Origin of the sequence: Streptomyces sp. CHD11 (assembly GCF_018638295.1) — a bacterium.
GTDB lineage: Bacteria > Actinomycetota > Actinomycetes > Streptomycetales > Streptomycetaceae > Streptomyces.
Genome location: NZ_JABTTS010000001.1, coordinates 1 through 57,671, shown reverse-complemented (window position 1 = coordinate 57,671; position 57,671 = coordinate 1). Strand labels below are relative to the sequence as shown.

Genomic DNA, 57,671 nt, shown 5'->3' with positions numbered 1-57,671 from the left:
CGAACCCGAGCGGTCCCTGGGCGACGGTGACTTCGTGCGCGAGGCGCTGTTCGACGCCGTGGCGGCGCGCACCGCGAACCAGAAGGTGGTGAGCGCCGATCTCTCCGGCGGCCTCGACTCGACGAGCCTGTGCTTCGTCGCCGGCCGTTCCACCGGCACGGACCTGGCCACCCTGCACTACGAGGCACACGGCGGCCGGGGCGAGGATCTGGCACACGCCCGCAGGGCGGCCGCCGCGCTGCCGCGGGCCCGTCACGTGGTGGTGCCACCGGCAGAGACGCCGGACTGGTACGCGCCGTTCGAGCACCGCAGCACGACCGGGAGGGCCCCCTGATGTTCCCCAGGGCCAGGGCCACCGTCGAGCACCAGGCACGCCGCGTCGCCGACCTGGGCGTACGCCGTCACCTCCAGGGCGTCGGCGGCGACGAACTGTTCCTCCCGGGCACGATGTGCCTGCACGGGCTGCTCCGGCGCGCCCCTGCCGCCGCCCTGCCGCACGTGCGTGCGCTGCGGTCCAAGCGGCGCTGGTCGATGGTGACGACAGTGCGCACGATGGCGGCCGCGCCGTCCGACCGCCGATGGCTGGCCGCCGAGGCCGACGGACTCGCCGCGGACAGGGCCTGGGGCTCGGGAGCGTACTGGGAGGTGTCGGCGAAGCTGCCGCCCTGGATCACCCCGGACGCCGCGTCGACCGTACGCCGCCTGATGCGCGAAGCGATCACGGCGGGCCCTGAACCGCTGGCCGCGCTGCCGGTGCAGCACGAGATGATGTGGATCAACCGGGTCAACAGCACGGTGATGCGTCGGAATTCGAGCATCGGCGCCCACGCGGGCGTCTCTTTCCACGCTCCTTACACCGACGACCGGGTGCTGGAGGCGGTCCTGTCCGTGCGGCTGGCCGACCGGGTGGCCACGGACCGGCTCAAGCCCGTGCTCGCGCGCGCACTGGACGGCATCGTGCCACCTGAGATCCTCCGCCGCACCGGCCAGGACGACGCCAGTCCGATCCTGTATGCGGGCCTGCGCCGGCGCCGCAGCGAGCTGCTCGACTTCGCGGAGAACACGCGCCTGGCCGGCCTGGGGCTCGTCGACGGGGCGGCTCTGCGCCGGCTGCTGGTCACCACCCGCGCCGACACCCGACCGCTGATGCCATTAGGGGAACTCGCGAGCTCGGCGGGGGTGACCAGGCCGTCCTCGATCGCACGGGCCAGCATGTCGGTCTTCGTCGGTGCGGGCCGGCCGACCTGGGCGTACTTGACCCGGGCCCGCTTGATGTACATGTCGACGGTGTGCACAGACACGCCCATGCGGCGGGCCACCGAGGCCTTGGACATGGACTGGAACCCCTACAGTAACGACGCGCGCTCTTGCTGGGACAGATGAGGGGCCGCCGGGCTGCGGTCGGACACCAGGACTCCGGCTGTCGTCGGCGGCACGTAGGGGCGGTCCGCCGCTGCGGCGCGCACCGGGTGCAGCAGATGAGCCTGCCCCTCGCTCTTGGCGACGAACCCGGCCACGCCCATGTTCAGCACGTTCAGCACCAGCGAGTCCTCGGTGAACTGCGAGAAGACGACCAGCCGTCGCCCCGCGGCGGTGAGCTCACCGATGTCCGGCAGCACCAGCCGACCGTTGAGGTTGAGGTCCACGATCAGGACGTCCACCGCACCGGAGTACAGGTCCGTTGTGGTCTCGCCGGTGTGTCTGACGCGTACGCTCGGCTCCTCGGCCAGCCAGGCCCGGACACCGTCGATCACCACCGGGTGGTCATCGACGATGCCGACGTCGAACGCGGGGCCGGTACGCGCCATCGGGATTCCAGCCACAGGAGGTTCTCCTTCTCGTCGGACAGCACCGATGTGCCGGCGGAACGGATCATGTGCGGCGCTGCGGGGGAGCTGTCGCGTCAGCCACCCCGCTCGTCATCCCTCGCCGGCCGTCACGAGACGGTGACCCGGACCGCGGTCCTGGCCGAGGCAAACGCCAGGAGCGGGCCGTCGGCCAGATGCCGGTGCGCCACCATGGGGACGTCGGGCAATGCGCCGCAGCAGACGAACGTGACCTCCACGTCCCGGCGTTCGGCGCAGGGGCGCAGCTCGTGCAGCAGGGGACGGCCCGCGTCCTCCGTCTCGGAGAACAGCGCTGCCAGCCCTCAGCAGTGCGACCCCCGTGGCCACCGGGGCGCTGGACAACCGTGAGACCACGGTGACCAGACAGGCCTGACGACGCTTCAGGCTGGGTGCTGCTGAATCGTGGACGGATACAGCCCGCTGCCCCGACACCGGCGCCGAGGTAGGATCGATGAACTCACGTTGCCCGGGGATGAGTTCATCGCCCCGTACTGGGGCGCATCGCACGTCGGCTGAACCGACTTCGGAAACACACATGCCCTTGGTGGCTCTCAGGTCCGCTGGTAGTGAGGCCACCGCATGCGACTCCGGTCCGACGGCCTCGACCAGGACCTTGGGGTCATCGTGAGCTTCGGAACTTGTCAGCTGTGCAGGGTACTTTGTCAGTGGTGCGCAGTCGTGGACTGGAGCCCCCGCGGGGCCGGCGGGCCGGAGGGCCGGACCACGCGATCACCGCCGACCGGCGTGGTACGGGCATGGGCCAGGGACCCGGCCGGCGCACCGGAGCCGCGATGGCCCGCTACGGCTCGCGACCAGCCACTCAGCGAACTGGTAGGGGACGCGGATGAGAAGGCGCTGACCAGGACCACCACCCGCTTCGGCCGAGTCGAGCTCCTCTGCGTCGACGAACTCGGCTGTATGGAGCCGGACGGCAGCCCCGTTGCGCTACTGCTTCAGGTTCTGACGGAACGAGGGAATTGAACCACCGCGCGATCGCCTTGAACGAGGGTTTCAGTAGCTGGATGAAGACCTTTGCCGAGCCTAGCCTCGCCTCTGCGCGCTGTTGTCGGCCGGCTCACCTTCGGCGGCGAGCCGATCCAGACAGGTACCGACTCCCACCGCCTCACCGTCACCCGAGCCCGAACCTCTGTCCAGGACGGCAAGCCGGGCTGACCGCTGTGCGATGCACCTCACCAGGAGGTACCGCTCCTGTTGAGGCCGGGAACCGGCCGTGGTGTGGTGCAAGCGGCCGGCGGGCGTCGCACTGACCGGTGATGGCAAGGGTCATGCCTGGACGGTGGGGCGGACGTTGATCTCGCCGATCTCGACGTCGCCGGGCTGTTCGATGGCGAAGGCGACCGCGCGGGCGACCGCCGCCGGAGGGATGCCCACCGCGTCCATGTTCTTGCGTGTCCGCTCGCGGATGGTGGGGTCTGTCATTGAGTCGGCGAGGTCGGTTCGGATGTATCCGGGCGAGATGGCTGTCGTGCGCACCACTCCGTCGGTGGACTCCGTGCGCAGCCCTTCGTGGAGGGTGCGCACCGCGTTCTTGGTCGCGGCGTAGACGGCCATCGAGGGGGAGACGCCGGACAGGCCGGCCACGGAGACGATGCTCACCAGGTGGCCCGCTCCCTGCTCGCGGAAGGCGGGCAGCGCGGCGGCGACGCCGTTGAGCATGCCGCGGAGGTTGACATCGATCATGGCCGACCAGCTCTCGGTGTCGAGGTCGGCCAGCGGGCTGATCGGGGCGATGCCGGCGTTGTTCACCAGTACGTCGATACGGCCGTACTGGTCGATGGTGGTGGCGACCAGGCGCTGCAGGTCCTCGGCCTTGGTGACGTCGACGACGCACGTGGCGGCACGGCCGCCCTGCTCCCGGACCTCCTGCGCTATGGCCTCGATGCGCTCGCCGCGGCGCGCTGCGAGGACGACCGCAGCGCCGCGCCCGGCGAGCAGGCGGGCCGTGGCCTCGCCGATGCCGCCGCTCGCTCCGGTGATGGCGACGATCTTGCCGTGAAGAGAGAGCACTACTGCCTCCAAGTAAAGTGGACACGTGTCCGCTGCTTGGTTCACCCTACCGGACACGTGTCCACTTGTCGGGGGCGGAACATTCAGGAGAGGCCCATGAGCGCGCCAGCACGCCGTCCGGACGCGGAGCGGAACCGGACCCGCATCGTGGAGGCTGCCCGTGCGGCCCTCGCCGAGTCCCGCCACGTCCACCTCAACGAGATCGCCAAGCGCGCCGGTGTAGGACAGGGAACGCTCTACCGGAACTTCCCCAACCGCGAAGCGCTCCTCGCCGAGGTCTACCGGCGCGACGTCGAAGAACTCGTGACCGCCGCCACCGCTCTACTGGCGGAACACGAGCCTGTGGAAGCCCTGCGTCACTGGCTCGACCAAGTGATCGACTACGCCGAGATCAAGTACGGCGTCCTGGCAGCGCTCGAGCCGGCAGCGTGGCAGAACCTTGTCGCCCACGGCCAGAACCCCATCGAAGGCGCCCTCAGTCACCTGCTGGACGCCGGGAAAGCAGCCGGTTCCCTCCGCACGGACGTGGAAGCCCACGGGGTGCTCCTGCTCATCGCCTACCTCGGCCGACTGGACCGGGATGAATGGGAACCAACATCTCGGCGTCTGATGAACGTCATCCTCGAGGGCCTCCGCCGACAGGACGCGGACCGGCGGGGGCAGCACACCCCGAAGACATCCTGAACAGCAACAGCAGCATCACCACATAGCAGAGGAGAGACATCGACTACGCCACCGAGCTGTGTCCTCATCGGCATTTCACGGCTCGGTGATCGACAAGTGCTGCCCGAACTCGTCGACAAGTGGTGGCTGCTGCCACCTACGAAGGCACGCGGAGATGGTCCCTCCGGGTGGTCGGCGCCCTGTACGGACAGCGGCTGCTCCCCGCGCCCGCGGGGACGGTCTCGAGTACGGGCAGTTCTTCTCCAGCCTCGGCTACTGCTCCCTGTACCTGCGGGATGGCGCGGTGCGGCCGGATTCTCGCTGCACCCCGGGGCCCTGCTCGCCGTACGTCGGTGGGACAGAAGGGTCGGGCAGGCACAGTGCGGGCATGCGGGGTGGCGCCACCGGCCGGGGGAAGGGCAGTGCGTCGGGGACGCGGAGATCGATGTACAAGGCCCTCGTCGCGAAGAGGTCCTGGGGCGGCCTAGCTGTTCTGTCCCGGGAGGTTGTGGACGGGTGAGTCAGGTCTCGGCTGAGGGATCTTGAACAGGTGAGGGCCTTCCGGTTCGGTGTGGATTGCGACGTCTACACCTGACCGAAAGGCCCTCGTGCCCCACCGTAATGCCCGGCTGACCGTTCACGGCAGGCAACTGCTGGTCGAGCGTGTCCGCACCGGACGCCCGGTCGCCCATGTTGCCGCCGAGATGGGCATCTCCCGCGTCACCGCTCACAAGTGGATGCGTCGCTGGCGGACCGAAGGCGAGCAAGGACTGCACGACCGGTCCAGCAGTCCGCAGACCAGGAGTCGGTGCACGGTCGAGGCCGGCAGGCCCAGGATCGGGCCGATGCGGGCCGGGCCGAATTTGCGGTCCCGGCGCAGACGGCACACTCGCGCCTCGATCGCCCTCGCAGTGCGGTGCGGTGTCGTGTCCGTCATGGCCTGAACCGCCTGTCCTTCCTGGACCGGCCCACCGGCCAGGTCATCCGACGCTACGAACGTGACCGCCGCGAACTGGTCCACGTGGACGTCAAGAAGCTCGGCCGCATCCCCGACGGCGGCGGTCCCAGCCGCCTCGCCTACAGCGAGGTCCACCCGGACGAGAAGGCCGCCACCTGCGCGACCTTCCTGCGCCGGGCCGCCGCCTTCTTCGCAGCCTCGGGCATCGACCGCATCGAGCGGGTCCTGACGGACAACGCCTGGCCCTACCGCAAAAGCTTCGCCTGGCAGCAGGCCGGCCCTTTCCGACCTGGGTGCGACCGGCAAACTCACGCGCGCCTACCGGCCGCAGACCAACGGCAAGGTCGAGCGCTTCAACCGCACCCTGCTCGACGAATGGGCCTATCTGCGGCCCTACACCAGCAACACACAATGCACCGCGGCACTAACAGACTTCCTGCACACCTACAACCACCACCGCTGCCACACCGCACTCGGTGGCCAGCCACCCATCAGCCGCGTGAACAACGCTCCGGGTCAATACACCTAGGGCCTGTCCGATGGGTCGTATGAGCTGATCAGGCGGGTGGCCTACTGTTCGCTGGAACGAAGGGGGCCGCATGGCACGCGACACAGCTGAAGCAGAGGCGGGGATGAAGGGGATCACGTTTCCTGCCTGGCACGGAAAGCACTACGTGACGCTGGCTGAGCTACTGGTTCGCCTCGGCAGCTTCGGCCTGGACCTGACCTGGCGCATCGAGTTCGACGAGATCGTCGACCCTCGCTGTGTCGAGATGGAGAGACGGTCCGCCGACGCCGGCATGGACACGTTGACCTTGTTGTCGCTGACCACCCCCTTTCTCCAGTTGATCGACGCCGAAGCACGTGGGTTCGCCGAGGACAGGCTGGCGATCGTCCTGACCGAGATCGACAGTTCCTCGTGGGACGTCAGGGCTATTGACGAGCGGGTACTTAGCGAACTTCGCCACCACTACCCGGGCACCGAGGATCTCCGAACGGGGCACTTCATTCCGGACGCAGCCATAGGCGGCTCGCCGCCACGGTGACCGTTCCGTGGAAGACGTACGCCCGTTTGTCGAAGCGCGTGGCGATGGCTCGGAAGGTCTTGAGCCGGTTGATAGTCCGCTCGACTTCGTTGCGGCGGCGGTAGATCGTCTTGTCGAACCCTGTGGGCCGACCGCCTTGGCTGCCGCGGCGCCTATGGCTGGCCCGCTGGTCTCTCGGCTCGGGGATCGTGTGCTTGATCTGACGTCTGCGCAGGTGACGTCGGTTGCGGTGTGACGAATACGCCTTATCGCCCCCGACATGGTCGGGCCGGGTGCGAGGTCGTCCACCAGCCTGCCGGGGCACGCGGATCTCTTCCAGGACGGGAATCATCTGCGGCGCGTCCCCCCACTGGCCGGGCGTGATGACAAACCCGAGCGGGCGGCACCCGCCTTCGCCGGCAAGGTGGATCTTGCGCGTGAGCCCGCCTCGCGAGCGTCCCAGGGCCTCATCGGGACGGTGACGCTCCGGGCTCCTGCGCCGACCCGGGATCTTGGGGGCGCGGGTGGAGGGGCCGGCCGCGTGCTGATGAGCGCGGCAGGTCGTGGAATCGACGCTGACCATGCTCCATTCGATCCGGCCCTCGGTATCGGCGTCGGCCTGGACGGCCCGCAGGATTCTCTCTCACGTGCCGTCCGCCGACCACCTGCGATGACGGTCGTGAACCGTCTTCCAACTACCGAGGCAGGGAGGCAGGTCCCGCCAGGGGAGGCCGGTCCGCTGCCGGAACGGAATCCCGTTGATTACCCGACGGTGGCATCGCCAGCGTCCACCCCGCCCGTGATTCATCGGCAAGTGCGGCTCCAGCCGAGCCCACTCTTCATCCGAAAGATCTCCCCGCCCCATGTCCCCCGGAACGAGTTCCCAGCAGGAGCGGCACACGACCCATCGGACAGTCCTTAGGCGAGCCGTCCGCGCACATGCCGGGCGCTCGCCAGACCTCGCTCGGGTGTTGAGAAGCGACGTGTGGCCGTGACCTCCGCTTCACCTTTGCTGCTGAGGGAGGTGGCTCTTGACCCTCGCGTGACGTCAGGCTGCATAGTCGGAGCCGTGGAGGATCACTGGACCGTGGGACGCGTGGCCGGCCTGGCCGGCGTGAGCGTCCGCAGCTGCATCACTAGGACGGGATCGGACTCATGCGTCCGTCGGCGCGGACCGCAGCCGGGTACCGGGCCACTCCGCGGGCGACGTGGAGCGACTGCGAGAAGTGCTGGCCTACCGACGACTGGGCTTCGGTCTGCGTGAGATCGCAGACCTGGTCCGGTCTGCTTCATTCCGGCCGGCTCGAACAGGTGCCGTGCGAGGAACCGTTCGTAACTCTCCCCGGACGCCTCCTCCACGATCACGGCGAGCAGACTGTAACCGGTGTTGGAGTAGCGGAACTCCTCACCCGGGGCGGACCGTAGGCCGGACGACAGGGCCCGGCTCACCAACTCCTCCCGGGAAAGGGGATCGTAGTCATCGCCGAGCGCCTCGGCCACACCCGACGTGTGTGTGAGCAGGTGCTCGATCGTGATGGCGCGCTTGTCCTCGGGCACCGGCCGTCCACGTCGGAGGAACCGGCTGATCGGATCGCTCACCCGGAGTCGGCCCATCACTTCCAGCTTCACGATCGCGGCCGCGGTGAACTGCTTCGTGATCGACGCGACGTCGTACACGGTGAGGCAGCTCGCGGGGGCGCCGGCGGTACGGTCGGCGGTCCCGAACCCGCCGCAGTACGCGAGCCGGTCGCCACGGGCGGCGATCACGGTACCGCTGGGCCCGACGGGCAGGGTACGGCGCAGGAAGTCGGCGACCGACTCGCCGTTGCGGACCTGGGGCGCCGGGGAACGCGCCGACTCCGCCCCGGCGCCGGGACCTCCGGTGCACCCACCGAGCGTCAGCACCACAACGAGAGCGGCGGCGACGCTCGTACGGCGGTGGTGAGGATGAGACGCAGTCGTGTACACATGACCTCCAACGTGGGACGGCCACGAGGTTGACCGCCGCTCTCGGCGCTCCTCAAGCCGTTATGGTGTTCGAGCTTGTGCGAGCCCGTGTACGTTCAGGTCAACAGGGGGAACTGTCATGACCACAGCACCGCCCACACCGCCGGACACCGATGCGGCCGCTTTCGTGGCGGCGCTCCGCCGCCTGAAGGCGTGGTCGGGCCTCAGCTACCGCCAACTGGAACGCCGTGCGACGAAAGCGGGTCACAACCTGCCCTACTCCACGGCGGCGACCATGCTCGGCAGGGACCGGCTGCCCCGCGCGGAGTTGGTCGCCGCGTTCGTCGCGGCCTGTGGGGTGCGGACGGACGGGGCGGAGGCGTGGCTCGACGCACGCATGAGTATCGCGTGCGGGCGGCCCACCGAGACCACGCTCGCCACACGGAAAACCCGGCACTGGAAGCCCCGTTCGGCCCTCGCCGCTGCCGTGGCGCTTGTCGCCGCGCTCCTCGGTGGCGCGTCGGCGGCCGGCGCCTTCGCTGACGACGCGGAGGTCGAGCAGACGGTGACGTCACTTCATCTGCCGCGCTCCTGATCAGCGCCTGTCGACGCGCCGACCCTTGGGACACACAGGGGAGGAGCGCCGCCTTGCTGCAATCCGCCGCGCCTACGGAACGGCGCGGCCTGCCCGCAGGGACATGCCCAGGCACAGATCGCCGGCAGGCCGCGGCGGCGCGCACGGCCGAGCTTCTGTTGGACGAGGCGGTGGAGCTGGCGGTCCGGGAGGCCTGGCGGCTTGCGGACGCGGGACTGTCCAGTCAGGCGCGCCACCGCTCACCGACCAACAGCCCGCATGTGACTTTGGCCGCCTGCCCGGAGCTGACCGCCCCGATCCGCTGGGAACTCGCCGAGGTGGCGGCCGCGCTGCCGCTGCCGGTGCAGCCGCGAGCGGCGTCGTCCGCACCCGCCTTGGACCAGGACGATGATGCCGGCCACGAAAGCGGCCATCTGGAGACCGGCGACGGCGATCGCGAGCCCGAGCGGGAGGCCGGACCAGTGCCGGTACCCACCGTGCGGCCTGTACCTGCCGGGCAGACGGGCAAGGGCTTTGGCGTCGGACGCTGGGGCGACCGCTCATCAGACATGGGGCCCCAGATTGCCGTTCCCCATGTCACTGCTTCACCGAGTCCCAGGCACCGGCGTGGAAGCTGCGCAGCAGGGCGATCAGCGCGGCGCCGAGCCGCCAGTCCACACCGGGTGCGTGGACGTGTAGTTTGTCGCCCTTGGACCTGAACTCCGGCGGGACCTGGCCGTTCGCACGCCACCGGATACACCGGGGTGCGCGGGCGAAGCCGCCCTCGTTGCCGGGCACGCTGTCGAAGACGCTGATCACGAGGACCAGTGACATCAGGGGCAGCAGGAGCTACCACATCCACCACCATATGATCCGCCCCTTGAATTTCACCGCTTCCGGGCCGTCGGGCTGGTGCACGGTCCAGCGGGTGCGCAGGCCCCTTCCGCGAAGCGCCTTCTCGCGCGTCAGCGTGCCGATGAGCTCGCCGTGGGCGCCGAGCACCTGGAACCTCGCGACGCCGCCGCCGGCCGACAGGGGCACCACGGCGGCCACCCGCTCCCGGCGCTGATCGTCGGCCCAGAAGCCGATGGAACGGGCCCCGCCACGCCGGGCGGCCAGGTAGGCGGACGTCCCTCCCGGCGGCAGTTCGCGCTCCACGTACACGGCCGAGGGCGCCGGCCCCGAGGCGTCGGAGAAGCTGACCATGTCCGCCACCTTCGTCTGACCCTGGCCGCCGGCGAGTCTCGGACCCCTGTCATGGTCAGCACGTTGCTGCTCATCTGCTGTGCTCCAAATGGTAGAGAGCCGGCCCCATCCAGACACCCTCAAAACGCGCGTACACCTGATGCCCCGACAGATCGGTAAGCGAACTGCGACCCCACCGGCACGCGGATGACACACCTGAGCGCTCAGTTGACCGATTGACCACGACGCTCGTGGACGTGGGGAAGCAGACGTGGGCGACGAAGAGAAGCCCCCTGCTCCGTCACCCCGACGGGCCGCACCGACACTCCGCTCGGGATCGCCTCGGGCCTCACCGCCATCGGAGACGGCTCGGCCCTGCGCCTGGGCATGCGCCGGGCGCGCCCGACAATGATCCACACCTACTTCGAGGTGTCATGCCCGCGTGGAGGTCGGCTGGGTGGTGCCGCACGCCTTCCGGTACGGCTTCGCAACCGCGGTGCTGGACGTCGCACAGGGGAGTCGAGCGGCTCGCCGCTTCGGCCGGGGGCCGGCCGAAGCGGCGAGGGACGGCCAGCGCCGGCGCTGAATCGCGAAAGCGAAGGCCTGGAGCCCATGGTCGAGGGTCACCAAACGAGACGCGGCGAGGCCGAGAAAGGCCAGGTAGTTGCGGGGGTTTCGTTCGTAGCGGTGGTTGAGCCTGAGGTAGCCGGTCAGCCAGGACATGGTGCGCTCGATGACCCACCTTCGGCGCCCCAGGCGTTCGCTGGACTCGATGCCTTTGCGGGCGACACGCACGCCGATGCGCTTGCCGCGTAACCATTTACGCAGGCCAGCCCGGTCGTAGGCCTTGTCGGCATGCAGGCGTTGGGGCTTGAAGTGGCGGCTGTTGTGGGGCAGCCCTCAGCCGCCTCGTCAAAGCCGAACAGAACCCTGGTCTGCGCGGTCACCGGCGCGCTGGGCGTTCAGCTCGGTCGTGGGTCGCGCTCAGCAGGGCTCGCCAGCGCGGTAGCTCGGTGAACGGCACGACCAGGCACAGGGCAGTCACCGTTGCGGCGGTCCATGTCCCCCACAGCGCCCACGCAGACGCTGTTGCCGCCATCAGGTGGAGCACGATCAGCAAGATGGTGACGATGCCCGGCACCGCGACGGGCGCGTCTGCGCCGGGCCGGTCGCCCGGGGTGCTGAAGACGGCGGGCAGCCCGATCAGCAGCAGGACGGCGCCGATCGCCAGCGGGATGGAGTGCGACCACAGGGCCCAGGGGGTGCACACCCAAGCGGTCACCTCGCCAGCGACGCGCACGCTGCCTCGGAGGTAGTCGTGCCCCGAGGGTCGTTGCGTCTTGGTCCTGACGGTGCTTGATGTCTGCGGGGTGGAGGGGGACGGGTCGGTGGCGGCCATGTCATCCTTCAAAGGCGCGGTCAGGAGGGTCGGTTTGGAAGCCGGCGATCAGGGTGTCGATGAGGAAGTGGAAACTGCGCGTGACGTCGCGGGGCATCTGGAAGCCGTTGGTGCCCTCAAGGGTGACGAACCCGTGAAGTGCTGACCGCATGGCCCGTGCGGAGTCGACTACGCGCGCCTCGGGCAGGCCGAAACCGGCCAGGACGTCGAGCAGGACCTGTAACGTCTCCTCGCTGACGCGGCGGTCCTCCTCGTCACCGGCCACCGGGGCGGGGACGGTGGCGGCGTAGCGGCCGGGATGCTTCAGGGCCCAGCGGCGGTAGCTGTCGGCGAACGCCCGGACTGCGTCCGGACCGGAACGGCCGACGGACTCCCGGGCCAGCTGATGGGCGAATTCGCGCTTGGCCTGGACGGAGATGCCGTGCCGCAGTTCCTGCAGGGAGGCGACGTGCTTGTACAGGGACGGCGGCCGTACGCCGAGCCTGTCGGCCAGCAGACCCATGGTCAGGCCCGCCAGACCGACCTCGTCGGCGAGCTCCGCTCCCGCCGCGACGACGGCTTTTGTATCGAGACCTGCCCTAGGCACGGGCGTGTGCTTCCAGGAAGGCCAGCACCAGGGACACCGTCTCCTCGGGGTACTGGTCGTGCGGGTAGTGGCCGGCTCCCTCGACCACTGCGAGCTCTCCAACACCGGTCGGCATCGCGGCCACGATCGCCTCGCCCTCGGCGCGCGGGTCGACCCAGTCGGGGTCCAGCGAACCCATCACGATCAGGGCAGGGCACTCTACGTTGCCCAACTGGGCGCCGGCGTCGGTCGGCGCCGACTGCCCCATCTTCTTCAACGCCCGCATCCGGCCTGGCTCGCCCAGCATCGCCTGGATGCCGGCCAGCCGGTCGGCCCAGTCGGCCGGCTTGCGACCAGGGTAGGCGTGGTCGAGATAGCGGGACCACAGGCCCACGCTGCCGAACAGGACGGCGCCGAGCAGCCGGAAGGCACCCGTGCGGTAACTCTTTGAGTGGAAGTCACCGAGCTTGATCGACTGCGCGCGCGTGAAGGGGCCCAGCTCGATGATGCCCCTGACCAGGCCGGAATCCTGGGCCGCCGCGATGGTGGCGGCGCCGCTGGAGATCGAGTGGCCGACCAGGACGGCCGGGCCGCTGTCGATGTGGCGGATCACCGCGAGCAGATCGCCCGCGATGTCGGTACGCGAGTAGGAAGTCCACCGCGCGCTCGACTCGCCAAAGCCCCGCAGGTCGACCGCCGCCACTCGATACCCCGCCGCCACCAGACGCGGCACGACGAACCTGTACGCCGCACGGCTGTCCCCTATGCCATGGGCCAGGACGACCAGCGGGCCCTCTCCAGCGGCCTCATAAGCGATGGTGCCGCCCGGGACGGAGACAAACTCAGCCATGACATCTCCCTGCTCGTCAAGTGCAATAGCTACGAGCTAATGTAACTAGCTAAAAGCTAATCACAATAGCCGCGAGTGTCAACTCTGTCCGGGTGTCAGATGAGGGCAAGGGAGAAAATCCAGCTCGGTTCGGGGTGGAGCGGTAGGGGAACGAACCGACGCGCAGCTCGGTCGGGTCCGCCGCCGTCACTTTGGTAATGTCGGTGCGGAACGCGCCTTCCCGATCGCCGGAGGGCTTCTGCGTGCTCGGGGCGGTCGTGCCCGACCAGCGGCCGGTGCTGAAGCCAGTCAGTACCTGTCCAGTCCTCATCTCCGGTGGCGACCCGGAAGTGGATGCGATCAGGTCAGATCGGCGGCGACGGTCAGGCCGTTACCCCTGAGCAGCCCAGCGTTTCGGCCGGGACATCACGCCACGCGACTTCGGTCCTGCTCATTCGCAGGAACTTCTCCCACCCCGCAGCCCCAACCGGACCCCGGCGCACCGCTGGATAGGAGTTCGCCGGCGGCAGGTGGAGCTGTCAAAGGGCATGCTGCCGCTGTACCGGGCGGAGTGGACTGTCAAGCACCACCGAGGTCTGGTCCGCAAGAAAGCCGGCGTGAAGTACGGCCAGGGCGAGGCTCGCAAGATCGCTGAGCGGTTGATCCGCAAGGAGGTCGAGGCCAGGAACCGGCCGGCGGACCTGATTGACAGCACACGGAAGAAGGGGGCTGGGTTGCCGAGCGCTGGCACTGCGTGTAGGGGCGGACGGGGAGGAGACCGCGGGTGCAGCAGGCGGCCCTCGGCGGTGTCGTCCTCGGCCACCGTCGGCAGACCTGTCGGCGCTCGCCGGATGGGCCAGCCGCGATGCCAGCGAGCGGTACGAAGCTCACAGCGGTACTTGGGCTACGGCGTGTACGCTGCCGGACGAGCGGGTCAGCCGGATCGTGGGGTGAAGGTCTTTACCTGCACGTCCTACCAGATGATTCATCTCGGTCGCCCCGACGGCCCTCTCGGTCTTCGCTGCGACGATGGAGTGCTGTGAGAAGTCAGTGACGGCCGCGGAATGTGGCGCGGTAGGCGCTGGGTGAGACTCCTAGTTCTGCTTGTAGATGCAATCGCATCGAGCCGGCGGTGCCGAAGCCTGCGGTGACGGCGATCTGGTCAATAGGCAGGTTGGTGCGCTCCAGGAGGGTGCAGGCTCGTTCGATGCGCTGTTGGATGAGCCACCGTCCCGGCGAGATGCCGGTTTCGTCACGGAAGCGTCGGGTGAATGTTCGCGTGCTTGTTGTTTCCTGGGCCGCCAGTTCCCGCAGTGTGACGGGCAGGTGCAGATTCTCGAGTGCCCATCGGCGTGCCTTGCTGGTCGAGGAGATGTCCGGGCTCGGCATCGGTCGCCGCACGTATTGTGCCTGCCCGCCCTCGCGGTGCGGCGGGACGACGCTGCCGCGCGCCACTTCGTTGGCGACTGCTGCGCCGTAGTCGGTGCGGATCATGTGTAGGCACAGGTCAATGCCTGAAGCGGCGCCGGCAGAGGTGAGGACACCATCGTCGTCGGTGTAGAGGACGTCGAGGTCGAATGCGACGTCCGGGAATTGCTCCCGGAAGCGGGCGGATGAGCGCCAGTGCGTGGTTGCTCGCCGCCCGGCGAGCAGGCCCGCCCCGGCCAGCACGAATGATCCTGTGCAGATCGAGGCGATCCGTGTGCCGGGGTGAATCCGCGCCAGCGCGGCGGTGAGCGCGGGTTCGAGCGGACCGCTTTGGGGACCGAAGTCGACTTCGGCTCCTGGGACGACGACGGTGTCGGCCTCGAGTAGCGCCTCGGGGCCGTGAGCGACGGTGACGGTGAAGTCGGCGTCCGTGCGTACTTCCCCGGGATGGAGTGCGCAGGTCACGACCTCATAGAGGGCGGCATTTTCGGCCGAGCGCGCCTGGCCGAAGATGCGGTGAACGATGCTGACCTCGAAGGACAGCATTCCCTCGCGGACCAAGACCGCCACACGGTGGCGCCCGTCACCAGCAAACACAGCCATGGCCCGATCTTCGCACATGTTGGCCATCGGGCCAGTCGTCGTGGAGGTGCCGCACGTTCATGATCGAGCCATGAATGTTCTTTGGATTCATGCCCACCCCGAATCCCGCTCGCTCAACGGCCACCTGGCCGCGGAGGGGCAGCGCGCGCTCCGCGCCGAAGGCCACCAGGTCGAGGTGTCGGACCTGTATGCGATGGGCTGGAACCCCGTCGTTGACGCCGCCGGCTACGACCACCACGCGGCGGAGCGGTTCAAGGTCGCTGCCGCCGCGCAGCAGGCGTATGACAGCGGTGCACTGAGCGCCGATATCCGAACCGAGCAGGAAAAGATCAACCGAGCAGACACGATCATCATCCAGTTCCCGATGTGGTGGTTCGGAATGCCCGCCATCCTCAAGGGCTGGTTCGACCGCGTCTGGCACCAGGGCTTCGCTTACGGTTTGCGTGGCCCGAACGGCGAGTGGATCGGTTACGGAGACGGGTTCCTTGCGGGTAAGCGCGCGATGGCGGTTGTGACCATGGGCGGGCCGGCGTGGTTCTACGGCGATCGGGGCATCCACGGAGCCGTTGACGAGCTGCTGTTCCCGTTGCAGCACGGCACCCTCTTCTACGCAGGTGCACAGGTGCTGCCCCCGGTGCTGATCTCGGGTGCCGACAGGTTCACGCCCGAGGAAGGCGAGGCAGCGGTCAAGGAACTGCGCGAGCGCCTGCTCACGATCCCGACGACCGAGCCGATCGCGTACCGAACGCAAAACGGCGGAGACTACGACCACAACCTCGTGCTGCGACCGGACGTGGCACCGGGCCTGACCGGACTGGGAGCGCACGTGGCCTGACACCGACAGGGATAATCCTGGGCGCCCACATCGGCAGGGACCACGTCGTACCTCCTGGGCGCCCAGTCCTTGGATCGCCTGCATGGGGACTGTAACTGGCTGTTCTCTATCCGCTCGGGTGGTCGGTCGGGTTCGAACATGGGCCTGATCTGGGTGAGTCTGCGGGTGTGGATGCATGGAAGAAGGGCCTCTCGGTAGTTCGCGGATGTCGAGTCCAGCGAGAAGCAAGAGGCCCTGTTCTCGAAGTGTCGCGTGGTCACGGTTGCCGGGTCCAGTCCATCCACTCCTGGGTGTGACTGCCTCGCCCACAGGTTCGGGAACGCAGCCGACCGGCCGGGGCGCCGGCCCCGGTACGGCTCGGACATGAGCGATGCCGAGTGGGCCGTGGTGCGGGACCTGCTGCCGGTTCCGGAACGGCTGGCCGGCCGGGGCGGACGGCCGGAGGGCTACTGCCACCGGCAGATGCTCGACGCGATCCGCTACCTCGTCGACAACGGCATCAAGTGGCGGTCGATGCCCTCGGACTTCCCGCCCTGGCCTCGGGTGTACGCCTTCTTCACCCGCTGGCGGGATACGGGGCTGGTGGCCGAGCTGCACGACCGGCTGCGCGAGACCGTCCGCGTTGCCGAAGGCCGTGATCAGGAGCCGAGTGCGGCGGTCATCGACTCGCAGTCGGTGAAGGCGGACGCCACCGTCACCCACGGCTCGCGGGGTTTCGACGCCGGGAAGAAGGTCAACGGACGCAAGCGGCACCTGCGTCATCCTGCCTCCCGACCATGCCGGGGACTGACTGCCCCACCCGGACTCTCCCTGGACGCCACAGCGCCGGCCCTCTGTCCCGCGAGGAGCCGGAAAGGGGGACCGGCCCATGTCCCACCAGCCCGTCAGCCGCGCCGGCCCAGGCCGTCAGGGGCCTCCGCTCCCGGCTCGCCCCGCCGTGACCCTGAACGGACGGCAGCGAGCCTGGACGAACACAGGCCTGCCTGGATCCTCGCTCTCCGACCTCGCCTTTCCGCCGCCGCCCGTACCGGTGCTGTGCGTGACCGGGGCGCGTGTGCCGGATGAGCGCTGCACGGGGGCATCGGCGAGCTGCTGAACCTCCCGCGGGGCCCCGTGCGCGGACCGGCTGCCCGATCACGCGGGGTCCCCGCCGGAGCTACTGCAGGTCGGCCAGGATCAGGGTCTGGAGATCCGTCATCCCGGGGGCGTCCATGGCGGCCAGGCGGCGGGCCTGGCGGGTGGCCATGCGTTCCATGGTCTGCCGGGCCAGCCGGGCGTTGCCGAAGGAGCGGTCGCGCGGCTGGGCCTCGAAGTACTCCAGCAGGCCCTGCGGGACGTCCGGGGCCCACTTGAAGCCGGACAGGGCGGCCTGCCGGTGGACGATCTCGACCAGTTCGTCCGAGCTGTAGTCCGGGAACTCGATGTGCCGGGAGAAGCGGGAGGACAGGCCCGGGTTGGAGGACAGGAAGCGGTTCATCTCACTGGTGTATCCGGCGACGATGACGACCACGTCGTCCCGGTGGTCCTCCATGAGCTTCAGCAGCGTGTCCACGGCCTCCCGGCCGAAGTCGGAGGGCGAGCCGGGCGGGGTGAGGGTGTACGCCTCGTCGATGAACAGCACCCCGCCGAGGGCCTTCTCGAAGACCTCCTTGGTGAGCTGGGCGGTGTGTCCGACGTAACGGCCGACCAGATCCGCGCGGGACACCTCCACGATCTGGCCGCGCGGCAGGACGCCCAGGGACCGCAGGAGTCTGCCGTACAGCCGGGCCACGGTGGTCTTGCCGGTGCCGGGAGGTCCCGCGAAGACCAGGTGCCGGTTGATCCGGGAGGCGGGCAGGCCGACCGCCTCCCGCCGCTGGGACGCCGACAGGAGGTTGATCATGTCGGTGACCTCGTACTTGACGTTGTCGAGGCCGATCATCGCTTCGAGTTCGTCCAGTGGGGAGTCAGCCGGGTGGCCGGAGGCGGCGGCCTGGACGGCGGCGGCAGCGGCCTCCCCGACGTCCTCCGGCAGGAGGACGGTCAGATCCTGCTCACCGGCCTCGGCCAGGCCGGCCAGCCGGAACGCCTGCCGGTCCACCATCTCCTCGAACACCTGCCGGGCCACCCGCCCGTTGCCGAAGTTGGGGCCCCGGTGCATTTCGCCGAAGTGGGCGGCGAGGACGTCCTTGGTCCCGAGGGACAGTTCGTAGCGGTGCCGCTCGCAGTGGGTCTCCACGATGGTCACCAGTTCGTCCACGGTGTAGTTGGCGAACTCGACGGTGCGGGCGAAACGGGACGCCAGACCGGGGTTGACGGCGAGGAAGGAGTCCATCTCGTTGGTGTAGCCGGCCGCGATGACCACCACGTCGTCCCGGTGGTCCTCCATCAGCTTGACCAGGGTGTCGACGGCCTCCCGGCCGAAGTCGGCCCCGGAGTTCTTGCCGTCGGAGGCGAGGGTGTACGCCTCGTCGACGAACAAGACCCCGCCGAGGGCCCGGTTGAACGCGTCGGTCGTCTTGATCGCGGTACCGCCGACCACCTGCGCGACCAGGTCGGCGCGCGAGACCTCCACCAGGTGTCCGGAGCGCAGACTGCCCAGTTCGGCGAGGATGGAGCCGTAGAGACGGGCGACAGTGGTCTTGCCGGTGCCGGGGGCGCCCGCGAAGATCAGGTGCCGGCTCATCGGCGGGGCCGGGAGGCCGAGACTGGCTCGGCGCTGGGCCAGCCGAGTCAGGTTGATCAGGCTTTTGACCTGGTGCTTGACCCCTTCCAGGCCGACCAGGGCATCCAACTCCTCAACCGGGCCCTCCGGTTTGGGGGGCGGATCGGACCCGTCCCGCTCCGCGCCGGCGCGGCCCGCCGGGTCCGTGGCGGGCGGCGGGGCCCCCTCGTAGGCGTCCCGGCCGCCGTTGCCCGCGCTGGAGAGCCGGTCCACGGTCAGCGCGCCGTCCTTGGCGGTGTACCGGAGGCCGGCGCCCCGGTTGTCGTTGGTCGTGCAGTCCAGGACGGCGACCGGTCCGGCGCTGTCCACACGGATGCCGTCGCCCTGGCCGTTGAGGACCTCGCAGCCGTTCAGGGAGGCCCGGGAGCCGGGTCCGAGGAGGACCCCGTGCCCCCCGGAGGACAGGATCCGGTTGCGGAGGGCGGACACCTCCCCGTCCTCGTCGACCCGGAAGCCCTCGGCGCCGCTGCCCTCCACAACCGTGTCCCGGACGTCGGCGAAGCCGCCCGAGTCGACGAGGACCCCGGGCCCCGCGGAGTCCGTCAGGGAGCAGTTCACGAGGTGCGGGCGGCTGTCGCCTGTGACCCGCAGGGCCGCCCCGCCCGCCTTCTCGATCTGGCAGTTCTCCAGCCGGCCGCGCCCGCCCTGGAGGACCTCCACACCGTGGCCCGCCGCGGAGACGATCCGCGCCCGCCGGATCAGGGGATTGGCCCCGGCGTGCATCCGCAGGCCGGCGCCGGTGGAGTCCGTCACCTCCAGGTGGTCGATCTCGGCCGCGGACGCACCGGTCAGCAGCACGGCGGCGGAGGCCGAGCACTCCCGGACCGTGGTCCGGGTCAGGGCCGGTGCCGCGCTCTCGGTGGCCAGGACGGCGGGGCCCCCGCAGCGGGTGAACACGCAGTCCTCGTACGTCCCGCGCGACCGGCCGGTCACTACCAGGCCGCTGCTCTTGGCGCGGGTCACCCGGCACTCCCGCAGGACGGGGTCGGCGCCCGCGGAGACCAGGATGCCGTGCTCGGCGGTGTCCACGATGTCGAGTCCGGTCAGCTCCGACCGGGAGGTGCTGGTCACCAGGACGCCCACGGCCAGGTCGTGCAGCCGGCTGCGGAGGACCCGGGTGGTGCTGTTCTGCTCGACGGCGACCCCTGGCTTGTCGGTGTTGGAGATGTCGCAGTCCTCGACCGTGCCCCGGGTCTGCCCGTTGGCCAGGACCCCGTTGCCCCGGGAGTCGCGTATGGTGCAGCCGCGTATGACGGTCCGTGCCTTCTCGCTGATGACGACCGCCGAACTGCCCAGGTCCTCCAGGACGCACTCCGCGACGACGCTCTCCTCGGCCGAGGTGTCCACGACTCCGGCGCCCGCTGGGTTGGTGACCCGGCAGTCCCGCATGGCCAGCGAACCGGCGTTGCGGCTGAGCAGGGCGGCCCAGCCGGTGCCGATGATGTCGCAGGCTTGCAGGGCCACTTGGCCCTGGTAGGAGTCAACGACGGGGACGTCCTCCCCCTCGGGCCCGCGCAGCACCAGGTCGGTGAGCATCACGGCGTCCGCCACCAGGGTCACTGCGGAGCCGGTGGCCGGGGCGATCTCCACGCTGCCCCGGCCCCCGTCGGCGACGATCGTCACCCTCCGGGAGATGCGCAGGTTCTCCTCGTAGCGCCCGGGCAGGACGCTGATGACCGCCCCCGCCCGCGCCTTGGCCAGGGCTTCGCCGATGGTAGGGAAGCTGTCCGGCCTCTCTGACCTGTCGGGACCGACCGTGAACAGCTGGCGTACCACGCGCGTCTCTCCTCTTCTTCGTCGGCGCCCGTCGGCGTCGTCCGCACCGCGCGAACGGCCGCGACGGGGGTGACCGTAGTAAACAGTAGAAGGCCTCGGTCAACCGCGTGCGCCGACGGCCCCCTGGGCCGGACGCCCGCGCGAACTCCCGTTGCGACCCAGGGGGAGGGGCGGCGAAGTGTGTCCTTCTATCATGCGCCTCATGAGGCGACCCCAGGCGTTCCGGACCCCACCGCGCATCCCCGGCCCCAGACGCCGTCCCTCCCGGTGGTCCCGGGTGGCGGGGGTGCTGGCCGCGGCGACGGTGTGGGCCGTCGCGGTCCAGGAGCCCACCGCGGCCGCCCACCCGGCAGCCCCGGGGCTCCCGGCGGCCGCGCCGGCCGCGGACGGCGGCGCCACGAGCCTGCCGCCGATACCGCTCGCCCTGCGCACCGAGGACCCCTGCACCGGGCCCTCCGGGCGCACCGCCAAGGGGGCGACCTGGGCGCAGAACAGCCTGTCGCTGCCCCACGCGTGGCGGCTGTCCCGGGGCGAGGGGATCACCGTCGCCGTCGTCGGCACCGGGGTGTCCACCACCGCCCCGGCCCTCGGAGACCGGGTCTCGGCGGACGGCGACTCGGGCACCGACTGCGTGGGCCACGGCACCTTCCTGGCCGGGCTCGTCGCCGCGGCCCGTGCCGAGGGCACGGACTTCCAGGGGGTCGCCCCGGCGGCCCGAATTCTCGGGGTGCGCGGCACCGACCAGCGGGGTGCCCCCTCCGCCGAACGGGTCGCCGCCGGGATCCGCACGGCGGTGGACAGCGGGGCGCAGGTCGTCAGTGTCGCGGCGGCGCTCCCCGACGGCCGGAAGGAGCTGACCGACGCCGTCCGGGAGGCCACCGAGGCCGACGTCCTGGTGGTCGCCCCGGCCGCCCCGGACGTCGCCCCGAAGCGGGGTGACGCCCCCGTGGAAGCCTACTGGCCCGCGTCCGCGCCCGGAGCCCTGTCGGTGATCGGGGTGGCCGCCGACGGGACGGTCCTGAAGAGCGCGGCCGGGGCCGACGGGGCGGACCTGGCCGCCCCCGGCGGTCCGGTGGTCGGCATCGGGCCGCGCGGCGACGGGCACTTCATCGCCGCCGGGTCCTCCGCGGCCGCCGCCTTCACTGCCGGGGCCGCGGCTCTCGTCCGGGCCTACGACCCGGACCTGACCGCCGCCCGGACCGCGGAGCGGCTGATCGTATCGGGCGCGCCGACCGGTGACGCGGCCCTCCTGGACCCGTACGCGGCGATCTCCCTGTACTCCACCGGCTCCCGGGCCCCGGCCGATCCCGCTGCGGAGGGCGAACCCCTGCGGCTGCCGGTGGTGTCCACCGTCCTCCAGGACCGGGCCCTGGTCCTCGCCGGAGCGATGGCGATGCTGGTCCTGGTGGTGTCCGCCGCTGCGGTGGTGATCCCGCGCGGCCGCGCCCGGGGCTGGCGGCGGCCGTAGGGGCGCCTCCCCGGTGGCCCCGATGCCCCCGGCCGCTCAGCTCGTCCCGGAGTCGTCCAGCTGCGCCGTCTGTACCAGCGTCGCCGCGCGCCGGGCTACCCGCAGGGCCCGCCCGGTGGGCAGGATGCGCGGCTTCACGTTGCCGAAGAGATACCCCTCGGTGGGCGGGCAGGACATCAGCAGCGCGGGCGAGTTGACCTCCTGGAGGCGGCGCATCAGGGCCTCCTGGAGTCCGCGCCCGGCCCCGGACGCCGACCGCGCGACCACCATGTGCAGACCCACCTCGTACCCGAGGGCGAGATGGTCCAGGAGCGGCATGAACGGGTTGTTGCCCGGGCCCGCGCCGATCATGTCGTAGTCGTCGACCAGGACGAACAGCCGCGGCCCCGTCCACCAGTCGCTCAGCCGCATCCGGGCCGGAGTGATGTCCGGACCCGGCACCCGGAGTTTGATGGCCCGGGCCGCGCCGTTGACCAGGTCGCGCAGGGCGTCGATGGAGACGGCGTGTCCGAGCCGGTACTCCTCCGGCACCGCGTCGGCCAGGTCCCGCCGGTAGTCCACCAGCAGCACCCGGGCCTCCTCGGGGGTGTACCGGTCGGTGATCGCCCGGGCGACCAGGCGCAGCAGGTTGGTCTTGCCGCTCTCCGTGTCGCCGACCGCGATCAGGTGTGGGGTGGTCGCGAAGTCGTGCCAGGCGGGTCCCAGTCCGTTCTCCTCGAGGCCCAGGGCGACCCGCAGCCCGCCCCCCTCCGTGGCCACCTGCGGCTCCGGCAGGGCGCCGCTGGAGACGAGCGCGGGCAACAGCCGTACCTCGGGCGCCTCCTGACCGCTCCAGTGCTCCCTGACGTCCTCGATCAGCGCGGCGGCGCCCGCCGTCAGGTCCTCCGCGCTCTCCACGCCGTCGATCCGCGGGAGGGCGGCGAGGAAGTGCAGCTTGGTGTCGACGGTCAGACCGCGGCCGGGGGAGGCGGGCACACTCCGCGCCCGGCGCGAGTCGACCATGGACTCGATCGGGTCGCCCATCCGCAGCTCGATCCGGGTGCCGGACTGGTCCCGCACCCCGGCGGTCAGCTCCACCCAGCGGGCCGTGGTGACGACCAGGTGGATGCCGTAGTTGAGTCCCCGGGAGGCGATCCGGGTGAATGTCTGCATCAGGTCCTGGTGGTCCTGGCGGACGGTGGACCAGCCGTCGATCACCACGAACACGTCGCCGTGCGGCTCGTCGGCGAACTCCCCGGCCGCCCGGCGGGCCCGGTAGGCGGGCATCGAGGTCACCCCGTGCTGGAGAAAGAGCTTCTCCCGCTTCTCCAGGATCGCGACGACCTCCGCGACCGTCCGCCCGATCCGCTCGGCATCGACCCGCGCGGCCACCGAGCCGACATGCGGCAGTCCGGCCAGCGGGGCCAGCGACCCGCCGCCGAAGTCGAGACAGTAGAACTGGACCTCGCGCGGACTGTGGGTCAGGACCAGCGCCGATATCAGGGTGCGGACGACGGTGCTCTTGCCGCTCTGCGGGCCGCCCGCGATGGCCACGTGTCCCCCGGCGCCGGACAGGTCGACGGTCAGCAGGTCGCGCACCTGGTCGAAGGGCCGGTCCACGATGCCCACCGGCACCGTCAGACGGCCGCGGCCCGCCCAGCCCGCGGTGGTCAGACCGTACTCCGGATGCGGGGCCAGCGGGGGCAGGAGCTGGTCCAGGGACGGCGGGGTGTCCAGGGGCGGCAGCCACACCTGGTGGGCGGGCGGCCCGGCCCCGCGCAGCCGGTCCAGGGCGGTGGCCAGCAGGGACTGCGCCGTGCCCGTCTCCTCCTCCGGCGCGGGCTCCGTCTCCTCGGTCTCCTCGGGGGGTTCCGGCGCGGGACGCGGGGCCACCCACTCCGTGGTCCACGGCACCACCTGCCCGGCCGCCCGGGCCTGCACGGACGGCCCGCTGCGGTGCTCGTAGGTCCCCGAGACGTACGCGGCGCGGAAGCGGGTCAGCTCCTCGACGCCGCTCTTCAGGTAGCCGCTGCCCGGCTGGGACGGCAGCCGGTAGGCGTCCGGCACCCCGAGGACACCCCGGCTCTCCATGGCGGAGAAAGTGCGCAGCCCGATGCGGTAGGAAAGATGGCTCTCCAACTGGTGCATCCGCCCCTCGTCCAGCCGCTGGGACGCCAGCAGGAGATGGACCCCGAGACTGCGGCCCAGCCGGCCGATCATCACGAAAAGCTCCATGAACTCCCGGTGCGCCGACAGTAGTTCACTGAACTCGTCGACCACGACGAACAGGCTGGGCAGGGGCTGGAGCGGGGTGCCCGCCGCCCGGGCCCGTTCGTACTCCAGGGCCGAGGTGTAGTTCCCGGCCGCCCGCAGAAGTTCCTGACGCCGCATCAGCTCACCGTGCAGGGCGTCCTGCATGCGGGCGACCAGGGATACCTCGTCCGCCAGGTTGGTGATGACCGCGGAGGTGTGCGGGAGTTCGTCCAGACCGAGGAAGGTGGCCCCGCCCTTGAAGTCGACCAGGACGAAGTTGAGGGTGTCCGACGAGTGGGTCAGCGCCAGAGCCAGGACCAGGGTCCGCAGGGTCTCGCTCTTGCCCGAACCGGTCGCCCCGATCAGCATGCCGTGCGGGCCCATGCCGCCCTGCGCGGACTCCTTGATGTCCAGCTCGACCGGCCGGCCCTCGGAGCTGATGCCGATGGGCACCCGCAGCCGGTCCGACTCGCCCCGCCGCGACCACAGGTCCAGCGGCTGCAACCGGTGCAGGTTCGCGATCCCCAGCAGCGACGTCAGCTCGATGTCCGCGGACATCGGTTCGGCGCTGTCACCGCCGAACGCCATCCGGTACGGCGACAGCCGCATCGCCACTGACCGCGCGACGGCCGGGCCCAGACGGTCCGGGCGGCCCAGGAGGGTGCGCTGCTCCTGCCGGTTCCGGTCGGTGCGCACCAGGCTCACGGTGGCGCCGCCGCCCTCCGTGCCGCTCCCCTCCTCCTCGTTGAACTCCAGCCGCAGAGTGGTGCGTCCGGGGCGCCAGGTCAGCTCGCCGGACAGATCGATGACCACCGCGTTGCGGAACCCGGTCCCGTCGAACCGGTGACCGTTGGGCACACTCCCGTGGTCCACCACGATCACCGTGAACGGCTCCTCCTGGCCCGGTAGCGCCTCCGGGTCGAACGCCGGCCGCTCCTGGAACTCGGCGCCCAGCATCTCCTCCAGGCCCCCCATGGTGGTGACCACCCGCCGCACCGGCCCGGCGTCGTCCTGCGCCTCGGGCTGCTGCGCGTGCGGAAGCCACTTCACCCAGTCGTAGTCGGGACGCCGCTCCTCCGACACGCAGAAAGCCAGCCACAGGTCCTCGGGGGAGTGGAACACGGCGAGTTGGGCGATGACGGCCCGTATGGCGTCCCGGATGTGCTTCTCCTCACCCCGGCACAGGACGCGGGACCAAGCCTGCAGGGACAGGGCGATGGGCTGGTCGGGCACGGTGGCGTACGCCCGGATGAAGCTCCGCAGGGCGTGCGCGGACAGCGGCTCCAGGTCCTCCACCGGCTTGGTGGACATCGGGGCCAGCCGCAGCCCCAGCCGCTGGGCGCCCACCGCGAGCCGGGCCTCGCCGAAGTCGTCCTGCCCGGGCCTGCGTTCCCACAACCGCGAGGTTCGGGCCAGCGACAACAGCGCCGCCGGCTCGGGGTGCCGCCACGACAGGGCGTACTGCTGCTGGACGAAGGCCCCGCGCACCTGCTGCCGGGTCTGGCGCAGATAGCGCAGGTAGTCCCGCCGCTCCCCCTTCAGCCGCCGCTTCCGGTCGCCCGCCCGCCGCATGAACTGCCCCAGGATCATCAGGCCCGAGGCGGCCACCATCAGGACCAGGGCGGTGTAGCCGAGGGCCGAACTGCCGTTGCCCATGCGGACGAACATCAGCATCATCGACGCCGACATCATCCCCATGGGCAGGTAGTTCCACACCGCGGAGCTGTCGGGCACCACCTCCGGCAGGGTGGGCGGCTCCTGGAGGCTCAGCTCCCCCTCGGGCATGTCCGGGGCCCGGCGACGAGGCGGGCGACGGAAGAGAACCACACTCACGGGATGCCTCCTGGGCGGCGGTACGGGTCCTGCGGTCGGCCGGTGACGGCCCGGCGGAACGGCGGCCCCGGACCGGAAGCCGGCCGGGACGGACGGAACGCCGTTGTCGGCCCCTGCCATGTCGGTGTCCGAACCGCGGGCCCATTGTGTTCCAATGACCCATCCGGTGATCCATCGGGGGAGAGTCCACCCCCGGGCGGTGGGACTGAGCCGCGCATCATTTCGTAGGCTACAGTCATCCGACTAATGACGCCGATCCGGTAGATGCCGACTCGGCGCCGCCTTCTCGCAAGGTGATTTCCCTATTCGCCTGTCCCGGCACGCGGAAGAAGAGACGAGCGAGTCTTGACCGACAGTACGGTGGCACACCTGTGCCGGATCTCGGTACGAGCCCCCGCAAAATCCATAGACCTGGCCGTTCCCGGCGACGTCCCGGTGGCCGACCTCCTCCCGGCCCTTCTCGACTACGCGGGCGAGGAGACCCAGGAGGCCGGACTCGAACACGGCGGCTGGATCCTCCAGCGGCTGGGCGGCGCCCCAGTGGACGAGGAGTCCACCCTGGACGCCGTCGGGGTGCGCGACGGCGAGGTCCTGCACCTGAGACCGCGCGCCGAGGCCCTGCCGGAACCCCACTTCGACGACCTCGTCGACGCCATCGCGACCACCATGGACCGCCGCCCGTTCGCCTGGACACCCGTGGTGGGCCGCCGGGTGCTGATCGGTCTCTCGGCGACCGCCCTGGCCACCGGCATGGTCCTCCTCGCCCTGCCCGGCCTCGGCCCGTGGCTGCGCGTCACCGTCCTGTTCGCCGGCGGTCTGCTGATGCTCGCGGGCGCCGCGTCGGCCAGCCGTGCCGTCGGAGACGCCGGGGCCGGCGCCGCACTAGGGGTCATGGCCACCGCGTACTGGACCCAGGCCGGCTGGGTCCTGCCCGGCGGCGGCGCCGAAGGCGACCAGATGGCCCAGGTGTTCGGCGCCCGGCTCCTCGCCGCGTCCGCCTCCGCCGCGGGCGGGGCCGTGCTCACCCTCGCCGTGGTGGCCGCCTTCACCCCCCTCTTCCTGGCCATCGCCTCGATCGCCACGGGCGGCGCCCTCACCGCCCTCCTGCTGATCCTGTTCGACCTGACCCTGCAGGAGGCGGCCGCCGTGTCCGTCCTGCTCACGGTGCTGTTCGGGGCGTTCGTGCCGTCGCTGTCCTTCCGGCTCTCCGGGATGCGGACCCCGCCGCTGCCCACCAACGCCCAGCAGTTGCAGGAGGGCATCGACCCGCACGGCAGCAACGAGGTGGCGGCCAGGACTGTGGCGGCCGATGTGTGGATGACCGCACTGCTCGCGGCCACCGGAGTGCTCTGCGTCGCCTTCCTGGCCGCCCTGGTCCACCCCTTCGGCTGGCCGGGCGGCACCATGGCAGGAGCGCTCTCGCTGCTGTTGCTGCTGCACGGCCGCGGTATGGGCAGTTCCTGGCAGCGGCTCGCGCTCCTGGTCCCCGGCGCCCTCGGGGTGGCCGCCCTCATGGTCTGCGCCGGCCTCGCGGTCTCGGCCGGCGCCCTCCCCGCTCTGGTCGTGGTCCTGTTCGCGATGGCCGCGACCTGCGCCATCGCCTCCTGGACGGTCCCGGGCCGGCGGCTGGTCCCCTACTGGGGCCGCATCGGGGAACTGCTGCACTCCGCGGCCGCCGTCAGCCTGCTGCCCCTCGCGCTGTGGAATCTGGGTGTGTTCGGATGGCTGCGCTCACTCAACCTGTGACGGCACCGGCCCCGGCCGGCCCCTGTCGCCCCGGCCCCGGCCCCGGCCCGGCGCCGTCCCCGGGCCGTCCCCGTCGCCGTACGCGGCACCGGCCGGTCCCCCCGCGGCCACCGGTCCGTTCCTGATCCCCGGGAGAGCACGACGTGCAGAACAGACGTGACCAGGTCCAGGCGCACATGTTCGTCATGGGGCGACTGACATCGGGCCTGCTCCGCACCGACCTGGACGCCCCCGAGAGCCCCGTCGGCCGCACCAACCGCGGCCTGGCCATCGGCATCGTCGTCTCGCTGCTGATCGCCGCCGGGGCCTTCGTCTGGGGCCTCATATCCCCGTCCACCTCGGACTCCTGGCGCGTCGAGGGGACCCTGATCGTGGACGAGGACACCGGTGCGCGCTACTTCTACGACGGGGGCGAGCTGCGCCCGGTCCTGAACTACGCCTCCGCCAGGCTGCTGGCCGGGGCCTCCCGTTCCGGCCTGACCAGCCAGACCGTGGGGACGGACGCGCTGCGCGGCACCCCCCGGGGCTTCCCGGTCGGCATCGACGGAGCCCCGGACGTCCTGCCGGCCCCGGAGGCGGTCGCGGACGCCCGGCCGTGGCTGGTCTGCTCGGCCCCCGCCGACGGCCCCGGGACCCGGGACACGGTCCTCTCGGTCGCGGCGGACGCCGAACAACGCCCGCTGCCCCGGGGGAGCGCGGTCCTGGTGGCGGATCCGTCCGGTGCCCGCCACCTGGTGTGGCAGGGCACCAGGCTGCGGATCGACAGCCGCAGCAGTGCCCTGGAGAGCCTGGGCTACGGGACGGCGCAGCCCCGCACGGTGTCCGCGGCGTTCATCAACGCACTGCCCGCCGGACCGGACCTCACCCCGGTCGCTCCGGCCGGCCTGGGCAAGCGCGGGCCGACGTTCGGCACCCTCTCCACCCTGGTCGGACAGGTCTTCCGCACCAGTGTCCCGGGGGCCGACCGCAGCCAGCACTACCTGCTGCGCGAGGAGGGCCTGGTGCCGCTGACGAACACCCAGGCGGCACTGCAGCTCAGCGACCCGGAGACCACCAGAAAGGCGTACGAGGGCGAATCCGCCGTCGTACGGGAGCTGGACGCGGGCACCCTCAAGGGCCATCTGGCCCCAGGCGGGGGCGGCTTCGTGGCCGACGCCGCCGGGAGGATGCCGGAGTCCCCGCCCCGGCTGGCCGACGTCGCGGCACAGGACGCCGTCTGCTCGTCGGTCACGCCGGGCTCGCCGTCCGGCCCCGGCGTCCAGGTCGGCGTCGCCCTGGTCGGCCAGGAGGCCCTGGGGCCCGCGGTGAAGCGGTCGGCCACCGGAATCACGGAAGCCTGCCAGGCCGTCGACGCGGTGGTGGTCCCACCGGGCGGGGGCGCGCTGGTCGACGCCGGCAGTGCCACCGGAGGCGATGTGGGCGGCAGCCGCTACCTGGTCGCGGACACCGGCGTGAAATACCGGGTGCCGGCCGACGAGGACGTCTCGGCCCTGGGCTACGGCGACGGGCAGGCGCGGATCGTCCCCTCGCTGCTGCTGGCGATGCTGCCCACCGGACCGGATCTGGGGGCGACCGCCGCCGCCACCCACGACGCGCCCCGAACGCCGGCACCCTCCTGCGGCACCGCGAAAGCGAACGCGGAGCGACCGTCTGTTTCCGGGAGATCGGCCGAATAGTGCGACGGAGTGGTGAAGCGTTTCCCTTCTTTCGTCAGAAGTTCATCCAAGCCGTTACGGAATGCCAGTAAAGCGGACATAAAACCCATTCTCCATTGCGCTGGAATTTGTGGTTGCTGTATCAACTACCATTGAATAGGGTGAGTTGTGATGGGTGAGTGACCTGAGGGAGAAGAGGCGACATGAGTGAGCTGGGCGGTCAGCAGTCATCAGAGAGTTCCACCCGGAACGGGATCCAGGCACTGGAGATGGCCTACAGCGGGGTTCAGCGCATCCTCCAGGATGTTCACGCCACCAAGGGCAATCTGGCGAGTTCCTACCAAGGTTCCGACGGCGGCGCCTACGGCAGGCTGCTCGACAAGTGGGACGACCAGGTGGCCATCATCCTGAAGAACCTCGAGGACATGATCGACAAGCTCAACACCAGCCTCGTGCAGCACGGGCTGACCCAGGGCTCCAGCAACACCGCCATCGATCAGGCGTTCAGCGCCAGCGAGGCCGCCTTCGACGCCCTGGCCGGATCGGGCGCCCTGGACGGCCCCAAGTAGGCACATCCGGGCGGACGTCGACGCCTCCGCTGCACGCCGGACCGCACCGGGCCCCGCACGAGATGAGGACGATTCATGTCAGACCTGACCGATGGTTTCATTCACGTCCAGTACAACCACGTCAACAACGCCGCTGACGACATGGTCCAGCAGACCCGCGCCATCGAGGGCACGCTGAGTCAGCTGGAGATGGAGCTCAGCGAACTGAAGCAGACCTGGTACGGCGGTGACGCCGAGGTCTACACGCAGAAGCAGGCCGCGTGGGACGGCGCCGTCGTCACCATGCAGAACCTGCTGACCTCGCACGCCGGCCTCCTGACCGACGTCTCCGAGAGCTACAAGTACACGGAGAACAGCCTCAGCCAGCTCTGGTCCGAGGTGAACATCGGTCGCTGACCCCGTGCCGCTCCGCCCCCGGCCGAGCAGGACACTGCCCGGCCGGGGGTGACGCCGTGACACCCCGCCACCCGGCACCGTCCGGACACCGGACGCACCCTCCAGGGAAGGGAGACCCGTATGGCCGACTTCAGTGAACTGAACAGGGCGTCGATCGAGGCGTTCCTTGACCAGGACCTGTCGGCGTTCATCGCCGACATCAAGACTGTGATCGAGGGCGACCCGTCCATGCGGGACATGGCGGACGGAGTCACCACGTCGGACACCGTCGGGGGGATCGGCAAGGGCAAGCCGCTCATGATGGGCCGCATTGACGAGGACGACATCGTGAGCGGTGCCAGCTTCACCGACGCCCTGTCGTCCAACATCCAGACCGTCGTCGCGACCCTGGAGGGTCAGCAGACCACCTTCGGCGAGATCGAGGACGGGCTGCGCCGGACGCTGGAAGAGCTGTTCAAGACCCAGGGGGACAACCTGGGCGCCATCGAGGCGGAGACCTTCACCGACGTCCTGGCCGACTCCGGGTTCTCCGGGGAGACACCCGTCCCCGAACCGGAGAGCTCCTCGGACGACGGGGACAGCGACGAGGGCGACGGGACGACATAGGCGCAGCGGGGCTCCGCGCCCGCCCCCGTACCCCTCCTCCCGTTCGTACCGCCCCCTCCCGGAGTTCCCCATGGCAGACGCGTCCGATCACTGGGCCAAAGCGGTCGAGGCGTTCACGGGCTACCCCATGCCCTCGCGCGACGGCATCTTCGAGGACATGCGCGGCACGGAGCCGGAGGGCAACGCGCCGCTCATCAAGGTTGTCATCGAGGACCGGGACTTCATGGAGATGACCGAGGACGCCTACGACCTCTACTCCGGCCCGAACACCGACGGCCACGACTTCGTGCTCCACTTCTTCCTGCCGGGTGAGGAGGACCCGGAGACGACGCGCGATCTCGACAAGTACTCCGATGACGAGCTGAAGGAGAAGATCTACCCGAAGCTCCGGAAGGTCCTCATCGACTTCGTCGGCCCGGGCGGCGAGGACGTGGAGCTGAACCAGGTCAACCCGTTCGGCTGGTCCGAGGGCGACGGCGGTTCCCTCAGCGGCATGAACCACGCCCTCGGCGCGTACGTGGAAGGAGCCGGCAGCGCGCTGTACGACTCCGGCTACCGGAACATCGTGGGCCACACCAATGTCGGCTTCTCGTCCAACGGCAGGACGGTCGACGTGGCCAGCGCCATGGACTTCTCGTCGTTCACCAGGACGGCGGAGGCGTACGACCGGGTGGCCAAGTTCTTCACCGACCACGCCGAGACGGTCAAGCAGTGGAAGGAGTCCCTGGGGGAGGACAACGCGGCCTGGAAGGGCAAGGCGGCCGAGGTCTTCGCCAACATGATCGACGGACTCCACAAGAACTACCAGGGGTTCGCCGACCAGATGCACCCCAAGGACTTCACCGCGGAGAACCAGAGCCAGTGGGACTGGTACGCGGCCTCCAGCGAGCAGGGCGACGCCATCCTGAAAGCCGGCAATGCCGTCTTCCTGGCGATCCGCGACCTGTCCGCGGCCCATTCCGACTGGGAGAGCGGGACCAACGTCGAGCCCGTCCCCCTGGTGGACGCCGGGGACGATCCGATCAATCACATGCCCGGCCTGGGCAGCCCCTACGGAATTCTGTACTCGATCCTCCAGTCGGCGCACAAATGGGTCTACAACAACAACGCCCGGTTCGCGGTGGAGGGGATCCAGACCGGCTCCGAATCGACTTATCACCCCGGTAATTCCACCGGGGCAGGAAGCTGGAGCACCAGCGAGACGGAGACCAGGTTCTACACGCTGCTGCCCGATGCGAAGGTGACGATCCCCGGCCTTGGCAACCTCAACGACGTCTCCACCTGGGCGGGCCTGGGGGCCAAGGCGGTCGAGTCCTGGAACGCGGGAGTCGAGGAGCACCTGACCCCGGCCGCCTCCACCGCCCTGTCCACGGTCAACAACGCCTTCATCGAGGCCCAGCGGGTCATCGAGAAGGTCCTGGAGCCCGAGGTCACCAGCTACATCGGCGGTGGTGGCGCCGCCGGCGGCGGCTCCGACGAGGAGATCGACGAGCTGATCGACGAGATCAACGAAGAGGCGGAGACCGCCATCGACGAGGCCAACGCGGCGGCCGAGGAGGCCATCGCCGAGGCGGAGGCCGCCATCGAGGAGGCCAACGCCGAGGCCGAAGCGGCGGTCGCCGAGGCCAACGCGGCCGCGGAGACAGCCATCGCGGAGGCGAACGCGGCCGCGGAGGAGATGAACGCCGAGGCGGAGAACGCGATCAACGAGGCGAACTCCCAGGCCGAGAACGCCATCGACGAGGCGAACTCCGAAGCGGAGAACGCCATCAACGAGGCCAACGAGGAGACCGAGAATCTCCTCAACGAGGCCAACTCCGAGGCCGAGAACGCCATCAACGAGGCGAACAACCAGGTCACTGACATCCAGGACGAGGCCAACCTCCAGATGGAGGAGGCGAACAACCTGGCCAACGACCGGGCGGACCAGGCGAACGCCGACGCCGAGACCGCGATCAGCGAGGCCAACGCCCAGGTCGACAAGGCCATCCAGGACGCCAACAACCAGGCGCAGAACGTCATCGACGACGCGAACGAGCAACTGGGCAACGGCGAGGGGACCCCCCTGCCGCCGGGCAACAACTTCGTGAGCCACCAGCCGCCCGGTAACCCGCTGGCGAACAAGCCCGGGGGCATCACCCAGCAGAACCCGGACGGCAGCGTCACGACCGACTTCCCCGACGGCACCGAGCAGGTCATCGACCCGGACGGGACGATCACCCAGACCGACCCCGACGGCACCGTCACCGTCGCCGGGCCGGACGGGTCCGTGACCATCACCGACCCCGACGGCACCGTCCAGACGTCGGGCCCCGGCGACAACGCCACCGTTCCCGGCGACCAGACCATCGTGGACGGCCCCAGCGGGGAGATCATCACCCGTCCCGACGGGTCGACCATCGTGGACGGTCCGGGCGTGGAGATCATCACCCAGCCGGACGGATCCACCATCGTGGACGGACCCGGCGGCAGTACGGAGACGTCCTCGGACGGCACGGTCACGGTGACCGGCCCGGACGGGACCGTCACCGTGACCTCCCCGGACGGCAGCTCCGAGATCACCCTGCCGGACGGTACCGTGCAGGAGACCGCTCCCGACGGGGAGATCACCCTGACCGAACCCGACGGCACCGTCACGGTCACCTCCCCGGACGGCAGCGCGAAGGTGACCCTGCCGGACGGCACCGTGCACGAGGTGGCGGCCGACGGCACCGTCACGGAGACGTCCCCGGAGGGGACCACCGTGGTCGAGGGTCCGGACAGCCAGACCGACACCCCGGGCGACTCCGGGAACTCGGGCAACCGGATCGACGTCCCACGGATCGATGTGGACTACCCCGGCGCCAACTCCGGGCAGACCACCATCGACACGCCGAGCGCCATGACGAACGGCCCGCACACCTCCTTCTCCGACCCGCGCGGCGACGGCGCCACCGGTCCACGGGGCGGTGACGCCCTCGGCGGCGACTGGGGTCCGGAGGACTACGCGTACGACGACCACGGCTCCGGGAACCCGGGGCGGGGCGAGGGAACCGCGGACAACCCGTTCACCCAGGGGGACCAGAGCGGCCCCGGCTCCAGCGCGCTCGGCGGCCCCGGCGGCGGCAGCCCGATGATGCCCCCGATGGGCGGCATGGGCGGGATGGGGAACTCCGGCGGCGACTCCACGGGCGAGCGGGAACGGTCCAACCCGGGCTCCCGCATCAGCAGGCCCGCCCCCCGGCGCGGCTCCGCCGCCGCCCAGGCGGCCAGCCGCAGGGCCGCCGCCCAGCGTGAGCAGGAAATGCAGGAGGACGTGGTCGTCACCCGGAGCGGGACGCCCGCGGCGGGGATGATGCCGCCGCCCCCCGCGCAGCGGACCGAGACCACCCAGAGCAGCGACCGCGAGCGGTCGAACTGGGTCGCGGAGGACGAGGACGTGTGGGGCACCGACGAGGGCACCACACCGGCGGTGATCGGCCGATGACGCTGGTGACTCCGAGGAACGGGAGACGTCGATGAGCGAGGAAACCGAACGGCTGGCGAAGCGGCTCGCGGAGGCGACCGCACAACTGGAGACAGTCCAGAGCGCCGCGGCCGACGCCGAGCGTCAGTTGAGCGCCTTCACCTCGTCCGCCTTCTCCCCCGACGGGTCGGTGGAGGTGTCGGTGGGCGGCCAGGGGGAGGTGACGGAGGTCAGGTTCCTGGACGGCAAGTACCGCTCCATGTCCGCCTCGCAGCTCTCCGAAGCGGTGCTCGGCACCATCCAGGAGGCCCGCTCGCACCACTCCCGGATGGTGCGCGACCTCTTCGAGCCGCTCACCCGGCCGAGTGCCGTCATGCCCGAGCTGCCGGGGATGGAGCTGGACTGGGACCGTATCCTCGGCCCCGCGGCCCACCTCCTGCCCGAGGAGTCCCTGCCGCGTACGGCGGGGGACCGGCTGCGTGACGAGATCGACGGGGACGAGCCGTAGACCGGCCGGGCGGCATGGCGGCATGGCGGCATGGCGGCATGGCGGCACGGCGGTCCGAGGCACCGGGGTAGGGACGCCACCACGGGTGGCGGGCAGTGGCGTGAACCGACGCGTTACGAGGAGTACGAGGAGACGGACATGAATGACGACGAGACCTTCGAAGTCGATCCCGATAGCCTCCGGAAGGGCAAGGCCGTGCTCTCCGAACTGGGCTCCTACACCTGGAGCATCCTCGCCGAGTTCGACGCCGCCATGGCCGACACCTCCTGGACCGGTAACGACGACAACGGCCGGAAGATCGAGGCGAACTACGTCAGCAACCGGGACTCCATCTCGGGTTCGCTCGGAGCGCTCGGTGAGGTCCTGGAGAGGACCAGCGACGCCACCCTGCTGAACCTGAACGCGACGTCGACCACGCAGAGCGACATCCTGGACGGCATCGACCAGGAGATCGACTCGTACGACATCGGCGGACCGGGCGACGGCGGCCGGCGGGGCTGACTCATGGCGCTCATGCCCAACGAACATCTGCGGAATCTGATGTTCGCTGTCGTCGGGGAGTGGTTCCCCCTCACGGACGAGGACGTCGCCGCCGTGCGCGGCCAGATCATGGAGGCCACGCGCGGCAAGGTCGACACCCTCAAGGGGAAGGTCGACGACAGCGTCTCCTTCGTCGGTGACGCGCTGCCCGGGGACGTCGGCACGAACTTCGTCGCGGCGATGGGCGTCGTCCGGCCGGAGCTGGACAAGCTGACCGACGGCATGGGCGAGGCGTCCACCGGCCTGCGGAAGACGGCTATGGACGTCCGCGAGGCCAAGTGGAACCTGATCGCCGAACTGATCAGGCTGGCCGCGGAGATCGCCGTCCTCACCGCCCTGGCGGCCGTCACCGCCGGGGCCTCCGCCTCGCAGATCGCCCTGCGGAAGATGATCGCCCGGGTCCGGATGCTGGTCATCCTGCACGAACTGGCCAACCGGATCCCCCTCTTCTCCGCCATCCCCGAGGCGATCGAGGAGGCCTTGCTCACCCTGGGGACGCGGCTGGCCCTGATGCGGTGGGCACCGGGCGGCCAGCGGCCCGGCGGGGTCGACTGGAAGGACGTCGGCATCGCCGCGGCGTTCGGCGCCCTGGTCGGCGCCTTCGCGGACCTCTTCGGCGGGATCGTCCGGCGGTTCACCGACGGCCTGAACAACTTCTTCGACAACTGGATGAAGGACCCCCCCGGCAACAAGTGGGGCGACGACCTCGGCGACACCCTGGGCAACGGCCCCGGCAGGAACCAGTTCGACGACCTGCCGGGCGGTCGCGGGGGCTTCGACATCCGGCGCGAGATCGTGGACGAGATCGGCCAGGCCCCGAGCGAGGGCGCCGCGGAGACCCTTGCCGAGGGACTCGTCAACGAGATCTTCTACGGCGGCTTCGAAGTCGGGCAGTGGACCGCCCTGGGCGCCATCATCAGCAGGCAGTTCGAACGGGGACTGATCGGCCTGGGGGAGGGCCTGGGCGGAGCCCTGAACAACTTCTTCTCGTTCAAGAGCGACCTGAGGACGGACTTCACGGGCGGCGGCTCCGTCGGCGGAGGCCCGGGCGGCGGGGGGAACGGCTTCTCCAACCAGGACACCGAGGGCGGCGGGAACGGCCGCGGCCTGGACGGCCCCCTCGGCGGGCGCGGCCCGGACGTCGGGAACGTGGGCGACCACAACAGGCCCTTCCGCACGGAAACGGGCGGCCCCAACGGGCTGAACGGCCTGAACGGCCCCAACGGACTGAACGGCCCCGGCGGCTTCACCGGTCTGGACCAGGAGACCGGCCGCCACGGGATCGACGGATCGAACGCCATCGGGGGCCCCGGCTCCCTCAACGGCGGCAACGGATCTCTGAACGGCCCCGGCCCCGCCACCCGTCCGAACCAGACGAATGGACTCGACGAACTCCGGCACCACAACGGCCTCAACCGCGTCGCCCAGTTCGACGGCCCCCTGCCGACCCCCGGCCCCCCCACGGCCCCTCCCGCGGACGCCCGCGGCCCCGAAGCGACGGCGGGCACCCCCGGAGGACGGGTCCCCACCGCCTCCCAGCCCCTTCCGGACACCGCGTCCGATCCACAACGGCACCTCCGCCCGGGCGACCTCCCGCAGACCCCGGACCCCCAGGAGGTCCGGGAAGACGTGGCCGAGTGGAACCAGCCGCAGCCACGCCCCCAATCGCCCCAGCCGGAGACCGCCACCCCACCCCCGGCACGCGGCCCGTCCCCGTCCCCGACACCCCCCGAGAGCCACCCCGGTGAGACCCCGGCGGACGACCCCGCCCCGGAGAACGAGGCGGACGCGCCGCCCCCGCACGCCCCGCAGCCCGACGGACCGGACGAGACCGTTCGGAACGCGGACCTCGACTCCCTGGGCGACCAGCACGCCGACGCGCTGCGGCGGCTGACGGACGCACTCGACACCGTCCAGGACCTCCGCGACCGCCTGGAGTCCGGTGCGGGGACCAGCCAGGACCCCGCCCTCCTCGAACAGGCCCTGGACCGGGCCGCGCGCGCCGGAAAGGACCTGACGTCGGCCGAGGAGCTGCTCCGGGACCGCCTGGTGGACCCCCACACCCTGTCCCCGGACCTCCCGAAGCACGCCGGCCCGGTCGTCGAACGCGACGACGTCCAGCGCCAGTGGATCGCCGGACAGGTCACCCCCCAGGATCTGGCGGACGGCATACCCGACCTCGACCTCAGCGGCACCGTCTCCCCCGACCGCCTGCACGCGCTGGGCATCCCCGTCCCCCCCGAACTGCGGGTCCAATGGGACCTGGGCAACACCGAGGTGCCCCTGCGGGACGCCGGACTCCCCGCCGCCGACCAGACCCGCCTGCTGATGCTGGATCCCGGACCGTGGCCGTCCGCCCTGGACACGATCGCGGCGAACACCACCGGGCGGCTGTGGCAGGAGGCGTACACGGACTTCGCGGACGCCGCGAACCCCGGCCCCCGGCCGCTGGACGGCGATCCGGCAGCCGGCTCCTCCCGGGCGTGGAGCACGGCCACGGCCCTGGTCCTCCCGCTGGAGGCCCACCCTGCCCGCGCCGACTCCCGGTACGCCACCGGCCCGTACCGCGACGCCGTCCGGGACGTCGCCGACCTGCTGGTGGCGGGAGCCGGACCCGGCGAGGCCGCCGCGCTCGCCGACCGGCTCCGGACCGAACTCGGCCTGCCGCCCCGCGAACCCGACGTCACACCCCTCATCGCGGATCCCACGGGCCTCCCCATGGCGATCCCCACCGCCTCCGTCTCCGCGCGGCAGACGGCCCCTGCCCCCGCACCCCGGCCCCGGACCCTCACCTCCGCCGACACTCCCACCGACCAGCCGGATTCCGCTGCGCCGGAGCCCGCACCGGTGGTGGCCCGGCCGCTCCTCACCACATCGTCGGACCCGGCCCTCACACCGCACCCCACCATTCGCGACAGCTTCCACACGGCACCGGTCGCGGACCTCGCCTCCCGGCTCCCCTTCGTACACGCGGACCAACGTGCCCGCCTCCTGGACTCGTTGCCCTCCGAGGGCCGGCGGGAGCTGTCCACCAATGAGGAGTTCGTCAACAGTCTCCGTGCGCACCTGTCTCCAGAGGACTTCGCGGCGACGGCGGCCCAGTTGCTGGTCGACAGGGCGGAGGACACCTCATCGGGCCGGGTGAACTCCGGGCCGCAGACCGATCCGGACGCCGTCCGTCTCCTCGGCCGGGCCCGGCAGGAGGCGGAGAGCATTGTCGCTGGGATGTTGGGGGATCCTGATGTGGCGGTGTCTTTGCTGGTCGGTGGGCGGCGGGTGGTTGTGGTGCCGCGTGGGGTGGAGTTGACTTCGCTGCCTCAGTTCAGTGGCTTGCGGGGTGCGGACGTGGGCGGCCGGCGATTGGGTGTCGAGCGGGCTCTTTACGTCAATGGCCTGGTCGCGATCGGTGAGGAGAACCTGCTCGGTGAGACGACCACCGTGCCGGGGGCCGGGATCCAGGCGGATGGTTACGGGGCTCTGCGTCATGAACTGGCCCACGCTATTCATGAAGTCCTCGGTCCGGACGAGCAGAAGCAGATTGATGACCATTTCCGGGCCAAGCGTGCCGCGGGGGAGCATTCCCGCTGGCCGGACGGCCCCGGGGCCAGCTATTCCGCGAGTAACGCCCATGACTATTTTGCCCAGCTCACCAACACCTATCTGGCGGTGAACACGGGCAACGATGTGGCTACCGGGTCGGTACGCAACAACGGTGCGGAGTGGGTCCGGGACAACGATCCGGTTCTGCTTCCTCTGCTGGAGCGACTCTATGGTGCGGGCCGGGCGGGCGTTCTCGGCAGCTTCGACAACCCGTACATCCTGGGCGGGCCCCGTGCGTTGTTCGAGCGTGCCGAGCGGGAGATGTCGTCGGATCCCGGCACACCGGTGGTCGCCACACCGGACCTCATTACGTCGGATTCGGGATCGGTTGAGGGTGGCGAGGCCTCGGCCGCTCTGTTGGCGCCTCCGGTTGTTGGTTCGGGGGGTGGGGTGCGGCCGGTGGGTCCGCGTCGGACGAGCACGATGTCGTCGATGTCGTCGATGTCGTCGGGTTCGGATGTGGTGACGCCGGAGGTGAAGTTTCTCCGGGATAAGAAGGAGCTTCAGCATCGGATCATGGGGATTCATGCGCTGGCGGCTGATGCTGATTTCAATCGGGGTGTTCAGGATTTCCTTCGTAATATTGACCGGGATCTGACGTCGGGTGAGCCGGGTCCGGTGGATCGTGCGGCGATCGATGCGATTATCAGGGGTCTTCAGCAGCCTGGGGTGTATGGGAACAGGATTCAGTACGCGTGGTATCACCGTCATCAGGGCAAGGAGGGTTTCGCGGAGGCGGTTGAGGCGCACGCCGTTGCGTCTGCGGATCATGGTGGTCTGTGGTCGAAGATGGGGTCTGCGATCCCGACTGAGGACGCGAGTGTGGGTCATGGTGTGGTGCTGGAGGCGTCGATCCAGGGCCGGTTGTTCGATGGTCTGCTGTTTGGTCTGCCGACGTGGAGTGCGTCTCCGGCGCTGGGTGTGTTGTGGGAGCAGTTGTCGAAGACGTATGTGGAGGCTTTGACGGGTTGGGCGACGGCACATGTTCTGGACGGGACCACCGGTACCAGTGTGCTGAATCGTATTGAGTGGCCGACGTTGAAGGGGCAGATCGAGGCGGGGAGGGTGGACGGTCTTAATATTGTGGTGTATCGCACGACCGTTGATCCGGTGTCCGGTCGGCAGATTCTGACCCCGGTGGATACTTTCCCGGTGCGGACGCAGGAGGAGTTCGAGCAGGTTCCCAAGGCGCCTGCTGATGCTGCTTGGTTTGCGAAGCAGACGCAGGTGGACAGGGAACAGCGGGAGGCGCTCGCGGATGTTTATTCGCGGGAGAGCCGGCTTGATCAGCTTGACGAGTATGTCAGCGAGCTGTTCGGTGAGCATGGCTCGGGCCTGACGTTCCGGCCGACGTTGACGCCGCATTCCACGTTCCGTGGCAGTTTCTCCTCGCCGGACCTGGCGGATCTGGCTGTGCGGCTTCCGGTCGTCCATGCGGATGAACGGGTGAGTCTGCTGGCGTCACTGTCTTCGGATGCCCGGCAGGCATTGGCCGGGAACGAGGAGTTCGTCAACAGTCTCCGTGCGCATCTCTCCTCGGAGGATTTCGCGGTATCGGCCGGTCTGCTGGGGATCGAGGAGACGGTGGGCAGCCCGGAGGCCATCACGTCGGAGCCGGAGCCGGAGCCGGAGCCGGAGCCGGAGCGTGAGTCCAGTGCGGCGAACGTGTTGCTGGCGCCTCCGGTTGCTGGTTCGGGGCCCCGGTCGCGCCGGGCCGTGGACTCCGCGCCCCTCGTCCAGAACGCCCCGCCCCCGGCCCGGACCCCGAGCCCGGTGGGCCCCGCACTGCAGCGACCCGGCCCGCCTGGCACCCCCGGGAGGCACAGGTCGGTCACCGACGCACCGTCCGCCGGCGTACCGGAGGCGCCCCCCTCGGCGGCCCCGGACACCCGGTTGCTGACCGTGCGGGCCGCCGCCCCCGCGCAGCAAGGCCCACGCCGGCCGCACATCGACTTTGTCGACGGCCGCACGGACCTGGACCAGGACCAGCTCGACCGGATCGGCGGCCTGGCACGCCGGATCGTGACGGCCGGGGTGCGGGACCTCAGCGCCGGGCTGGGTATCCCTCTGACCACGGTCACCGGCCACGGCGACGGCTCCCGCTTCAGCGTCGGATCCGGCCCTGCCCGGCCGGTCGAGGGGGCCGGGCTCGCTTCCGCCCAGGTTGTCGCCGACGCCCTGCGGGAAGCGATCCGCGTGCACCTCCAGCAGACCGTCCACCCGGACCAACTGGACGCGGTCCATCGCGCCCGCGGGCGTCGGCTCACCGCCGACGACTTCCCGGTAAACGTCCGGAGTGCGGAGGCCGACGACCCGCACCCCCGCCCCGGGCACCGCAGCGCCGTCCTGGACGTGCGGCGATCCCCGCTGGCGGGCGCGGTCGACACCCTCAAGCGGGTCCTTCCGGAACTGGACCTCTACGCCGCCCCGGACGACGACGTGAGCCTCGACTGGGCGGCCGACCTCGTGCTGCAACGGCCCAGGGGCGCGACGGTGCCGCCCCCCGCACCGGCGCGGCCCCGCGCCGATCTCACTGCCGACGTCATGCCGGACCGGCTGCACACCCTGTACACGCTGGTGGCCGACGCGCAGGCCCAGGGCTACGCCTCCAGCGTCGAGCAGCTCACCGCCTTCCACCTGAGCGGTCAGGGGCTGTTCGGCCCGAGGACCCGTCTCCGGGCGGCGGACGGCACGTTCCGGGGGCGGAACTGGACCGGTCTTCGGGGCCGGCTCGCGGACTCGGCCGCGCGGGAGAGGGTGCTGGGCAGCGACACCACCACCCCCTCGCCGCTGCCGTGGCCGAGTACGACGAAACCGTTCCTGTTCGGTACCGCCCACGGAAGCTTCTGGGGAGCCACCCTGGCCCTGCCCAACGGAACGCGTTACGACCTCTCCGCCGCGGTGTTCTCCGAACTGGTGGCCATGGACCCGGACCTGGCCGCCGCCGCCCCGGACACGCAGGTGGCACTGGTCTTCCCGCGGGCGGGTGCCGAGGGCCTCGAACTGCCCCGGATGACCTCCTTCCACTCCGACCGGACGGTCTGGGCCCACACCGGCCGGATGGCTCTGGTGGCGGACCCGCAGCAGACCGGAAGCCTGCACATCGAGGTGTCCGACCCACGCCGGTCCGGACTGCCGCTGGGGACCTGGGTACGGAGCGAACCGGACGACTGGGACGCGTCCGATCGACCCGGCATGGGCGGGGACTACGTCAACTCCGTCGACCACCAGTCCTTCTGGATGAGGGACCTGGAGAGCGTCACCCTCGTCCTTGACGGGCGTCCGGCCGGCCGTATGATGATGACCCCCTCCGACCAGGCGACACGCGAAGAGAACAGTCGTGACCTGGCGAGGTTCACCGAGTGGAACGACGTCGATCCGGTCGCGGTCGAGTCCCTCGGCGCACCCCACCCTGTGCCGTGGAAGGGCCGAAGGCCCTACGTCCTGTGGATGCACGGATCACCCGGTGTCGGCAGCGCCGTTGCGATGAACGGCGCGCCCGCCGACCTCAGCGGGTCCGAGACCGTGCGTTACCTGAAGCGCCGGCCGAGCATCCGCCGCCTCGGCCGGGACGAACCGATCGTCGTCAGAGCGTGCTGGATCTCCGCCCTGCCCGGTGGGCAGGTGGGCGGAGTCTCCGACGAGACGCCCTTCGTCCGGGACCGGTGGGGCACGGTGTCCTGGTTGCAGGAGCTGTCCACCGGTCTCGATCGCGTCGCCTTCGGCCCCAGCAGGGTCCACGTGAGCGGAGGCGGACCGAACCCCTGGAGCGGCGTGTACACCACCGCCCTCGGGAAACCGGGCACCTACGACGAGGTCCGGCCCGAGCCCCGCCCGGAACAGCTCGACGACCTGTCCCGCACGGCCGGTGTGTACGGCCTGACCACCGACGCCCAGGACCGGCGCGCGACCACCCTGAGGCTGGTGCGAGGTCTGCGCGACACGTTCGGCGTGCGGGTGGAGGACGATCCGGGCGGCTCCTACCGTGCGCTGCTCGCCGGTCTGGGCGCCCTGGAGGCCATGCGCCGCGCGGACGCGGCGTACGCGCAGGACGGTCCCCTCGGCCGTGATCTGCTGGACCGGATCACTCGAGCGCACCTCGGCCGGACGACCCCTCCCCACACCAGGCCCGCGCCGGTGGAAATCGCCGACATCCAGGCCACCCTCAGCGCCGCCCGGGAGGAGGTGAGGACCGACCCCTCGGCCGGCCTGTCCTCGTTCGTCACCCTGCCCGGAGTGGAACGGGCCCGGGAACTGCTCGCCGGTGGCGACCAGGACGCACGGATCCGGCAGGTGCTGAACCTGCACCCCGCGTCGGCCCTCACCGAGGACCACCGGCTGGAGGCCCTGTGGGCGACCGTCGAGGCCGTGGAGGCCCTCGACGGACACCCCGACACGGAGTCCCTCGCCCGGCGGGTGCTGCACCTGCCCCGGTACGAGACCGTCGACCTCGCGGCGGACGGGGCGGCCTTGCTGTGGACGGCCGTCGAGGCCGCCGCGGCCGGCCGGGACGTCCACGACCCCGTCGCCCTGGCCGCCCACCACTTGGCGCGCCACGCGGCCCTGGTCCCCGACACCCTCCTCACGTCGCCGACGGGCCTCCCCGTGGGATGGAACCTGACGACGACGTCGCTCTCCGACCAGTTCGACACCGACCTGTACACCGTCACCGATCCGGCCACCGGCACCCGGAGCAGCCATACGCCGCCGTGGTACGACCCGGCCGACCTGTTCGTCCTCGCCGTGGACCCCGGCACCGAGCCCGGCACCGTCACCGTGCCGTGGCCCGGCCAGACCAGCCGCTCCGTCCCCTACGACGAGTTCGCCGAACTGCTGCGCACCGACCCCCGCCTGCGGCAGACCTCTCCCTACTCCGCCCAGGTGGTCCTGGCGGGTCTGGGACGGCGCGGCACGCAGAATCTCGCGGACATCCTGTCCGCTCGCCGTGCCCTCGGCCGGACCGTGCTGACCGCGCGGCATCCGGTGGGCCTCGGTTTCAGCGTCTCACGCAACGCGCACCACCTCGTCCTCATCACGAGCGACCCGGACCGTGACGGGGACTGGCAGTACCACGACCCGGAGGCGCGGCCGCCCCGGCCGGCGGCCATCGCCGCGGCTCCGCCGCCCGCCGCCCCGCGGCCGGCCGTCACGTCCTCCGGCCCGCGGCCGGCCGGCCGGGGTGGCGCTGCCGTGTCGACGGCCGCCCCGGCGGACGTCCGGTCCACGGTCCTGAACGCCGCGCCCCGCCCCGTGGCCATGTCCTCCTCGCCGCCGGGCCCGCTGCCCCTCCGCCCGGCCGGTGCCCCCGAGCCGTCGTTACGCGCGACGCGGGCCCCGGGGCCGGACCTGCTGCGCCCCGCACGCTCCGCCGGGCCGCCGGTGAACTCCTCGCGGTCGTACGTCGGCCGCCACCACGGAGCCCCGGATGCCTTCGGCGCGGAGCAGCGCGAGCGAACGGATGTGCTGGCGCGGCGGATCGTGACCGAGGGACTGCGCGACCTGAGCGTCGGCCTGCGCGTGCCCCGCACCACCGTCACCGGGTTCGGCGACGGCATGCGCTTCCGCGTCGGTTCCGGGGCCGTCCAGCGGACGGACGACGCCGGTGAGCGCGACGCCCGCACCGTGGCCGACGCGCTGCGCGAGGCCATGCGCGCCGAACTGGCCGTCCAGGCCGACGCGGTGGCGCGGGTGCGCGAGATCCGCGGACGGGAGATCGGCGTCGACGACTTCCCTCTCGTCACGCGCGGCGGATCCCCGGACACAGCGCCGGGCGACCCTGCCCGGCGCCCTCTGGCCGTCATCGACGTGGAGCGCTCGCCCCTGGCCGCCGCCGCGGCCAGGCTCAAGGAGCTGTACCCGGGTCTCGGCCTGACGCGGACCGGGCCCGGCCTGCTGACCCCCGACCAGGTCGCGGACCTCGTGATGCCGCCCCCGCTCGGCACGCCAGCCACCGGGCCCGCCGCGCCACCGCGCGAGCACCACGTCCCCTTCGGCTCGGACGCCCTGCCGGACCGGCTCGACGCCCTGTACACCCTGGTGGCCGACGCGACGGCCGCCGGTCACGACAGCGGTCCGGCCGCTCTGACGGCCTTCCACCTGAGCAGGCAGGGCCTGTTCGACACCGGGACACGCCTCGTCGGCGCGGACGGCCGGGTCCGGGGACGCGACTGGACGGGGAGGCCCGGGGGGCGGGTCGAGGGCACCGTGGCCCTGGTCGACCCATCCGGCGCCTCCACCGACGCGGAACGCCCCTGGGCGGGCGTCCGCAGCGGAGCCGACCCGTATCTGGTCGCCTCCGCGGACGGCGACCACACGGCCGTGACCGCGGGTCTGCCAGACGGCAGGCAGTGGCGGGTCGGCACGCGGGTGCTCGCCGAACTCCTGGCGATGGACCCGGACCTGACGGCCGCCGGCTCCGGGGTCCCCGTCGCCCTGATCTCACCGAGGGCCGGCGACATGGGTCTCACCATGCCGCGCCGGGCCGCGTTCCGGACCGGACGGCAGGTGTGGTCGCACAGTGGTGTGACGACGCTGGGAGAGGGTCCCGGCACCTCCCTCCTGCGCGTCGAGGTCGCGGACCGCCGCGCCTCCCGGACCGCGCTGGGCTCCTGGATCCTCAGCGAGCCGGACGACTGGACGGAGAGCGCCGAACCGGACCCGGACGAGGCCCCGTTCCGCTTCGGCGACGGCCGTCCCGTCCCGGCGGGGGACATCAAGAACGTCACGCTCACCCGCAACTGGCGTCCCGCGGGCCGTATCATCATGGACAGCGAGGACCAGTGGAAGCGCGAGGCGGGCAACGCGGATCTGGTGACGTTCACCGAGTGGCACGACATCGACCCGGTCACCTTCGAGCCCGTCGGGGACGCACACACCGGGGGGTGGAAGGGACGCAAGGTCCGCGTCCTGATGGTGCACGGAGCCCCTGGCGTGACGTACGTCGCCCCCGAAGACGGCGAGCAGGTGACGGGATCCGGCGGTGAGTTCGCCGGTCATCTCCGGCGCCGGCCGAGTATGCGCGCGCTGGACGAGGGTGAGGCCATCGTGCTCGCCCAGTGCTGGAGCCACGCCCTCCCCGGTGCGGAGACGGTCGGCTTCGGTGACGACGCCCCGTTCGTCCCCGACCCTCTGGCGGTCGGGTCCCAGGCGGAATCGGTCGCCTCCGAGTTCCGGCGCACCGTCTTCGCCACCACCCGCGTCCACGTCCTGACGGCGGACCAGCCCGCCGTGCACGGGGTGCTCATGACCGCGAAGGGGGAACCCGGCGACTGGGCGGAGGTGCGTCCGCTGCCGGACCTGGACGACGTGATCACGGCCGCCGGTCTGCACGACCTCGTGTCCGGCCCCGAGGAGCGGCGGGAGACCGCGCTGCGGCTGGTGCGCGCGCTGCGCGCCACGTTCGCCCCGTCCGCGGAGGACGACAGCGACGATCCGGCCGGTCCCTATCGGACCCTGCTCGGCGGCCTCGGAGCGCTGGAGGCCATGCGGCGTGCGGAGCCCGGACACGCGGCACACGGGGCGTTCACCCTCGACCTGCTGGACCGGGTCGCCCGATCCCATGCCGGACGCACGGCGGTGGCCGGTCAGCCGCTTCCCGCGCTGCAATCCTCCGACGTGGAGGCCATGCTGCGTGCGGCCAAGGCGGCCCGCGAGGCCGACCCCGGGGTCCGCCTGTCCTCCTTCACACCGCTGCCCGCCGTGGACCGGGCCCTGGAACTGCTGGCCGAGGGGGACGAGGACGCCCGGACCCGGGAAGTGCTGAAACTCCCCGCCGACCGGCCGGTCACCGACGCCCACCGGCAGCGGGCGCTGTGGGCCACCGTCGCGGCCGTCGAGGGGGTGGAGAGCCACCCCGAGCCGGCACTGCTGGCCAGGTTCGTGCTGCACCCCGCGGCGGGGGACACCACCGATGCGGCGACGGCCCGGCGCACCCTGCTGTGGACCGCGGCCAGGGCGGCGGCCGTCGGACGCGACGTGCACGACTGGGCGTCTCTGGCCGCCTACGACCTGGAGGAAAACGGGGCGCTGGACCGGCCCAGCCGCCTGGTCTCCGACGAGGGGTACGCCGTGGGACGCCTCTGGTCGGCGCGGACGCCCGCGGGGCGGCCGAACGTCGATTCCTACACCGTCACCGACCCGGCCGACGGCACCACCACCCGGCACCCGGCCCCCTGGGCGGCCGGCGAGGCGCAGGGCGAGCCGTTCCTAATGGTCCTGGACCCGGGCCCGGAACCCGACACCGTCACCCTGCCCTGGCCCGACGGCACCACCCGGACCGTCCACCATCTGGAGATCCGTGAACTGCTGCGCCACGACCCGCTGCTGCGCACGAGCTGGATGTCCCCGTACGAAGCACGCGTGATTCCCGTGGGCCTCGGCGCGCAGACGGCCGCCTTCGGGCGGATGCTGCGGAAGCGCTCCGGTCTGGCCCGCACGGTGTTCGTGCCCCGTGCGTCGGTGGATCCCGTCCTCGACACGTCCGACGGGACCCTCTCCATCGCCTTGTCCACCGGAGAACCCGGCCGGGACGACGACTGGCGGGTCCTGCGGCCCCCGGCGCTCTCACCCGGCGCGGTAGGTCCTCCCCGGGGCAGGGGCCCCGGGATCGTGACCGGGGGCGCCGCCCCGCTCCGCGGGCCGTCCACTCCTGACCCGCGGGCCGACGACCCCGCCACCGGCCGCCCGGACCCCGGTGTCCCCGACCAGGCCTCCACCGTGGAGCCCGGGGTGTCGCACCCCCGGGTCGAGGCGCTGCTCGCCGAGGAGGGCGCGGCGGAGCGTGTCCCGGGCCTCGCCGGGGACGACTGGGCCGGTACGCGTGCCCGGTTGAGCGTCGCGGAGATCCGGGCCGCCGGGGTCACCCTCGACCAGGACCAGCAGGCCTATGCCGCACTCATGGGAGGGCTGACCCCCGCGGAGGCCGGCCTCTCCCTCGTCCAGCGGTACCGGCTGCTGCGTGCGTGGTCGGGCGACGACGCCCCGGTCCTCGCGGAGATCGCGGCGGCCCTGACCGAGGCGGGTCTCGACAACCCGAGCCGAGTCAACCCACCGGACGGCACCCCGGAGCCTCTCGTTCCGCAACCGGCCGGCGAACCGATGGAGTCCCGACCGTGAACACCCGCCCGCCTGCCCCCGACCCGGACACCGCCGACCCGGCAGATTCCTCCGGACCCGCCGTCCCCTCCGGACCCGCCGTCCCCGCCGAACTCGCCGTCCCCGCCGGGCCCGGCGCGGCCCGGCCCGCCACCGGCGACGGCCCGGACGGCTCCCGCCCGCCGGCCCCGGCGGATTCCCCCGAGCCCCCCGAGCCGCCCGACGAGATCGTCCGGGCCGCGAGGATGGCCCCGGACCACTGGATCAGCACGGTCGACCCGGGCTGGCGGGGCGAGGGCGTCCCCCCGGACCACGCCGTCGCGGGCCGCTGGCGTTCGGACAGTGACGGGGAGATCGTGGAGTGGGAGGACAACGATGCCTACCTGCCCTCCCCGGAGGTGCTGGGCTGGCCCGAGCCCACCGACCCGGTGGACGAGGCCCTCCAGCGGGCCGTCACCGGATACGGACCCCCAGAGGACGTGGCCCTCGCCCTGGCCGGCGCCGAGGTCGCCGTCCTCACGCTGCCCGACGGGTCGCCGGTCACGGCCACCGGCTCCGACGGCACTCCCGTGGTGCCGGTCTTCACCTCGTCCCGCTACCTGAACATGGTCGGAGCCCTCGCCTTCGACCATCTGGCCGCGGCCGACCTCCTGCCGCGACTGCCCGAAGGACACCGGCTGTACGTCAATCCGTCCAGCCCGGCGGGGGCGGTGCTCGAAACCGGTCCGCTGGCACAGATGATGGACTCGGCGGCGGCCTCCCGGCCGCGCCCGGAATCCTCCCAGGAGGCCGGGGCGCAGTCAGGGACCGCGTGAGACGACGGGCCGGGGCGCCTTGACCGCCCTCCCGGGGGGTGGCCCGTCGTCCGTCCCGGGGGAGGGACGGATGTGATCAGGACATGTGTGTGCGGAGACGGACCCCCGGGGGTGGGAGCAGTGAACAGACTGTGGGAGGAAGCCGGATGAGTCGCTGGAACGGACCTCTGGCCCGGCGCCGGGGGGCCACGTCGTCCCGCACCCGGCGACAGCGCTCCGTCGCAGACCCGGCCGGGCGGAACCCGGAGAACCCTCCCGGGCAGGCGCGCCGGGTGCTGGTCGAGCGGCACGGGAGCCTACTCCTGCTCAGCCTGCCCACGGACGATACCCTGCATCCGGCGGACGTCGCCGACCTTGCCCGCACGCTGGGCGCGCAGAAGGACGGCACCGTCACCATCGTCGCTATCGCGGTCGGCGAGACCACCGCGTCGCTCTGGCCCCGGCTGAGCGAGACCCTCGACTCCCTGCGGGACGAGGGAACTTCTTCGGTACGGCTGGTGATGTCCGGCGCCGGAGCCGACCGGCCGGGCCGGCCCGCACCGGCCCGCGGGATCGCCGAGGCCTGGAAGATAACGGTCGAGGCCCCCGACGGACCGGTGCTCGTGGTGCCCGGCGGCTCGGTTTTCGTCCCGCCGGGACGCGGCGGCTGGCGCCGCTTCGCCCCCGGCGAGGAGCCCGAGGACCTGGGCCCGCGCACCCCGGCACCCGCCTGGCAGACCGCGGTGAGCCGCGCCCCGGCCCGTACGGCGGACGGCTGTGTGGTGGACCAGATCCCGGCCGGGCTGGTGATCCGGCCCGCCGAGGCCAACGCGCCCCACCCCGGCGACCTGCTCCACGCGATACCCGTGGATCCGGGGCACGCCGCCGTGGTTGTCGGCGTGCCGTGGGGGGAGGACGTCGTGGCGAACGACGTCGCCGAAGTTCTCGCGGCCCTGCCCGCCGTCGTCCGCCGCGGTGTACGGCTCGCTCCGGGCGGGCGCCGTGACCTGCTGCCCCTCGGCCAGTCCGTGGCCGCGCAACTGGACTCCGAGATCGAGGTCACCACCGGGCTGCCCCTCATCGCCGCCGACAAGGCCCTGGGCAGGTTCGGAGTCCGGTCCGTCCTGGCCGGTCCGGACGGCGAACCGCGCTGGCTCCCCTTTGTGGACGCCGTGCTGTGCCTGCCGCCGAAGGAATCCGTGGCGGAGGCGCAGGAGCCGGAGTTGGCCGAGGGGGAGGAGCCCGCCCGGCCCCGCCCGGCCACGGCACCCCCGCCCCGGCTGCTGCGCTGGTCCGCCCCCGCGCCCGGACTCGGCCTCACCCAGGACGGTGTGGCCCGGCTCTCCGACGCCTGGCACGTCGTCGCCACCCGGGCCGGTCTGTGGGTCGGGCCCTCCGGGACCACCCCGCCCCTCACCGCACGGCCGGTGAGCGCCGAGGGCCCGGTCGTCGAGGTCGGCCGGGGCGGCGACCGGCTCGACCCCTCCCTGTGGCCCCTCCTGTCCGGCTTCCTCGGCCGCCTCACCCCGGACATACGCGCCCGGACCACCCTTCATGTGCACGCCATTGCCCCGGACGGCGGCTATGCCCTGCGCGGCCTGACCGCCGAGCACGGCCTGCGGGTCATCAGCTTCGCCCCGGCCCCCGCCGCGCGCCCCGCCCGCCGGGGCCCGGCACCGGCGGGCACCCCCGGCCCCCGGCCCCCGGCCCCCGCGCCCCGCCCGGCACCGAACGGCGTGACGCCGACGCCGACTCCCACGGGTGGCCCGGGACCGGCCCCCGGTACGCGTCCGGCGCCCGTGGCTCCCACTGCGCCCGCCGAGCCGCAGGGGGCGTCCGCTTCGTCCGCCGGGGAGAACGCCGCCCCCGGCCCGGCCCCCGCGGCTGTGTCCTCCTTGGGCGCGGCTGAGCGGGGGGAGCCGTCCGCAGCGCCGGCCGCCGGTACGCGTCCGGTGCCCGTCGCGCCCCTCGCGCCCGCCACGCCTCAGGGGGCGTCCAGCACGTCCGCCCGGGAGGCCCCCGCCCCCGGCCCGGCCCCCGCGGCAGCGCCGACAGCGTTGTCCACGTCGTCGGCCGCACCGCGCGAACCGTCCCCCGGGCCGGACGGCCCGTCCGCCGTCCCCACCGCCGGTGTGCCCGTCACCCCGGCTCCCGTACCGGCCCCGGAGCCGCCCGTCAGGACGGTGGCCCGTCTCGCCTCCGGGTCGACGACGGCTGAGGGGGCGGCCACCCCGGCCGCCGCCCGGACCAGCACGGAGACGGGCACGCCGGACAGCTCCACCGCGGTCACCGAGAGCGCCGCCCCGGAATCCGCCGCACCGCCGGACCCGTCACCGGACGTCCCCCGTCCGAAGCCGGACGGCGCCCCCGCGACCAGCGGGAGCCCGGGGCCGGAAGCCCCCGCTCCGCCGCCCGCGCCCCGCCCGGCATCGGTGTCCAGCGCGGCGCCGTCCGCGCGCACGGCTCCGTCCCGCCCGGTGCCCACCTCGGGGAGCGCCCCGGCCTCTGCGGCCACGCCCCCCGCACCGGCGGAACCCGCGGAACCGGCGGCCGGCCGGGCGGCGGGGGAGACCCGGACCGCACCCGCGCCCGCACCCCGCAGGGAACCCGCCGCCACCCCGAGGCGCCGGACCCTCCCCCCGGTCCCCGTGGAGCCGCAGCACTGCAGTACTCCGTCCGAGCGGGCCGCCTTCCGTACGCTCGCGAAGCCGGTGTGGGAGCGCCACAGCGCGGCGGTCAACCGGGCCCTCGCGGAGATGCCCGCGCTGCGCGGCGCGGAGCAGGAGGCGGCGGCACGCGTCGACCTGGTCGCTCTGCGGATGTACCTGACCAACACCGAAGGCCCGCTCGATCACCGGGAGTTGGCGCAATCTCTGCGCTCCGGCGAGCGGCGCCTCGTCCCGTACGCCGGATGCGTCGCCTCCGCGCTCGCCCGCCTGCCCTCGTACCGCGGGGTCGTGCTGCGCGGACGCGGCGACGCGGCGGGACTCGGCGACATGGCGCCCGGCGACGTGCTGCGTGACCCCGCGCCGGTCAGCGGGCTGCCGCTCGAACCGGTCGGGAAGCGGCCCGTCGCCGGGGTGGGCTGCGTGATCTGGTCGACCACCGGTCGCCGGGTCCGGCGCCTGATGGACGGGGGCGAGGAGATCGTCTTCGCTCCGGGCACCGCGTATCGGGTGCTCGATGTACGGACGGACCATGGGGCCCCCATGGTCCTGCTGCGCCAGGTGCGCAGCGCGGAATCCGGGTCCGTCCTCCTGGAGGACGGGGACGAGACCGCGCTGGAGCGGTTGAACAATGCTCTCGCGGGCCGGACGGCGCCGGGGGCGGGTGACTGGGCAGACCGATGCGCCGGGCCCTTCGGAGGCATCGGTGCCTCCTGACGGCCGCCGGGCCCGCCCCGGTGTCCCGGCCGGGGCCGTCCGGGACGCCCCGGCCGGCCATGCGCGAGCGGTCACCGGCCGCGCCCAGTCCCCGTGTTCGCGCTCTGCCCGCGGCAACCAGTTCGCCCTGCGCGCCGGTTGCCCGGCGTCCGCGCACGGGAGGGGACCGTCGCACCGTGATCCCGCCCCGCGTGCCCCGGTCGGGCCGCGGCCAGTTCCGCCGGGTGCCACGTTCCGGCCACCCCCGGGTCCTGAGGCGCCTGGTGATCTGCCGGGCGACTGGCAACATGGCGCGCGCTGCGGCTCGTTGCCTCCTGGTCGGGCCGGATCGCCGTCGTCGCGCGTGCCATACGGCCGGTCACCGGGCCCCGGCCCGCAGCGGCGCACGGGCGGTGGCGGGCCGTTTCCGCCCCTGATCCCGTCCGGGGCGCCGGAGGTGCGCCACGGCACCCCGTCCCTCCGGTACCGCTACGCCGCCCGCGCGGCGCCCTCCCCTTCCCCGAGAATGCGGCCCCGACCGCACCCGAACCCCGAACCACTTGCCAGATGCCGGTAGTTGACCCGGCGCCGGCCGCCGTACCGGCCGCCCCGATGCCCCCTATGCCTTCCCCACTGCCTCACGACAAGGAGCAGCGTTCATGCCCGACCGGCACGAGTCATCCGCCAACGAAACGACACCCTCGGTCGCCGTGCGCCGAGCGGTACCGGTGCCCCCACCGGACGCGGACCCCGACCAGGCACTGGGGCCGCGAACCCCGCATTCCGCCCCGGCCCCCACTCCCACTCCGGCGCCGTCGGCCCCGGAGCCCGCCGCGGGCGGCTCCGGGACGACGGATGAACCGGCCTCCGGTGAGCGGGAGGAGCCGGGACGGACAGCGGCGGCGGACGACGGTCCGGAGCCCGAGGGGAGAGTGGGTGTTCTCTTCGCCGAGGGAGACGAGGGTGACGGCCGTCGTACGGACGCCACGGCGTCAGGACGCCCGCGTGGCCCCGTGCTTGCCGCTGCGGCCGTCGCCGGGACCGTACTGATCTCCATACCGTTCCTCGTGCTGGGCATGGGAGGGGACGACGACGAGGGGCAGAAGGTCAGGACGGCACCCGTCGGCGGCACCACGTTCGACCACGGTACGCCGGAGGACCCGCCGGCCGTCTACGAGGCCGAGTCCCCCTCGCCCAGCCCTTCTTCGGCGTCTCCCTCGGTGAAGACCAAGGCCGTGGTGAAGGAGCCCGTCATCGAGAAGGCGGCCCCGTCGCCCAGGGTCACGGCGGAGCCGACGACCGAGACGAAGAAGAAGCCCGCCGCGTCTACGGCCCGGGAGCTGGCCAACGCCCTGTCCCAGCGGGTGAACGTCCAGATCAAGAGTGCCGAGACCGGCAAGTGCGCCGATATCCCCGGTTTCGAGGAGGGCAAGCCGCTGGGCCTGGTGCAGCAGTACAGCTGCCGGCCGACCACCAAGGACAACCAGCTGTGGGACTTTCAGGTCATCGACAAGGACGGCGGTCCCGGCGGGGCGAGCATTTTCATGATGAAGAACCGGCGCGACGGGCTCTGCGTGGCCGCGCCGGGAAACGTCGTCATCGGGACCAAGCTCATCCAGAATCACTGCAACAGCGCGGCCCCGGGCCAGCTCTGGTGGCTGGAGCCGCGTCCGGGAGCCCTGTGGTTCCGTCACGCCGCGAGCAATCTGTGCCTGGCGGTGGACGGCGGCAGGGCCGCGGGGGACGACGCCAGGCTGAAGGTGGTGGACTGCGGCGACACAGTCCAGAGCGCGGAGCGCTGGTCGGTCGTGACGGTCACCAAGCCGTCCGCCTGAGGACATCGGGGGACATCCACGCCGGTCACCCGGTCCCGGGCTCCCGGGCCAGGTGACCCGCTCTGCGGCTCCCGCTGCGCGGCATCACGGGCCCGGGTCCGTGATGCCGCGGCGTGGCCTGGTCGCCGACAACGGACCTGCTCGGTCGTGCCGTCCGCCTCCCACGTGGCTTACTGAGGTTTTCACGACGGGGTCGGTGGGGTGAGAGCCAGACCTGTGGCGGTCAGGCAGCCGTCGACCAGGTGGGGGCGGAGCTGGCTGCCCACAGCCAGCCGGAATCACTCAACGTAACGAAGTACTACCGGGCCACGCGCCAGGAGCTACGGATCGCGATCGTCACCTGGGTCGAACGGACCTACCACCGGCGTCGGCGCCAGAGACGCGTGGGCCGGTCGACCCCCGTCGACGACGAGACCATCATGACCCCACTCGCAGCTCTGGCTGCATCAACCCCAAGACCGGGGGTCAGGACTGTTGTGTCTGGTCGGGTGGGTTGACACGGGGACGGAGCCTGGCGCGGATTCTCTTCCTCGCGCACCCCGAGCACATCGCGGAACTGCTCGGAGCCGACGAGCGAGACTACGAGACCCTGGACGCCGGCTGGGCGTTCAAACGACTGATCGGCAACAGCGTCATGCGCAGCCAAGGAGTCGAATGGCGTCGCAAGCGATCCATGGTCCAGCCCACGGTCCGGCCCCGCCAGGTACGCCGATACGCGACGACGATGGTCGACAGCGCGGTGGCGCTTGCCGACCACTGGCGAGACGGCAGCCGCGTCGACGTGCTGCGCCAGATGTCGCTGCTCTCCCAGCGGATCGTGGTCCGTACGCTGTTCGGCAACGACCTCGGACAACGCGCGCTGGGTGAGGCGATGTCGCAGGCAGGACACGAGATCGGCGCCGAACTACGGGGGATCGGGCTCTTCCTGCCGCCGTGGGTGCGCACCCCCGCCCGGCGGCGACTGCTCGCCGCCGTCGCGACCATCGACAACGAGATCGACCGGCTCATCCACGCCCGCCAGTCAGCAGGAGAGGGACACGGCAGCGGTGAGGACCTGCTGAGCAGACTGCTCGCAGCCTGGGACGAGGACGGCCGGCCACGGACCACCACGCAGGTACGCGACGAAGCCGTCACCCTCTGGATCGGCGGCCACGAGACCACATCAACGGCGCTGACCTGGACCTGGTACCTCCTGTCGGCATCCGCAGACGCCCGCCACCGGCTTCACGAAGAGCTCGACCGCGTCCTCGGTGGCCGCCCGCCGACCATCGACGACTACGAACAGCTGACCTGGACTCAGCAGATCAGCAGAGAATCCCTGCGACTGTACCCACCCGGATGGATGATCCCGCCCAGAGTCGCAGAGAACGGCGCCACCCTGTACGGAAGCCCGATCCCGGCCGGGACGACGCTCTGGTGCAGCCAATGGGTCACCCACAGAGACCCCCGCTGGTCTCCGAACCCGCTTGCCTTCCGCCCCCAACGCTGGGACGCCGGTCCCGATCAGACCACGCCTCCCTGCGCCTGGTTCCCGTTCGGAGGCGGCCAGCGCGCCTGCCTCGGCGCACGGTTCGCGCTGGTGGAGACAGCACTCGTCCTGGCCACACTTGCCCAGCGCTTCCACCTGGACATCGACGGCGACCCAACGCCCCACAGACGGACTGCAACTCCAACCGGCCACACCACTGCACGCCACCCTGCGAACCCGATAACCCGACCTGGGGCCACACCTGTGCTTCTTCCGGCTCGTTGCTCACCGTGCGGCCGCGCACCAGGCGCGACCCGTGTAGGCGAGTAGGGCAGGGGCGGCGGTGGATACCTCGGTGGGGCGGCCGGTTCGGCGGAGCGTGCTGGTGACGGGTGCAACCGGTGGCATCGGTGTGGCGACGGTATTGCGCTTGGCGGGTGCTGGTTTTGAAGTGATCGGTACAGCGTGCAGCCAGGACAAGGCGGACGGCCTGGTCGCTGCCGCCACGGCGCGCTGGCGGTCGCTGCGCACTGTGGTGGTGGATGTCGCTGAGCGGTCTTCCTGTGTCGAGGCGATGGAAGAGGTCACCGCGATGACGGGTGGCGGCGTGTGGGCGGTGGTGAACAACGCCGGGGAAGTGCCCGCAGGCCCGGACGGCCCTGCGGATGCGGGCGTTGACGCTCTCGATCGCGTTCGTGCTGCAGATGACCTTGCGGATCTCGACGTCGAAGGAGAGGAAGGGCACGAACTCGGCCCAGGCGTCCGACCACAGCTTCACGATCGCCGGATACTTCCTGCCCCACGCCTCCTGGAACTCGAGGAACCGCTCCGTCGCCGCGTCCTCGCTGGGCGCGGTGTAGACGGGCTTGAGGGCCTTGGCGACCTTGTCCCAGTCCTGACGGGCTGTATATCGGTATGAGTTCCGCAGCAGGTGAACCACACACGTTTGAACGATCGTGCGAGGCCAGACGGTCTCCACCGCCTCAGGAAGGGCCTTCATCCCGTCGCAGACCAGCATCAGCACGTCGTCCAGGCCGCGGTTCTTCAGCTCGGTGAGCACACGCAGCCAGTACTTGGCGCCTTCTCCGCCGTCGCCGGCCCAGATGCCGAGGATGTCGCGGGTGCCGTCCACGGTCACCGCCATCACGACATAGACCGGACGGTTCGCGACCTGCCCGTCCCTGATCTTGACGTTGATGGCGTCCACGAACAAAACGGGGTAAACACGGTCGAGGGGACGGTTCTGCCACTCGGCCATGCCCTCCATCACCTTGTCGGTAATGGTGGAGATGGTCTGCTTGGACACCTCAGCCCCGTAGACCTCGGCCAGGTGAGCGGCGATCTCGCCGTGCGTGAGCCCCTTCGCGGACAACGACAGCACCATCTCGTCGACCCCGGTCAGCCGCCGCGGCCGCTTCCTGACGATCTGCGGCTCGAACGTGCCCGCAGTGTCACGCGGCACCTTGACCTCAACCGGCCCGACGTCGGTCAGCACGGTCTTGGCCCGGCCCCCGTTGCGGGAGTCGCCGCTGCCCCGGCCGGCCGCATCGTGCTTCTCATAGCCGAGGTGATCAGCAGTCTCACCTTCCAGCGCAGACTCCAGGACCCGCTTGGTCAGCTGCTGCAGCAGCCCACCCTGTCCGGTCAGCTGCAGTCCCTCCGACCTGGCCCGTTCCACCAGCATCGCGACCAACTGCTCGTCCGACACGGGGGCGGGCGGCCCGGACTGGGCACTCTCGACAGATTCCACGGTCTCCAACTCCACGGCGGTATAAGTCACTTGACGTCTCTCCCATGATCGTCAGATCCGCCGTTAGATTTACACTCCCGGTGCCGCTTCACGTCGTGGCACCGCTGTGGCTGTCGGACTGGGTGGAACACACGGTCAGCGGCCTGCCCCACAAAGCCCCGGAACGTGCCGGCATGCTGAGAGATGGCATCTAGGCACTGTCCGGCGGATCATGTGACTTTCCGACCGGTCGCTCGTTGGTTGGGTCATGGGCCGGGGGGATCTGACGAATCGCGAGTGGTCGTTGCTTGAGCCGCATCTGCCACCTTTGGGTGGCCGGGGCGGCCGGTGGAACGACCACCGCACCGTGGTCAACGGGATCCTGTTCCGGGTCCGGACCGGTGTTCCGTGGCGTGATCTGCCGGA

At 71.4% G+C, this 57,671-nt stretch carries 33 protein-coding genes and 9 pseudogenes (1 of these 42 running past the window's edge); 28 read left to right on the top strand and 14 right to left on the bottom strand.

What is annotated here, in order from left to right; translation table 11 throughout:
• The 3 genes in view from HTV45_RS00190 to HTV45_RS00180 are tightly spaced (at most 4 nt apart) and all read left to right on the top strand, a layout consistent with a single transcriptional unit that may run on beyond the window.
• Positions 1-30: the 3' portion of a hypothetical protein gene (locus HTV45_RS00190; RefSeq protein WP_215203474.1), read on the top strand. 588 nt of this gene lie to the left of the window's left edge; 30 of the gene's 618 nt are visible here — the last part of the coding sequence; its start codon lies beyond the left edge, outside the window; its stop codon occupies positions 28-30.
• 4 nt (positions 31-34) lie between these two features.
• Complete coding sequence (locus tag HTV45_RS00185) at positions 35-334, top strand: asparagine synthase-related protein (RefSeq protein WP_215203473.1); 300 nt, start codon at positions 35-37, stop codon at positions 332-334.
• Positions 334-1,383 (top strand): asparagine synthase-related protein, encoded by a 1,050-nt coding sequence (locus HTV45_RS00180; protein WP_215203472.1) that lies wholly within the window; start codon positions 334-336, stop codon positions 1,381-1,383. The genes HTV45_RS00185 and HTV45_RS00180 overlap by 1 nt, the downstream gene beginning before the upstream one ends.
• Here the strand turns inward: HTV45_RS00180 and HTV45_RS00175 are convergent.
• Both HTV45_RS00175 and HTV45_RS00170 read right to left on the bottom strand, forming a co-directional pair.
• Complete coding sequence (locus tag HTV45_RS00175; protein ID WP_215203471.1) at positions 1,347-1,823, bottom strand: response regulator; 477 nt, start codon at positions 1,821-1,823, stop codon at positions 1,347-1,349. The two genes, HTV45_RS00180 and HTV45_RS00175, sit on opposite strands and share 37 nt — an antisense overlap.
• A gap of 1,308 nt (positions 1,824-3,131) precedes the next feature.
• Positions 3,132-3,875: an SDR family oxidoreductase gene (locus HTV45_RS00170; RefSeq protein ID WP_215203470.1), complete on the bottom strand. Its 744-nt coding sequence runs from the start codon at positions 3,873-3,875 to the stop codon at positions 3,132-3,134.
• A 96-nt stretch (positions 3,876-3,971) separates the two neighbouring features.
• On the opposite strand from HTV45_RS00170, the gene HTV45_RS00165 reads away from it, so the two are divergent.
• The 3 genes and pseudogenes from HTV45_RS00165 to HTV45_RS00155 all read left to right on the top strand — a co-directional run bounded on the left by HTV45_RS00165 (position 3,972) and on the right by HTV45_RS00155 (position 6,542).
• The gene (locus HTV45_RS00165) at positions 3,972-4,559 is read left to right on the top strand and encodes a TetR/AcrR family transcriptional regulator (RefSeq protein WP_215203469.1); all 588 of its coding nucleotides are present in this window, start codon (positions 3,972-3,974) and stop codon (positions 4,557-4,559) included.
• Positions 4,560-5,146: 587 nt separating this feature from the next.
• A pseudogene (locus HTV45_RS00160) lies at positions 5,147-6,025 on the top strand (IS481 family transposase).
• A 70-nt stretch (positions 6,026-6,095) separates the two neighbouring features.
• A complete protein-coding gene (locus HTV45_RS00155) occupies positions 6,096-6,542 on the top strand; it encodes a hypothetical protein (protein WP_251690847.1) in 447 nt (148 codons plus the stop codon).
• Here HTV45_RS00155 and HTV45_RS00150 read toward each other — a convergent pair.
• A pseudogene (locus tag HTV45_RS00150) lies at positions 6,502-7,386 on the bottom strand (IS5 family transposase). The gene HTV45_RS00155 and the pseudogene HTV45_RS00150 sit on opposite strands and share 41 nt — an antisense overlap.
• A 222-nt stretch (positions 7,387-7,608) precedes the next feature.
• Here HTV45_RS00150 and HTV45_RS33815 point away from each other — a divergent pair.
• Positions 7,609-7,801, top strand: a pseudogene (locus HTV45_RS33815) (MerR family transcriptional regulator); the annotation flags it as partial.
• Positions 7,802-7,847: 46 nt separating this feature from the next.
• Here HTV45_RS33815 and HTV45_RS33810 read toward each other — a convergent pair.
• A pseudogene (locus HTV45_RS33810) lies at positions 7,848-8,288 on the bottom strand (serine hydrolase domain-containing protein); the annotation flags it as partial.
• A 319-nt stretch (positions 8,289-8,607) separates the two neighbouring features.
• Here HTV45_RS33810 and HTV45_RS00140 point away from each other — a divergent pair.
• Positions 8,608-9,063 carry a hypothetical protein gene (locus HTV45_RS00140; protein ID WP_215203468.1) on the top strand — a complete coding sequence of 152 codons (456 nt, stop codon included), beginning with the start codon at positions 8,608-8,610 and terminating at the stop codon, positions 9,061-9,063.
• Positions 9,064-9,152: 89 nt separating this feature from the next.
• Positions 9,153-9,410: pseudogene (locus HTV45_RS33805) on the top strand (hypothetical protein); the annotation flags it as partial.
• Positions 9,411-9,639: 229 nt separating this feature from the next.
• On the opposite strand, the gene HTV45_RS00135 reads toward HTV45_RS33805, so the two are convergent.
• From HTV45_RS00135 to HTV45_RS00105, 7 genes and pseudogenes are all read right to left on the bottom strand, one after another.
• The gene (locus HTV45_RS00135; RefSeq protein ID WP_215203467.1) at positions 9,640-9,876 is read right to left on the bottom strand and encodes a hypothetical protein; all 237 of its coding nucleotides are present in this window, start codon (positions 9,874-9,876) and stop codon (positions 9,640-9,642) included.
• A 15-nt stretch (positions 9,877-9,891) separates the two neighbouring features.
• Entirely contained in the window at positions 9,892-10,248 is a 357-nt protein-coding gene (locus HTV45_RS00130; RefSeq protein ID WP_215203466.1) for a hypothetical protein, read from the bottom strand.
• 612 nt (positions 10,249-10,860) lie between these two features.
• Positions 10,861-11,109 (bottom strand): annotated as a pseudogene (locus HTV45_RS00125) (transposase); the annotation flags it as partial.
• Between the two features lie 61 nt (positions 11,110-11,170).
• The gene (locus HTV45_RS00120) at positions 11,171-11,497 is read right to left on the bottom strand and encodes a hypothetical protein (protein ID WP_308308906.1); all 327 of its coding nucleotides are present in this window, start codon (positions 11,495-11,497) and stop codon (positions 11,171-11,173) included.
• 130 nt (positions 11,498-11,627) lie between these two features.
• Positions 11,628-12,212, bottom strand: coding sequence for a TetR/AcrR family transcriptional regulator (locus HTV45_RS00115; RefSeq protein ID WP_215203465.1), 585 nt, complete (start codon positions 12,210-12,212; stop codon positions 11,628-11,630).
• Positions 12,205-13,041, bottom strand: coding sequence for an alpha/beta fold hydrolase (locus HTV45_RS00110; RefSeq protein ID WP_215203464.1), 837 nt, complete (start codon positions 13,039-13,041; stop codon positions 12,205-12,207). The genes HTV45_RS00115 and HTV45_RS00110 overlap by 8 nt, the downstream gene beginning before the upstream one ends.
• Before the next feature lie 1,026 nt (positions 13,042-14,067).
• Positions 14,068-15,078: a GlxA family transcriptional regulator gene (locus tag HTV45_RS00105; protein WP_215203463.1), complete on the bottom strand. Its 1,011-nt coding sequence runs from the start codon at positions 15,076-15,078 to the stop codon at positions 14,068-14,070.
• Between the two features lie 43 nt (positions 15,079-15,121).
• Here HTV45_RS00105 and HTV45_RS00100 point away from each other — a divergent pair, with 43 nt between their 5' ends.
• Both HTV45_RS00100 and HTV45_RS33800 read left to right on the top strand, forming a co-directional pair.
• Positions 15,122-15,886 carry an NAD(P)H-dependent oxidoreductase gene (locus HTV45_RS00100; RefSeq protein WP_215203462.1) on the top strand — a complete coding sequence of 255 codons (765 nt, stop codon included), beginning with the start codon at positions 15,122-15,124 and terminating at the stop codon, positions 15,884-15,886.
• A 363-nt stretch (positions 15,887-16,249) separates the two neighbouring features.
• A complete protein-coding gene (locus tag HTV45_RS33800) occupies positions 16,250-16,951 on the top strand; it encodes a transposase (RefSeq protein WP_251690843.1) in 702 nt (233 codons plus the stop codon).
• Positions 16,952-17,042: 91 nt separating this feature from the next.
• Here HTV45_RS33800 and HTV45_RS00090 read toward each other — a convergent pair whose 3' ends face one another.
• The gene (locus tag HTV45_RS00090) at positions 17,043-20,366 is read right to left on the bottom strand and encodes a right-handed parallel beta-helix repeat-containing protein (protein WP_215203461.1); all 3,324 of its coding nucleotides are present in this window, start codon (positions 20,364-20,366) and stop codon (positions 17,043-17,045) included.
• A gap of 202 nt (positions 20,367-20,568) precedes the next feature.
• Here HTV45_RS00090 and HTV45_RS00085 point away from each other — a divergent pair, with 202 nt between their 5' ends.
• Positions 20,569-21,834, top strand: a complete 1,266-nt coding sequence (locus HTV45_RS00085) for a S8 family serine peptidase (RefSeq protein WP_215203460.1) — start codon at positions 20,569-20,571, stop codon at positions 21,832-21,834.
• 36 nt (positions 21,835-21,870) lie between these two features.
• Here HTV45_RS00085 and eccCa read toward each other — a convergent pair whose 3' ends face one another.
• Entirely contained in the window at positions 21,871-25,899 is a 4,029-nt protein-coding gene (gene eccCa / locus HTV45_RS00080) for a type VII secretion protein EccCa (RefSeq protein ID WP_215203459.1), read from the bottom strand.
• A gap of 345 nt (positions 25,900-26,244) precedes the next feature.
• Between eccCa and eccD the strand changes: the two genes are divergently transcribed.
• The 15 genes and pseudogenes from eccD to HTV45_RS34950 all read left to right on the top strand — a co-directional run.
• A complete protein-coding gene (gene eccD, locus HTV45_RS00075; RefSeq protein WP_215203458.1) occupies positions 26,245-27,645 on the top strand; it encodes a type VII secretion integral membrane protein EccD in 1,401 nt (466 codons plus the stop codon).
• Between the two features lie 143 nt (positions 27,646-27,788).
• Positions 27,789-29,321 carry a type VII secretion protein EccB gene (eccB, locus tag HTV45_RS00070; RefSeq protein WP_215203457.1) on the top strand — a complete coding sequence of 511 codons (1,533 nt, stop codon included), beginning with the start codon at positions 27,789-27,791 and terminating at the stop codon, positions 29,319-29,321.
• Positions 29,322-29,503: 182 nt separating this feature from the next.
• Complete coding sequence (locus HTV45_RS00065) at positions 29,504-29,869, top strand: hypothetical protein (protein ID WP_215203456.1); 366 nt, start codon at positions 29,504-29,506, stop codon at positions 29,867-29,869.
• A 75-nt stretch (positions 29,870-29,944) separates the two neighbouring features.
• Positions 29,945-30,265, top strand: a complete 321-nt coding sequence (locus tag HTV45_RS00060; protein WP_215203455.1) for a WXG100 family type VII secretion target — start codon at positions 29,945-29,947, stop codon at positions 30,263-30,265.
• Between the two features lie 120 nt (positions 30,266-30,385).
• Entirely contained in the window at positions 30,386-30,871 is a 486-nt protein-coding gene (locus HTV45_RS00055; protein WP_215203454.1) for a type VII secretion system-associated protein, read from the top strand.
• Positions 30,872-30,941: 70 nt separating this feature from the next.
• On the top strand, positions 30,942-34,337 hold the full coding sequence (locus HTV45_RS00050; RefSeq protein ID WP_215203453.1) for an AAWKG family protein: 3,396 nt from the start codon (positions 30,942-30,944) through the stop codon (positions 34,335-34,337).
• 31 nt (positions 34,338-34,368) lie between these two features.
• Positions 34,369-34,824 carry a YbaB/EbfC family nucleoid-associated protein gene (locus tag HTV45_RS00045; RefSeq protein ID WP_215203452.1) on the top strand — a complete coding sequence of 152 codons (456 nt, stop codon included), beginning with the start codon at positions 34,369-34,371 and terminating at the stop codon, positions 34,822-34,824.
• Positions 34,825-34,962: 138 nt separating this feature from the next.
• Positions 34,963-35,325, top strand: a complete 363-nt coding sequence (locus HTV45_RS00040) for a hypothetical protein (protein WP_215203451.1) — start codon at positions 34,963-34,965, stop codon at positions 35,323-35,325.
• Between the two features lie 12 nt (positions 35,326-35,337).
• The gene (locus HTV45_RS00035) at positions 35,338-48,078 is read left to right on the top strand and encodes a lonely Cys domain-containing protein (RefSeq protein ID WP_215203450.1); all 12,741 of its coding nucleotides are present in this window, start codon (positions 35,338-35,340) and stop codon (positions 48,076-48,078) included.
• A complete protein-coding gene (locus tag HTV45_RS00030) occupies positions 48,075-48,872 on the top strand; it encodes a type VII secretion system-associated protein (protein WP_308308898.1) in 798 nt (265 codons plus the stop codon). Before HTV45_RS00035 ends, HTV45_RS00030 begins: the two co-directional genes overlap by 4 nt.
• Positions 48,873-49,018: 146 nt before the next feature.
• Positions 49,019-52,234, top strand: a complete 3,216-nt coding sequence (locus HTV45_RS00025) for a hypothetical protein (protein ID WP_215203449.1) — start codon at positions 49,019-49,021, stop codon at positions 52,232-52,234.
• A gap of 992 nt (positions 52,235-53,226) precedes the next feature.
• A complete protein-coding gene (locus tag HTV45_RS00020; RefSeq protein WP_215203448.1) occupies positions 53,227-54,048 on the top strand; it encodes an RICIN domain-containing protein in 822 nt (273 codons plus the stop codon).
• 308 nt (positions 54,049-54,356) lie between these two features.
• Positions 54,357-54,545 (top strand): annotated as a pseudogene (locus HTV45_RS33795) (hypothetical protein); the annotation flags it as partial.
• The gene (locus HTV45_RS35125) at positions 54,542-55,846 is read left to right on the top strand and encodes a cytochrome P450 (RefSeq protein WP_215203447.1); all 1,305 of its coding nucleotides are present in this window, start codon (positions 54,542-54,544) and stop codon (positions 55,844-55,846) included. The pseudogene HTV45_RS33795 and the gene HTV45_RS35125, both read left to right, overlap by 4 nt.
• A gap of 13 nt (positions 55,847-55,859) precedes the next feature.
• Positions 55,860-56,102 (top strand): annotated as a pseudogene (locus HTV45_RS34950) (SDR family NAD(P)-dependent oxidoreductase); the annotation flags it as partial.
• Positions 56,103-56,147: 45 nt separating this feature from the next.
• On the opposite strand, the pseudogene HTV45_RS00010 reads toward HTV45_RS34950, so the two are convergent.
• Positions 56,148-57,200: pseudogene (locus HTV45_RS00010) on the bottom strand (IS256 family transposase); the annotation flags it as partial.
• Between the two features lie 313 nt (positions 57,201-57,513).
• On the opposite strand from HTV45_RS00010, the gene HTV45_RS00005 reads away from it, so the two are divergent.
• Positions 57,514-57,671 (top strand): transposase (locus HTV45_RS00005; protein ID WP_215203741.1); only part of this gene is annotated, 158 nt, incomplete at its 3' end.

Bases quoted from the DNA above. Each gene is read 5' to 3' on its own strand.
- HTV45_RS00135 (WP_215203467.1), bottom strand. From the start codon at position 9,876: ATGTCACTGGTCCTCGTGATCAGCGTCTTCGACAGCGTGCCCGGCAAC.
- HTV45_RS33800 (WP_251690843.1), top strand. From the start codon at position 16,250: ATGAGCGATGCCGAGTGGGCCGTGGTGCGGGACCTGCTGCCGGTTCCG.
- HTV45_RS00180 (WP_215203472.1), top strand. From the start codon at position 334: ATGTTCCCCAGGGCCAGGGCCACCGTCGAGCACCAGGCACGCCGCGTC.
- HTV45_RS00105 (WP_215203463.1), bottom strand. From the start codon at position 15,078: ATGGCCAACATGTGCGAAGATCGGGCCATGGCTGTGTTTGCTGGTGAC.
- HTV45_RS00085 (WP_215203460.1), top strand. From the start codon at position 20,569: ATGAGGCGACCCCAGGCGTTCCGGACCCCACCGCGCATCCCCGGCCCC.
- HTV45_RS00050 (WP_215203453.1), top strand. From the start codon at position 30,942: ATGGCAGACGCGTCCGATCACTGGGCCAAAGCGGTCGAGGCGTTCACG.
- HTV45_RS00040 (WP_215203451.1), top strand. From the start codon at position 34,963: ATGAATGACGACGAGACCTTCGAAGTCGATCCCGATAGCCTCCGGAAG.
- HTV45_RS00110 (WP_215203464.1), bottom strand. From the start codon at position 13,041: ATGGCTGAGTTTGTCTCCGTCCCGGGCGGCACCATCGCTTATGAGGCC.
- HTV45_RS00055 (WP_215203454.1), top strand. From the start codon at position 30,386: ATGGCCGACTTCAGTGAACTGAACAGGGCGTCGATCGAGGCGTTCCTT.
- HTV45_RS00035 (WP_215203450.1), top strand. From the start codon at position 35,338: ATGCCCAACGAACATCTGCGGAATCTGATGTTCGCTGTCGTCGGGGAG.
- HTV45_RS00045 (WP_215203452.1), top strand. From the start codon at position 34,369: ATGAGCGAGGAAACCGAACGGCTGGCGAAGCGGCTCGCGGAGGCGACC.
- HTV45_RS00025 (WP_215203449.1), top strand. From the start codon at position 49,019: ATGAGTCGCTGGAACGGACCTCTGGCCCGGCGCCGGGGGGCCACGTCG.
- HTV45_RS00060 (WP_215203455.1), top strand. From the start codon at position 29,945: ATGTCAGACCTGACCGATGGTTTCATTCACGTCCAGTACAACCACGTC.
- HTV45_RS00155 (WP_251690847.1), top strand. From the start codon at position 6,096: ATGGCACGCGACACAGCTGAAGCAGAGGCGGGGATGAAGGGGATCACG.
- HTV45_RS00140 (WP_215203468.1), top strand. From the start codon at position 8,608: ATGACCACAGCACCGCCCACACCGCCGGACACCGATGCGGCCGCTTTC.
- HTV45_RS00065 (WP_215203456.1), top strand. From the start codon at position 29,504: ATGAGTGAGCTGGGCGGTCAGCAGTCATCAGAGAGTTCCACCCGGAAC.
- HTV45_RS00100 (WP_215203462.1), top strand. From the start codon at position 15,122: ATGAATGTTCTTTGGATTCATGCCCACCCCGAATCCCGCTCGCTCAAC.
- HTV45_RS00130 (WP_215203466.1), bottom strand. From the start codon at position 10,248: ATGGTCAGCTTCTCCGACGCCTCGGGGCCGGCGCCCTCGGCCGTGTAC.
- HTV45_RS00165 (WP_215203469.1), top strand. From the start codon at position 3,972: ATGAGCGCGCCAGCACGCCGTCCGGACGCGGAGCGGAACCGGACCCGC.